The organism is Amycolatopsis camponoti (assembly GCF_902497555.1).
Taxonomy (GTDB): Bacteria; Actinomycetota; Actinomycetes; order Mycobacteriales; family Pseudonocardiaceae; genus Amycolatopsis; species Amycolatopsis camponoti.
In genome coordinates this window covers 1,067,866-1,123,685 of sequence record NZ_CABVGP010000003.1, presented here as the reverse complement: position 1 = coordinate 1,123,685, position 55,820 = coordinate 1,067,866, and the positions used below count along the sequence as shown (strand labels likewise).

Below are 55,820 nucleotides of genomic sequence, written 5' to 3'. Positions count from 1 at the left end.
CTGGGCCCGCCTGCTTTCGGGCGACCCGGCCGGTGCCTGCGCGGACTACGAACTGGCGGCGGCGACGGCCCGCCGCACGGGCATGCCGGAGTCCCGCGCGGCCGCGTACGTAGGGCTGGCGAACCTGGCCCGGTACGAAGGTGACCTGGCCGCGGCCCGCGCGTTGGGCGAGCGCGCGCTGGCGGAGTGCCCTGGCGGCTCGTTCGCGGCGGAGACGGGCCGCGCGATGGCGCTGATCTCGCTCGGCTGGCTCGCCTTGGCCGAGGGCAGGCGGCCGGAAGCGGCCCGGCTGCACCGCTCGGCGCTGCTCACCGGACGGCAGTGGCACGCGAGCGACGTCGTGGCGTTCGCGCTGGAGGGCTTGGCCGGAGTGGCCCCGCCCGAGCAGGCGGCGACGCTCCTGGGCGCGGCGGCGGGAGTGCGCGGGACGTCGATCGCCGGCGACCCGGACGCCTCGTCGGTGCGAGGCCGGGTCGTCGAGTCGCTGGGGACGGCCGGGTTCGAGCGGGCCTACGGGACCGGCTTGGGCATGAGCGCGCAGAAGGCGCTCGAGCATTCGGCGGTCGCCGTCACCCCGGCTGACGGCGAGCGCTGACCAGCGGGACCGCGTGCCGGTCACCCGAGCGGACCATCGCCAGCAGCGGCTTCACCAGCACGCCCAGCACCCGCGCCACCGCCGGCCGCCCGTTCTTCCGGGCGAGGTCCGGCCCGAACCGGTCCATCAGCGCCACCAGGCCCGGCAACGTCCGCACGAACAGCGTCGCCTCTTCGATCAGCCCGTCGGAGTCGAGGCGCACCAGCGTCGCCTCTTCGATCGGCTCGCCGCCGATCCGTCCGGTGTAGACCACCACCCGCGTCCGCTCGTCGCCGACGTCGGTGTGGAAGCGGATGTCCGAAAGGTGCGCGTACGCCACCTCGATCAGCGGCCGCAGCTGCGCGTGGCCGGTGAACCGCACCCGCGAGGTGAGCGGCGAATGCAGGACGGCGTCCGGCGCGAACGCCGTCATCGCCAGGTCGACGTCGCCCGCTTCGGCCGCGCGACGATAGGTCTCGGTGCTCATCGTTCCCCCTCGATCAGCGCGGCCAGGCCGCGCCACAACAGGTCCACCGTCAGCGCGACGACCTCGTCACGCGGGATTTCGCGGTGGCGCCACCACCACGTCGCGATCGCGTTCAACGCGCTCTTCGCCGCCTCCGCCAGCACCTCGTCGGCCAGCGGGCGCGGGATGCGGGCCGTGAGGTCCAGTGGCACGCCGTGGAACAGCGCCGCCAGGGTGGCCGTCGCCCGTTCCTGGCCGCGGCGGTGCACCGACGCGACCGCCGGGTCCGACGGCGTCTCCGCGAAGATCATCCGCCAGCCCCGCTCGTGGTTCTCGATCCACGCGAAGATCGCCGAGACGCGGCCGCGCAGCAGCACTTCCGGGTCGTCCGACGGCGGGAGTGCTCCCCAGCCGGCCAGCAATCCGTCCACTTCGGACTCCAGGAGCGCCGCGTACAGCTCCGCCTTCGCCGGGAAGTGGTCGTAGAGCACCGGCGTGCTGATCCCGGCGGCCGCCGCCACCTCGCGCATCCCGGCCGCGTCGTAGCCCGCCGACGCGAACACCGAGCCGGCCGCGGCGAGGATCCGCTCGCGCCGCGCTTCCCGCGTCAACCGCTTACCTGACATCGGTTAGGTACTGTACCTGACGACTGTTAGGTAACGCCAGGGAACAGCGACCCCGCGACACTCGCGTAGCCTGGTCGATCGTGCGCAACGTGGTGGTCGTCGGGGGTGGAATCGTCGGTCTGGCCGTGGCCTGGGAGCTGACCAGGCGCGGGCTGGACGTCACGGTGCTGGAAAAGGAATCGCGCTGGGCGGCGCACCAGACCGGGCACAACTCGAACGTCGTCCACGCCGGGCTCTACTACAAGCCCGGGTCCTTCAAGGCACGCATGTCCGTCGCCGGGAACCGGTCCATCGTGGACTTCGCACGCCAGTACGGCGTGCCCGTCGAGGTCTGCGGGAAGCTCGTCGTCGCGACCGACGAGAAGGAGATCCCGGCGCTGAACACGCTCGCCGAGCGGGCCGAAGCCAACGGCGTCCCGGCGAAGAAGATCTCCCCCGCCGAGGCGCGCGAGTACGAGCCCGAGGTCGCCTGCGTCGCCGCGCTGCGGGTCGAATCCACCGGGATCATCGACTTCCCCGGCGTCTGCCAGGCGCTCGTCCGGCTGCTCGACGAAGCCGGCGTCGACCTCCGGCTGAACAGTCCCGCGCTGGCCATCCGCGCCGGGAGCGACGGCGGGGTCGAGGTCGCGACCGGTGAGGACGTCATCGTCGCGGACGGGCTCGTCAACTGCGCCGGGCTGCACTCCGACCGCGTCGCGCGGCTGGCCGGGCTGACCCCGTCGGCGAAGATCGTGCCGTTCCGCGGCGAGTACTACGAGCTCAAGCCCGAACGCCGCGGCCTGGTCAAGGGCCTGATCTACCCGGTGCCGGACCCGACGCTGCCGTTCCTCGGCGTGCACCTCACGCGGATGCTCGACGGCAGCGTGCACGCCGGCCCGAACGCCGTGCTCGCGCTGCGTCGCGAGGGCTACCGCTGGGCCGACTTCTCCGCGAAGGACGTCGCCGAGGTCGCGGCCTTCCCCGGCGTCTGGCGGCTCGCGAAGAAGTACGCGTTCCCGACCGGGCTCGACGAAGTCCGGCGCTCGTTCTCGAAGAAGCGGTTCGCGGCAAGCCTCGCCCGGCTCGTCCCGGCCGTCACCGAGGACGACATCGTCCGCCACGGCTCGGGCGTGCGCGCGCAGGCGATGCGCCGTGACGGCTCCCTCGTCGACGACTTCCTCATCGAGACCGCGCGCGACCAGGTGCACGTCCTGAACGCGCCGTCGCCGGCCGCGACGAGCGCGCTCGAGATCGCGCGCCACATCGCCGACCAGGTGTCGAAGGACTAACCGGGCAGGTTCGCCGTCACCAGCGGCAGGCCCTGCTTGACGACGTCGCACGTCTTGGTGTCGTCGCCGATGAACCCGCTGACCACCTGCACCGACGACGTTTCCGTGATCGGCAGGAACGCGCCGCAGGTCACGCGCAGGCCGCCCAGGTTCGGGTAGACGCCCCACTTCTTGCCGCCGACGTCGACGGTCTCGAGCGGGGTGACGCCCTTCACGCCCGGCCAGTCGGTCATCGGCGTGCTCGGGCCGAACCAGACTTCGAACGCCTTCTGGCCTTGATCGCCGTCGGTGTCGTCCCAGAGGCAGTAGGTCGCGTTGGGGACCGTCGAGGAGCTGTCCTTCTCCCCGGTGGGCGAGATGTTCTTCAGCTGCGCCACCTGGTCCGGCTTCAGCATCGCGCACGGGTCGGCCGACAGCAGCGGCCCGCCCGGCTCCGTCTTGGCCGGCGCCGTCGGGGTGATCGACGGCGCGTCCTGGCCGCCGGGCAGGTGCGCCGCGACCTGCGGGATGGCCGTCTTGGCCAGCTCGCACGACTTTTCGATCGGCGGCTCGGAGACGCTGACGTACGCGAACGACTTGTCGCCGAAGAGGGCGTACAGCACGCAGTCGTCGGAGAGGAGCGACGGGTACTGCCGCCAGCTGAAGCCGGCGATCTGCTGCGGCTCGCCCTTCGGGACGGCCCCGGCGATGTACTCGTTGAAGTCGATGTCCGTCGTGTAGCCGACATTCAGGATGGCCGACGGCTCGATGTCGTCCTTGGTGTTCCAGAGGCACATCGCCGTCTGGTTCCGGTCCTTGTTCTCCGGCACCGAACGGCCCTTGGCCTCGTAGCCGAGCGCGTCGAGCTGGCCCTCGTCGAGCAGCGAGCAGGCGTCGACGGCCTTGACGATCGGGCCTTGGCCCGGCACCGGCGCCGCCGAACCGCCGACGGCCACCGTGCAGCCGGACGCCACGGTCAGGGCCGCCAGGGCCACCGTGACCTGCCACTTCATGCGCATGCGAAGAGTCCTCTCCCGTTCGGCCCGGACCTTACTGGGCCGAACGGGCGCGCACCTGGCATACCGCGAATCAGCGGGGTGTGAGGACTTCCTTGCCGCCGACGAACGGGCGCAGCGCCTCCGGCACGCGGACCGAACCGTCCTCCTGCTGGTGGTTCTCGACGATCGCGACGATCCAGCGGGTGGTGGCCAGGGTGCCGTTGAGCGTCGCGGCGATCAGCGGCTTGCCGTTCTCGCCGCGGTAGCGGACCGAGAGGCGGCGGGCCTGGAACGTCGTGCAGTTGGACGTCGAAGTCAGCTCGCGGTAGGTGTCCTGCGTCGGGATCCACGCCTCGCAGTCGAACTTGCGGTGCGCGGACGTGCCGAGGTCGCCGGTCGCGGTGTCGATGACCCGGTAGGGCACCTCGATCTTCGCGAGCATCTGCTCTTCCCAGCCGAGCAGCCGCTCGTGCTCGGCTTCGGCGTCCTCCGGCTTGGTGTAGACGAACATCTCCACCTTGTCGAACTGGTGGACGCGGATGATGCCGCGGGTGTCCTTGCCGTACGAGCCGGCCTCGCGCCGGTAGCAGGACGACCAGCCCGCGTAGCGGTTCGGGCCGTCGTTCAGGTCGAGGATCTCGTCGGCGTGGAAGCCGGCGAGCGGCACCTCCGACGTGCCGACGAGGTACAGGTCGTCGTCTTCGAGGTGGTAGATCTCGCTCGAGTGCTGACCGAGGAAGCCGGTGCCGGCCATGATCTCCGGGCGCACGAGCGACGGCGTGATCATCGGCGTGAAGCCGTTCTCGAGCGCCTGGGCGATGGCCATGTTGAGCAGGCCGAGCTGCAGCTGCGCGCCGACGCCGGTGAGGAAGTAGAACCGCGAGCCCGAGACCTTCGCCCCGCGTTCCATGTCGACGCCGCCGAGCGCTTCGAGCAGCTCGAGGTGGTCCTTCGGGGTGAAGTCGAACTTGGTCGGCTCACCGACGTGCTTGAGCACGGCGTAGTCGTCTTCGCCGCCGACCGGCGCGTCCGGGTGCACGAGGTTCGGCACGGTCCGGAAGAGCTGGTCGAACTCCTCCGACGCGGTGTTCTGCTCCGCCTCGGCCGCCTTGACCTGGGCGGCGAGCTCCTTGGCCGTGGCCAGCAGCTGCTGCTTCTCCTCCGGCGGCGCCTTCGGGATCTGCTTGCCCAGGAGCTTCTGCTCGTTGCGCAGCTTGTCCGCGGCGGCGATGGAAGAGCGGCGCCGGGTGTCGAGGGAGAGCAGCTTGTCGACCACTCCTTCGTCTTCACCACGGGCGCGCTGCGACGCGCGCACGGCTTCCGGGTCATCGCGCAGAGTCCTGGGGTCAATCACGAAGACAGAGGGTAGTCCGTACAGACTGTGCGTCCCTACTGGGTTATCCCGACAGTCTGATCGTTGAAGCGCTGTTCACGGCCTCCTCATACTCGCTTGAGACCCCGAGGAGGCGTTCGATGACCGATGAGCTGCTCGCCCGGCACCGCGCTGTCATGCCGTCCTGGATGTCGCTGCTCTACGAAGAGCCGATCGAGATCGTGCACGCGCACGACCGGCGCATGACGGACTCGCAGGGCCGCACCTACCTCGACTTCTTCGCCGGCGTGCTGACCAACTCGATGGGCTACGACGTCGCCGAGATCGGCGACGCGGTCCGCAAGCAGCTCGACACGGGCATCCTGCACACCTCGACGCTGTACCTGATCCGCTCGCAGGTCGAGCTGGCCGAGCGGATCGCCAAGCTGTCGAACATCCCCGACGCGAAGGTGTTCTTCACGAACTCCGGCAGCGAGGCCAACGACACGGCGCTGATGCTGGCGACGCAGTTCCGGCGCAGCAACCAGGTGCTGGCGATGCGCAACTCCTACCACGGCCGGTCGTTCGGGACGGTCGCGATCACCGGCAACCGCGGCTGGTCGGCGTCGGCGCTGAGCCCGGTCAAGGTCAACTACGTCCACGGCGGCTACCGGTACCGCAGCCCGTTCCGCGACCTGTCGGACGCGGCGTACATCGACGCCTGCGTCGCCGACCTGGTGGACGTCCTGGACACGGCGACAGCGGGCGACGTCGCGTGCCTGATCGCCGAGCCGATCCAGGGCGTCGGCGGCTTCAGCCTCCCGCCGGACGGCCTGTTCCGCGCGATGAAGGAGGTGCTGGATTCGTACGGCGTGCTGTTCGTTTCGGACGAGGTCCAGACGGGCTGGGGCCGCACGGGCGAGCACTTCTGGGGCATCGACGCGCACGGCGTGACGCCGGACATGATGACGTTCGCGAAGGGCCTCGGCAACGGCCTGGCGGTCGGCGGAGTGGTGGCCCGAGGGGACGTGCTGGACTGCTTCCAGGCCCAGTCGTTCTCGACGTTCGGCGGCAACCCGGTCTCGATGGCGGGCGCGACGGCGGTGCTCGACTACATCAAGGACCACGACCTGCAGGCGAACTGCGCCGCTCGCGGTGCACAGCTGCTGTCGGGGTTGCGTGCTGTCGACAGCCCGCTGGTGGCCGAGGTGCGAGGCAAGGGCTTGATGATCGGCGTGGAGCTGATCAAGCCGGGCACGACGACGCCGCATGTCGCGGCGGCGGCCCGAATGCTGGAGGAGACGAAGAAGCGCGGCCTGCTGATCGGCAAGGGCGGTTTGCACGGCAACGTGCTGAGGCTGGGCCCACCGATGACGTTGACGGCGGAGGAAGCCCAGGAGGGCCTGGACATCCTGGTCGACGCACTGAAGGCAACCCACGCGGCGCTTTGACACCAGAAGAGCTGGGTGGCCATCCCGTCGCCTGAGGCCGTCAAATCACTTTGAGCCGGGCCCGCAACACAGAGACCAACGCGAGACGACAACGCAAGCTTGCGGGCCCGGCTCAAAGTGATAGGCCTCGTTCAGGCGACGGGATGACCACCCAGCGACCCACCTCTCAAACGAGAGACAGCAGCGAGACGGACGGCCATCCCAGAGCCTGCCCGTCCGGCGAGGACAGTCTTTTGTTCTCCTGCCGCCGACTCTGCTCTGCCGCGGCAAAGCGGGTCCAACCTCCCCCGCCCCTCCGGTGGGACTCTCAGCCGCCGCTCGCGTTTGTCAAGGCGGGAAAGCGTGCCTTGACAAACCCGACCGCCGACTGAAAAGCGGCTGGGATGAGGGGCGGGGGAGGTCTGGTGATGTCGTGGTCGGCTTGCGTTGCCGGCCGCCGGTTCTTCTTCAGCCCCGCACGAACCGCGCCACGTGCTCTGCCAGCTCCTCGCCCTTGTCTTCCTGCAGGAAGTGCCCCGCTCCCGCGATCACCGGGTGCTCCAAGCCCTGCGCTCCCTTCATCGAGCGCTTCAGGATCGGGGCCATGCCGCCCGTGATCGGGTCGCCGTCGGAGAACGCCACCAGGAACGGGATTTCCAGGTCCGTCAACGTCTTCCACGCCGCCCGGTTCGCTTCCGAAGCCGGGTCGTCCGGCCGGTAGGGCACCAGACCGGGCATCGCCCGGGGAGCCGCCTTGTACATCTCGTTCGGGAACGGCGCGTCGTAAGCCGCGCGCACTTCTTCCGACAAGGAAGACCGGCAGCCCGACTGGACGAACCTCGCCACGTCCAGGACCGGGGCCTTCTCCACGGCCTCGCGGAACGAATGCCACACCGCCGGCATGTCGATGTCCCCCGTCGGCAGGCCCGTGTTGGCCGCGACGACCCGCGCGAACCGCGAAGGGTTCTCGGCGACCAGGCGCAGCCCGATCAAGCCGCCCCAGTCCTGGCCGACCAGGGTCACGTCGCGCAGGTCCAGGGCGTCGAACGCGAAGCCGCGCATCCACTCGACGTGCCGGGCGTACGTGTGGTCCGCCAGGTCGCCGGGCTTGTCGGACCGGCCGAAGCCGACCAGGTCCGGCGCGATCGCGCGCAGGCCGGCCGCGGCCAGGACCGGAAGCATCTTGCGGTAGAGGAACGACCAGCTGGGCTCGCCGTGGAGCAGGAGGACGACCGGGCCGTCCGCCGGACCGGCCTCCACGTACCCGACTCTGATCACGCCGCCGTGCGGGTCGTCGAGCTCGACGTACCTGGGCTCGAAGGGGAAGTCGGGCAGGTCCGTGAACCGGTCGTCCGGTGTCCTCAGCAGGCGCACGAACCCCACGCTAGTGCGAACGGACGAACGCGGCCACGCCCGTGGGCCATCCCCACCGGATGGCCCACGACGTCCGGGTCAGGAAATACCGACCGCGACCACGAGGCCCAGGCCGATGTGCGCCGCCGCGACGACGATGCTCACCGGGGCGAACTTCTCGCTCTCGATGGTCGACGCCACGTCGATGCGGGTCGCCCACTCCAGGAGCCGGACCGCGATCACCTGGACGATGATCCCGAGCAGGCCGTAGACCAGCGACGTGATCAGGCCCTCGGTGAGGTCGCTGGCCGAGTTGAAGATCGCCACGACGACGATGAACGCCATCGAGAGCATCCCGGACGCGGTCACGATCACCGCGTTCGGCAGGCCCTGCGTGACCAGCTTCGACAGCTTGCCGGGCGTGGTCCAGTCGATCGCGTAGAAGCCGGCGAACATCAGCAGCAGGCCGATGACGCCGTACAGCAGGATCGCGCCGATCCCCCGCACGAGGTCGGAGCCGAACGTGTCGGACAGCGCAAGGGTCGTGTTCACGAGTTGTCTCCCAGGAGAAAAGAGCTGATCAGCGACGGTGTTCTATCACGACTCGACGATGCGATGTGGGACAAATGCCGCACCGTCGTCGGTGACCAGGCCGCCGGTCTCCCGGATGCCGAGGCCCGCGGAGCTGTCCCCGACGATCCACGCGCCCAGCGCCGGCCGGTAGCCGTCGAACTCGGGCAGGGGGTCGAACGCCTGGTAGACGAAGCCTTCGGCGCCGTAGACGCCGTCGGTCTGGGTCTCGTAGCCGGTCGCGACGATCTGGACGTTCGCGCCCTCGCGGCCCAGCTTGGGCTTGCGGACGTACTCCGTGAGCAGGCCGGGGTCGTCGGCGAACGCGGGCAGCAGGTTCGGGTGGCCCGGGTAGTTCTCCCACAGGATCGCGAGCAGCGTCTTGTTGGAGAGGATCATCTTCCAGAGCGGCTCGATCCACAGCGTCCGCGGCAGCGACTCGACGGCGTTGCGGCCGAACTCCTCGTCGACCACCCACTCCCACGGGTACAGCTTCAGCACGGTCGCCATCTGCGACTCTTCGAGGTCGACGAACCGCTTGAGCACCGGGTCCCAGCCGATCTCCTCGATCGCCAGGCCCACCGTGTCGAGGCCGGCCTCGGCCGCGGTTTCCTGCAGGTACGCCGTGGTGACGTTGTCCTCGCCACTCGGATCCGCGGCCGACCAGGTGAAGTGCAGCTCGTTCGACGGCAGCTTGTCCCGCAGGAACGCCCACCGCTCGACGAGCTTCTCGTGGATCGAGTTCCACTGGTCGTCGTCCGGGAAGACGTCGGTCTTCCAGTGCCACTGCAGCAGTGACGCCTCCAGCAGCGTGGTCGGCGTGTCCGCGTTGTACTCGAGCAGCTTCGCCGGCGACTTGCCGTCGTAGCGCAGGTCGAACCGCCCGTAGACGTGCGGGTCCTGGCGCTTCCACGACTCGGCGATGTGCGGCCAGACCCACTCGGGGATGCCGAACCGCTGGTAGCCCTCGGTGGTCACGACGTTGTCGACGGCCTCCAGGCACATCGAATGCAGCAGTTCGACGTCGGCCTCGAGCGAGAGGACCTCGTCCATGTCGAAGACGTAGTGCACGGACTCGTCCCAGTAGGGCCGCATCCGCCCGCTGTTGTCGCGGGCCGGCGTGCCGTAGACGAGCCCCTGCTCCTCGACGATCCGCTGCCAGTCGCGCCGCGGCTCACGCCGGTCCCGGTACACCTACGATCCCCCGCTCTTGCCGCTGCCGCCGGTGCCCCCGGTGCTGCCGCTCTTGCCGCTGATGCCGAAGCCGCCGCGCTGGACGGACTTGCCGGACTTCGTGCTGACGTTGGTGCGCGACGACGGCGCGTCGTACGAACCGCCGGACACGCGCTGCCCGATGGCGCCGGTGCCGCCGTAGTTGTAGCGGTAGCTGTTGTAGCCGCCTCCGCCGATCGGCAGGAACAGGAAGCCTCCGCTGGAGTACCCGCCGTGACTGGTGACGTAGTTCTCGTCGCAGTTGTCGTCGTTCTGGATGACACCGCTGTTGTCGGTGCAGACGGCGGTGACGTCGCCCTCCGGCTTCGCGACGGTGTAGAACGTCGCGACCAGGCCGACGAGGCCCACGGTCACACCGCTGCCGATCAGGATCTTCCGCCGGGTCGCTGCCTTGGCGTCGGCCTGACGGGCCAGCTCGGCGTCCCGCTCCTCTTGGACGAGGGCCTGCTGTCGGGCTCGCTGCTCCGCAACCGACGGCTGCTTGGGCCGCGTGTTCGAGTCCTGGAATCTCATCGAACCGCGCTTCGGCGGCTCGGGGGGCGGCTGGTCCCCAGTGTTGTTGTCCTGCGTCATGTGCGCTCCGTAATCCCGGCCACCACGAAACCGTGACCCACCCTAACCACCCTAGGTCGCGCACGTCGCACGCGGCGCGGGCATCATGGACTGCGATGTCTCCCAGCGCCGATCGGTTCCCTGCCGCCACACAGACGCTGCGCACCCGCGTCGTGATGGGCGGGATCTTCGCGGGCGCGCTCATCGCGCTCGCCCTCAGCGTCCTGTTCACCGGCAGCGGCGGCTTCGCCGGCGGGTCCGGCGGCGGGGCGGGAAAGCTCTCCCCGGCGGCGGAGGAGGCGTTCCACTCACCGCCAGGCAGCTGCCTGACCTGGAACAACGCCGACGCGAGCGACGCGAACAAGGTGGCCTGCACGCAGCCGCACAAGTTCGAGGTGACCGCGCTCGTGGACATCGGCGCCCAGTTCCCGGAGGGCGCGCCGGTGCCGTCGCTGGAGCAGTGGCAGCAGATCGCCCAGCAGAAGTGCACCTCGGACGTGAAGCCGTACCTCGGCCACAACCTCGACCCGTACGGCAAGCTCACGACGAACCTGCTGCGCCCGACGCCGTCGCAGTGGGACGACGGCGACCGCCAGCTGCGGTGCGGCCTGCAGTGGGCGGGCCCCGGCGGCACGCTGCTGGCGACCACCGGACCGGCCAAGGAGCAGGACCAGTCGCTCGTGTTCGAGCCGGGCACCTGCCTCGCGCTGCAGGGCAAGGGCGTCGGCGACCCGCTCGAGTGCACCAAGCCGCACTCCTACGAGATCATCGCGATCCTCGACCTCAAGACGAAGTTCAAGGACACCTACCCGTCGCAGGACGACCAGAAGGCCTGGCTCGACACCGAGTGCACCAAGCAGGCGGCGGACTACACGGGCGGCGCCGACCTGGACGCGAAGAAGCTGATCCTGACCTGGGACCTGCGGGAGCAGGAGAGCTGGGACGCCGGGTCGACCAAGGTCAACTGCAAGGTGGCGGCGCTGCTGCCGGACAAGAGCGGACTGCAGGCGGTGACCGGCAGCATCAAGGCCGCCCCGGCCGGTCCCGACGGCCCCGATGCCGGCCAGCCCCAGGACGGCGGCCCGCCGTCGGACGGGGGCGGCGGGCCGACCGCGTCGAACTCGGCCCCGCCGACGTCGAAGCAGAACGGCTGATGCCGGTCGAGATGAGCCGCGAGCGGTTCGAGGAACTGGTCTCGGAGGCCCTGGACGAGGTGCCCGCCGAGTTCGCGAAGGCGATGGACAACGTCGTCGTGCTCGTCGAGGAGTTCAACGACGAGGCGCCGGACATCCTCGGGCTCTACCACGGGATCGCGCTGACCGAGCGGACGTCGTCCTACGGCGGGGTGCTGCCCGACCGGATCTCGATCTACCGGCAGCCGATCCTCTCCATGTGCGAGGACGAGGACGAGGTCGTCGAGGAGGTCCTCATCACCGTCGTGCACGAGCTGGGTCACCACTTCGGGATCGACGACGCCCGGCTGCACGAGCTCGGCTGGGGCTGATCCGGCACTAGTAGTAACACCGTGACCACTTTCCGGTGACACCACGCTTATCCTGTCACCGGAAGTCAGTGAGTGACTGCGATGAGTACCGGGGGTCGCGGTGAACCCTGCCCGAAGACTCACGTGGCTGCTGACGTCGAGCGCCGCCTCCCACCTGGGCGACGGCATCGGCAAGGTGGCCTTGCCCCTGCTGGCGACGACGCTGACCCGCGATCCCGTGCTGATCGCCGGGCTGTCCGCCACCCAGTTCCTGCCCTGGCTGCTCTTCGCCGCCGTCGCCGGCGCGCTGGTCGACCGGATCGACCGGCGGCGCGCGATGATCGTCGCGAACACCGCCCGCGCCGTCGTCGTCGGCACCCTCGCCGTGCTCGTCGCCGCCGGCGGGATGACGATCTGGCTGGTCTACGCGACGGCCCTGGTCATCGGGACCGCCGAGACGATCGCGGACAGCGCGGCCAACGCCCTGATCCCGGCGGTCGTCGGCGACGGCTCGCTCGACGCCGCCAACAGCAAGCTGCAGGCGTGCGAGATCGTCGGCCAGACGTTCCTCGGCGGCCCGGTCGGCGGCCTGACCTTCGCGCTCTTCGCCGCCTTCCCGTTCGTCCTCAACTCCGCGGGCTTCGCGATCGCGGCCGCGGTGCTGCTCGGGCTCGCCGGCACCTACCGCGGGCAAGCCGAAGCCCGGCCGCCGACGCGGTTGCGCACCGAGCTGGCCGACGGCCTGCACTGGCTGCGCGGGAACGCGCTGCTCACGCGCCTGCTCGTCATCGCCGGGCTGCTCAGCCTGGTCAGCGAGCTCGCGCAGGCGCAGCTGGTGCTCTACGCGCTCGACGACCTCCACCTGTCCGACGCGACCTTCGGGCTCTTCGCGTTCGTCGGCGGCATCGGCGGGCTGCTCGGCGCCGGCGTCGCGCCACGGCTCGTGCGCGCGGCCGGCCGGCGCGTGGTCGTGACCGGCGGGATCCTCGGCTGCGGTGCCGGGTTCGGCGGGATGGGCCTGGTGCACTCGCCCGTCGCGGCCGCGGCGCTGTTCGGCCTGTTCGCGGCCGCGGTGGTCGCCGTCAACGTCGTGCTTGCGACCGCGCGGCACACGCTGGTGCCGGACGAGCTGCTCGGCCGGGTGCTCGGGGTGTGGCGCACGGTCGTCTGGGGCGCGATCCCGCTCGGCGCCCTGCTCGGCGGGGTGCTGACGGAGGCGCTCGGCACCGCCGCGCACACGTTCGCCGTGTCCGGGCTGGCCATGCTGGGGATCGCCGCGTTCGCCTCCGTCGCGCTGCGGCGCTTGCCGCTCGATGACAAATCGGCCTCAGCCGTGGCGCTACTGCACCAGGATCCGGGTTTGTGAGCTGAAATGTCTCATCACCCAGGTGGTGGGAGGCGGCTATGCGCACCGTGGACCAGGGCACCGGCACCGACGCCGAGCCCGGCTCCGACGAGTCCTCGACCGAGTCCGAGGAGGTCAAGGCGGCACCGCCGCAGTCACGCCGGATGCTCGTGCTGTGCGCGGTCGCCGGGTTCGTGCTCGGCGGCGGCGTCTTCGGGCTGCTGTGGGGCCTGTCCGGCGTGCACGCGGGCGCTCTCGACGACGCACTGGCCGCGTGCCAGGCCCTCGACCGCGTCGGCGAGCTGCCGGACACGAGCCGGGACGCGCAGCCGTCGCTGACGCCCGGCCTCACGCCCGAACGCCTGCACCGGATGACGGCGGCGCGCGAGCTGTCCGCGGCCGCCGCCCAGGTCAACGCCACCTACCAGCCGCTGGCCGACCACATCGACGGCGTCAGCCGGATGGTGCTCAGCCTGCACTTCAACGACATCTCCGGCCAGCGGCACCTGGTTGAAGCGCAGGAGATCTGCGGGCGGCTCTAGGAAGTGTGGATCGTCTTCACCGAAAGCTGGTTGCCCGGGATCTTCGTGCTCGCGCAGGCGGTGCCGTCGGTGGGCACGAAGTTCGACGCGGTCTCCTGCGGCAGGTAGATCCGCAGGCCCTTCACCGCCGTCGGCTGGCAGGTGCCCGCGTCGAAGTTCTGCACGTTGACGAACTGGATGTCGGCGACCGCGGTCTGGCCCGGGTTCAGCTTGACCGCGTTGCCCTTGGTGCCTTCGCGGAACGCGTCCTTGCCGACCTGGTGCCCGTCGTTGCCCGCCACGTAGGAGACGCCGGGGAAGCCCTGGATCTCGCACGGCTTCGCGCTCTTGTTCTTGATGAGCAGCGGCCGGTAGACCGAGCCCGCGCCGGCGTCGCCTTGGCCGAGCGAGAGCGTGACGTCGCCGGCCTTGCAGAGGCCGTTGTCCGCCGGCTGGGCGGGCGGCGTCGCGGCCGGCGCCGAGCTGCTCGGGCTGGACGCGGCCGTGGTGGCGCTGGCCGACGTCGTCGGCGACGCCGTGGTCGACGGCGTCGAGCTGCTCGCCGCGTTCGTGGTGCCCCCGCTCCCGCACGCGGAGAGGGCGAGCACACCCGCCGAAGCCGCGACGATGGGGAACAACCGTGAAAGCTTCGTCCGAGCCATTTCAATCGCCTCCCTGGTGTGGTGCTACTGGGTAGACGTACGGATCTCCGGCAGGTTGGTTCGCCCCGTTAATTCCCCACCTAAAGTGTTCTAAACGTGACGGGATCACACTTTCGTGACGGTCAGAGCGGGGTGTCGACCCAGGTCAGGCAGTGCCACCGGCCGTCCGGGCGGGCGTCCAGCTCCACCAGGCCGGTGTTCGGGATCAGCGCCGCGTTGGCGATGTCCGCGTGGACGTTCGGCGCCAGCCATTCGGCGGACAGCCGGATCGCGCCCCCGTGGCTGACCAGCGCGATCACGCCGTCCGGGTCGGCCTGCTCGTGCTTGGCGCGCAGCCGGCCGACCGCGTCGAGCATGCGGGTGCGCACGCTCGTGCCGCTCTCGCCGCCGGGAAGCGACGGCGTCAGCTCACCGAGCGTCCACCGCCGGACGACCTCCATGTAGGTCCGGATCGACGCGTGGTCGGTCGCCCCTTCGAGATCACCCGCGACGACCTCGTGGACGCCGTCGACGACCTGGACGTCCAGCGAGAACCGGGCCGCCAGCGGCGCCGCCGTCTGCTGGGCGCGAGTCGCCTGGGACGCGTAGACCCCGACGATCGGCTCCCCCGACAGCCGGAACGCGAGGTCTTCGGCCTGGGTCCGGCCGAGCTCGGTCAGCGGCGGGCCGGGCAGGGCGGTGTCGAGCGCGCCGCGGACGTTCCCATCGGTCTGACCGTGGCGGATCAGCAGCAGCCTCACGCCAGGTCCCCCTTGCGGACCGCGTCGGCCCACACGGCGGCGTCGACGAAGTCGTCGTTGCCGGCCCCGGGCTGGATCGTGGTGCGCGTCCCGTCGGCGCGCGGGTGCGAGCCGAGGAACCGCAGGTTGCGGCAGTGCCGGCGCAACGCCGTCAGCGCGTCGAGGATCCGCGGCTCGGCCACGTGCCCCTCGAAGTCGATGAAGAAGCGGTACTCGCCGAAGTTGCTGCGCGTCGGGCGGGCGTCGAGCCGGGTGAGGTTGATCCCGCGGTCGGCCAGCGCGGTGAGCAGCTCGGCGAGCGTGCCGGTGCGGTTCACCGCCGCGGCGACCACGGACGTCCGGTCGGCGCCCGTCGGCTCCGGCAGCTCGCCCGGCGGGCGGACCAGCAGGAACCGCGTCGCCGCGTCGCTGACGTCGGCGACCTCGGTGGCCAGCACCTCGAGGTCGTAGTGCTCGACGGCGACCGGCGCGCAGACCGCGGCGTCGAAGTGGCCGTCGAGCACGCCGACCGCGGCCGCCGACGTCGACGAGGACGCCACCGGGTGCGCGTCCGGGAGGTTCGCTTCCACCCACTCGCGGACCTGGGCGAGCGCGTGCGGGTGGCTGGCGACGGTCTTGATGTCCCCGCCGCCGCGCCGCGTCAGCACGCTGAAGTGGATCGGCAGGATGGTTTCGGCGACGGCGACCAGCGGGGTCGACTCGCTGAGCGCGTCGAGCGTGGTCGGCACCACGCCCTCGACCGAGTTCTCGATGGGGACGCACGCGGCGTCCGCCTCGCCCTCGCGGACGGCCGTCATCGCCAGCCGGACGGTCTCGACCGGAATCAGTTCTTCGCCGCCGGCGAGCACCCGTGCGGCCTGTTCGGTGAAGGTCCCCTGGGGGCCGAAGTATGCGATCCGTGACACAACACCCAGGCTACGGGGCGAGACCGTGGCGACTTTCACTCGGACAGCCGGTACCAGAACCGGTTACGCCGGGTGGCATTTTTTGCGATGCTAGGGGTGTGACCGCCGACTCGGGCACGCACACCGGCCGTGAGGGCACGCACCCGCCGGTCTCCCCTCGCACACCGGAGCTGGTGCTGTGCGCCGTCGATGAACCACTCGCCACCGCCTGGACGTCAGCCGCGAAGAAGCTGGCCGGCCGGGTCCGGGTGCACCGCGGGTCGGTCCTCGACGTCGTCGCCCAGGCCGTGGTCAGCCCGGCCAACTCCTACGGCTGGATGCGCGGGGGCATCGACGCCGTGTACGCGCGGGCGTTCCCCGGGGTCGAGCAGAGCGTCCGCAGTGCCGTTTTGGCTTTTCACGGGGGTGAGCTGCCCCTCGGCGACGCCGTGGTCGTGCCGACCGGCGAGGCCGAGCCGGCGTGGCTGATCAGCGCGCCGACGATGCGCGAACCCGGCGAAACGCTGCCCCCCGACACCGTGCACCCCTACCTCGCGGCGCGGGCGGTGTTCCTGCAGTGGCGTGACGGACGGCTCGACCAGGGGCCGGTCCGGGAGCTCGTCGACACGATCGCGATGCCGGGGCTCGGTACCGGCGTCGGCGGGGTCGACCCGGTGACGTGCGCGCGTCAGGTCGCGGCGGCGTGGGACGAGGTCTTCCGTAACGCGCGGTGATCAACCGAAACCCGGGGTGGACTACATCACAGCGCGTTCACCGGCCGTAAGCCCTACCGTTAATCACGCAGGTGAACGTCCGCCAGTGCAGGCGACGGCCGGAGGAGTATGCGATGACCCGGGTCCGCGAACTCAGCCCGTATGTCGAGCTGCACCGGGAACAATGGAAAGAGCTGCGCAGTTCGACGCCGCTGCCGCTGACCGCGGCCGAGCTGCTGAAGCTGCGTGGCCTCGGTGAGCAGGTCGACCTGGCCGAGGTGGCCGACGTCTACCTGCCGCTTTCCCGCCTGATCAACCTCCAGGTCGCCGCGCGCCAGCGGCTCTACGAGGCGACCACGACGTTCCTCGGTGACGACTCCCGCGGCACGAAGGTCCCGTACGTGATCGGCATCGCCGGGAGCGTGGCGGTCGGCAAGTCGACCACCGCCCGCATCCTGCGCACGCTGCTCGCCCGCTGGCCGGACCACCCCCGCGTCGACCTGGTCACCACCGACGGGTTCCTGCACCCACGCGCCGAGTTGATGCGGCGCGGGATCATGCACCGCAAGGGCTTCCCCGAGAGCTACGACCGCCGCGCGCTGCTGCGGTTCGTCACCGAGGTGAAGTCGGGTGCCGAGCGCGTCACCGCGCCGGTCTACTCACACCTGGCCTACGACATCCTGCCGGGCCAGGAGCAGGTGGTGCAGCAGCCGGACATCCTCATCCTCGAGGGCCTGAACGTGCTGCAGCCGGGCCCGCGGCTGATGGTGTCCGACCTCTTCGACTTCTCGATCTACGTCGACGCGCACACCGACGACATCCAGCGCTGGTACATCGAGCGGTTCCTGGAGCTGCGGCACACGGCGTTCGCCGACCCGGCCTCGCACTTCCACCACTTCGCCGGCCTGCCCGACGACGAGGCCCGCGCCGAGGCGCGGCACCTGTGGCGCTCGATCAACGAGCCGAACCTGATGGAGAACATCAAGCCGACCCGCCCGCGGGCCACGCTGGTGCTGCGCAAGGACGCCGACCACACCATCAACCGGGTCCGCCTGCGCAAGCTCTGATTCGTCGGAGGGGTGACGCGGCTCGTCACCCACATGCCGGGCATTTCCACGCTGGGCGAACTTCCGGGCACTCTTCGTCGTGCGCCGGCGACTCTCCGCGCCGGAACCCGGCCGATCGGCCGAGATGACGTAACCGGTTGGCCGATACCGGCAGCCCGCGGTGAAAGCGACCCTGAAGGAGTCAGGAAAACCGCTCTGAGCTGGGGAGGAGGCCCACGATGTTCGCCATGATCCTCACGTGGGTCGGTGCGGTGCTCGGTCTGGTCCTGCTCATCGCGATGGCCGCCGGAACGTTCGCCGTGGACTTCGACGACCGGCTTCAGGAGCGCCGTCGCAAGAGCAAGCCGATCGAACCGGCGGGCCCGCTCCCCTGAGCGTCAGAGTTCCGCCAGCGCCTCGACGTACGCGTCGGCGTCGTATTCGAGCGATTCCTCGGACTCCAGCAGGCTGCCTTCCAGCGCGTCGATCAGCTGCTCGAAGACCTCGTCGCGGTCGAGCTCGCCCTCCTGCAGGCGCTGCGCGGCCTGCCAGGCTTCGGCGGGCTCGTCGTCCCACAGCTGGTCGACGATCGTCGCCCGCAGCACGAGGCGCTGCTCTTCCTCGTCCTCGTCGGCCTCGGCGATGACCAGCGCCCGGCGCTGGTCGGGGTCGGTGGGGTCGAGGTCGACCTCCTCGTCCTCGATCTCCGTGGTCAGCGACGGCACGGCGAACATCCGGCGCTCCAGCGCGTCCGCGAGCTCGGTCGGCGACAGGTCGCCGACGTCGCCGAAGTAGCGCTCCAGCGGGGAGTCGTCCTCGTCGGCGTACTCGCTCAGGTAGTCGGCGACGGCCTCGTCGAGCGCGGCGATGGCCGTCCCGGTGAGCCCGGCGCGCTCCCCCGTCCACTGGACCCAGGCCAGCACGACCGGCTCCACGGCCTCCTCGTGCTCGGCGTCGAGCTCGAACTCCTCGCCGAGCAGGCCTTCGAGGAACCGCGCGATCTTCTCCGGCCCGACGCGCAGCGGGTTCGCGGGGTCGGTGGCCAGGCCGTGCTCCAGCAGCAGGCGCCCGATGGCGCGGGCGGCGCCGGCGTCCTCACCGCTGGCGGCGACGAACTGCTCGACGACGGCGGCGCGCTCGGTCTCGGACCACTCGGCGACCTCGGGGACGAGCGCGGGTTCCGGCAGCGCGCGCGACCACGTCAGCGCGACCGCGTGGAAGCGCGCGTAGTCCTCGCTGACGTCGGCCTCGTCGAGGCGGTCGGTGGCGTCGAGGCCGTCGGCGAGCAGGCGGTGCGCCTCAGCGGGGTCGACGGCCTCGGCGACGACCAGCTCCGGGTCGGCGTCGGACTGCGCCCGCATCTCGGCGAGGACCTCCCCGGGCTGCTCGATCACGACGAGGTCCCGCACGCGGCCGCCCTCGGTGAAGTCGAGCAGGGCGAGCAGGCCGTGCGCCTGGTCGCCGTGGGTGAAGACGCACAGCAGCGACGACTCGTCGCCGTAGACGTCACCGGTCCGCCAGCACTCGCCGGCGGTGACCTGGCCCAGGTCGGCGGCCCAGGTGGGCGCGGGGATGCCGCGGCCGAGGACGACCTGCAGGCCGTCTTCGGCGGCCTTGCGCTCGACGTCGGTCTCCGCGACGACCTTCAGCGCGGCCAGCAGCGCGGCGGCGCCCGGGGTGATCTTGCGCTGCGCGAAAGCGATCAGTTCGAGGCCGAGCGGCTCGTCGCCCTCTTCGAGGGGCACTTCGTGGAACTGGCCGAGGACCTCGGAGGTGAGCAGCTCGACGTCCACCGGCGCGGGGTCGGCGCCCAGCGCCGAAAAGTCGTTCAGGATGTCCTTGAACAAGCCGGTCACGCTGTGGGTGACGGGCTGCGGTGCCTTCTTGCGGGCGCGACTCACCGGGCTCATGAGGTCATCGTTTCATCGGCCCGGCGAGCTGGTCGCGGTGGCCCTGGCGCGGGTCCCGCCGCGTGCTCGACGGGGAGGCGCCGAGCCGGACGGCGGAACAGGGCCACCGCGACATCGCTGGCCAAGGGTGTGACCGCCTTGGCGGAATTTCGCTGTCCCGGTGCACGTGAAACACCGGTTCACCCGGCTCAACGAGGTGGTCTTGGGGAGGTTACGGCCTTCGGGATGGCAATTCGGGCGGCCCGGATTTCCGTGATCAGGCGGGATTTCCGGCGGTGGGTTTCCACCAGGGCACCGACGTAGGCGGTGAATTCGTCCGCTGTTTCCGCACGCTTGTGCAAGGTGCGCAACAGCTTCAGCCGGCGCGCGGCCTCACGGTAGGCCTGTGGGTCCTTGCGCTCGATGAGCTCGTCGACGTGCTCGCGGAAGACCGGGATCGTCTCGGCCGGGTGCTCGGCGGCGCGCTGCTCGGCGAGTTCGAGTTTCAGCTCCGGCGACGCCCCGAACCGCACGCACGCGCGCCAGGCTTCGTCGGGACGGCCGTCGTCGAGCAGGACCCGGGCCAGCTCGTCGGCGTGCCCCGGTCCTTCGGCGGCCAGCTCGCGCAGGCGGGCCAGCGCGGCCCGGCGCTGGGTCGGCCACTTCCCGTCGGCGGTCGCGGCTTCGCGCAGCGCGGCGAACGTCCCGCGGTCCGGCTTGGCGTCGAACTCCTTGCGGCGGCGGGACGTTTCGTCGTCCGGTTCCGGCACCCTGACCGGTTCCGGCGCGTGCCCGTTCTTGTCGTGGGTGAGCGCGCGGGCGGCGTGCGCGATGGCCTCGCTGTGTCGCCCGGCGGCCCGCAGCACCCGGACGATCTTGAGGCTGACGTCGCGCCGCGGCGGCTTGGCCGACAGGATCGCGACCAGCTCGTCGACGTCGCCGAGCACCTCGGCCAGCTGTTCACGAAGCCGTTCGGCGACGTCCCGGCGGTGTCCCGGCCCGCTCGCCGTCAGCACGTCGTCCACAGTGGACTTGATCCGCCGCAGGCCGGGCTCGCCCAGCGGCGCCGCGAAGTCGGCGAGGGCGATCGACGGACGGCCCGGGCCGTCGAACTCGACCTCGAGGATCCAGTCGGCCAGCTTCTCCGGGTCCGGCGGCCGGGCGGCGCACGCGCGGGCGTACAGCTCCACGGCGCGGTCCAGCCGGTCGCCGAGGTCGCCGGTGTGGTCGCCGGACTGCTCGAGCACCTCGCTGATGTCGTCGACCGTGCGGCGGGCGAGCGGGGCCAGGTCGGCGCGGCTGCCGGCGTCGAGCATGCGCCGCAGCGTGTCGAGGACCGCCCCGACTTTCGCGGTGTATCCGCCGTTCCCGTCGGTCACCGCGGCGTCGAGCAGCCGGTGCGCCTCGCTGACGTCACCGGATTGGGTGGCGGCGCGCAGTTCGAGCGAATGCCGCAACTCAGGGTCACGTTCGGCTTGGGCGTGTAACAGGTCCGCCAGCGTTTCCGCGTCCAAAGTGCGCAGGTAGGGGCGGAGATCCGGAGGGGGACTCACGCCGACCAGTCTGCCCGAGCCCGGCAATCGCGCGTGTGGGCCAACCGCGTGCTCTTTTCGGCGTAGTCCGTGACTTTGTGTGAGGTGCTCATCGGCGTCGCAAGTCGTCGAGCACGGCTTTCATCGGCCACGGTTCGGGCAGGCGCGGCCGCCGTGACCGTGCGTGGCGGGGTCGCGGGATGGCCGCCTGCATGGTCGGCACCATGATCGGGACGACCGGCACCGGCACGCGCGCGACGAGCCGCCGCACGACGACGAGCAGCAGCCCGGCGGACAGCAGCAGGGCCGTGCTCGCGGCGATCGCGCCGGCGAGCGTGCGGCGGCCGTCGTCGAGGGTGAGCTGCACGGCGTACTGGCTTTGCTGCGAGTACAGGCCGCCGAGCTGCTGCGAGACGGTGTAGGCGGCGCTGCGCCAGGTGGATTCGGGGACGGGCAACGGTTCGGCGGCCGCGAACGCGTCTTCGACGGCGGCCAGCCTGCTCCAATCGGCGCTGCGGGTGAGCGACTCGTACGCGATACGGCCACTTTCGGTGAGCTGCGGCGCGAGCCGGTCCAGTTCGGCCCGGTAGGCGGCCACGGCCTCGGTGAACGGCCGCCGCGTCACGCCGTCGATCCCCGCGAGGGCGAGGGAATCGGAGCGATCCATGCCTTCGGCGACGGAAAGCAGCTCGACGGCGGTGGTCTGCTGGTACGCGGATTCGGCGTCGGGCGCGTAGCGGGTGTGGTCGCGCAGCCCGGCGATGGCGGTGTCGATCCGCTGGGTGAAATTCGCGTACGCGGCGGTCCGTTGGTCGGGCGCGGACATCGCCGCGCTGCGCTGACCCTGCAGGGCGACGACGGCGCGGGCGGTCCGCCCGGCGGCGTCCGCCGCGTCCAGGGCGCTGTCCCGCGTCCGGTTCGCTTGGTGGACCAGGAAGAACGCGATCACGACGGCCACGACGACGAGCGCTCCGGCGGGCACGAACGCGATGCACAGCATGCGTCCGCGGACGGATCGCAGGTACTTCAAGACGTTCCTTTCCGTGCTTCAAGCCCCGCAAGCATCCCGACGAAGTTCAACCTATTGAGTGAGAGATTCACCGGTCAACGGCAGTCCGCCATACGGCCGTTAGCGCACCGTGATTGGCGGGGACAATCGCCGCGTGACCCTCGACGACGTGACCCAGCGCCTCCGCGCCTTCGCGGCGGCCCGCGCCTGGGAGCCGTACCACACCCCGAAGAACCTCGTGATGGCGTTGTCCGGCGAGGTCGGCGAGCTGACCTCGCTGTTCCAGTGGCTGACCCCGGAGGAGTCCGACGCGTGGCGCGAGGACCCGGCGCTGGAAGCGAACGTCCTGGACGAGATCGCGGACGTCACCCTGTACCTGCTCCAGCTGGCCGACCGCCTGGGCGTGGACCTGGCGGCCGCGGCGCACGCGAAGATCGACCGCAACGAGGTCCGCTTCCCACCACCGGATCAGAGCAACGCGACGACATCGGCGTAGGTCTGGCCGCTCGTGCGCCCGTTCGTGGGTACGACGAGGCAGTCCGGGCGCTGCGGGAGGTAAGCGGTGAGCTGGTCGTGGATCCGTTCGACCAGCGCGATCCCACCGCCGCGGTCGATGACGACGTCGATGCCCTCGGTGGCGGAGCCGGAGCGCGCGGCGAACCGGGCCCCGGCGACGACCTTGTCGGCGGTGAGCAGGATTTCCCGGTACTCGGCGCCGCAGCGTGCCGCGGCGTCTTCGAAGGCCGCGATGTCGGCCACGCGGGTGGCGAGCTGCGGCATGACGACGTCGTGCCCGGTCCGCAGGTGCGTCTCGGCCATGGCGCGGGTGAGCAGCTGCGCGGCTTCGAAGGTCTTGAAGAAGGCGTCCCGCCAGGCGCCGGTCAGCCCCAGAAGATGCCGTTCGGGTTGCGCTCGATCTCGGCCAGCAGGAGCGTCGGCGAGCTGGCGACCGGTGCGTCCGGGTAGGTCAGCCACCGTCCGTTGCGGTCGGCCCAGAGGACCGACCAGATGCCGAACTCGTCGAGGCGCAGCTGCGCGATCTTCTGCTCGGTCCACTCGGGACCGGCCTGCGGCGACCAGGGTGCACGCAGCTCGACGATCGTCACCGCGCGGCCCCGGGTCCGGCATTCGACGCGGACCTGGTCGTGAAGGTGCTCGGGGACGCGCTGCGCGCACCACCGCTCGACCTGCCGGAGCGCGAGTTCCGGAATTCCTGCCATGGGTCCCAGTGAACCGGTGACGCCGGACACCCGGCCACCCGGGTCGGCTCCGCCCCGCCGACGACCGGCGGTCACCGCGGCGCCGGCTCGGCGAGCACCCACCCGCCGAGCAACGCGCCCACGCCCAGGACCGCCAGGAAGATCCCGCCCGCCAGCGGGGTGCCGCCGAACATCCCGATCACGACGATGAACATCAGCACCAGGCCGGCGCCCATCAGGAGCCGGCCGCCGAGCACCTTCGCCGGGCGGCTCGGCGCGGCGACCGCGGCCCGGGGTGCGGGCGGCGGCTCGAAGCCGAGCGCCACGGGTGCCGCGCGGACGTCGACCACTTCGGCGCCCAGTTCGGCGGCCCGCGCCCGCCGGGGCTCGGTGGCCGGCACGGTCGCGTCGACCACCAGGTGCGTGACGCTCGCGGTCAGCTTCTTGGCCAGCTGGACGCCCTCGGCCAGCACCCGGGCCCGCATCCCGTCCGCCGCCACGGTGGTGCCGAGCACCAGCACCCGGGTCGGCTTGCCGCCGGCGGCCGGACGCAGGTCGCCGGCGTCCGTGACGCCGAGCGCCGTCGCCACCTGGCGCAGCTCGCGTGCTTCCACGGCCGTCACGACGCCGTCCCGTTCCGCGATGTGCCGCAGGGCCGTCACGAGCTGCTCGTGCGTCGTCCGCACCCGCCCCTCGGACAGCCCGGCCTCGGTCGCCGACGCGGCCAAGGCGGCCACCTCGGCACGCGACAAGTGCTGATCCGAGACGGCCTCGGCGAGCAGGTCCAGGTAGGCGTCCCCGGTCCGGCCGGCCGGCACCCGCTCGAGCGCCTCGGCCATCCACCCGGGCTCGGCCGGCACCGCTTCGCCGCGCGGAAGCAGCCGTCCGCCGGCGAGCCGCGGCAGGCCGGGGAACACCGGTTGCGTCGCGAACGTGCACCCGTACCGCCCGAACATGCCGGTGACCAGCGCCGCGACCGTCCTCGCCCGGGAGAGCGCGGTTTGCCCGGGCCTGCCGGACACACCCAGGGCGTGGGCGACGGTGGCGAGCCGGTAGTTGGGCAGCCGCACCACGGACTGCGCGGCCGCCAGCGTCGAGACGCCCGGCAGCACCGGCATCCGGACGCCGGCGAACTGGGTTTCGAAGTCCAGGAAAGCCGTCACGAACGCCAGGTCGTGGGCGACGATCACGCTGCCGGCGCACAGGTCGAGCAGCGGCCCCAGCACGGCACCGAACGACGGCGCGTCATCGAGTTCACCGCGCGTGATGCCGTGGACGACCGACGGACCGGGCGAAACATCGGCGCCGGGATCCACCAGCGTCGTCAGCTCGCCCACGAGCGAGCCGTCGGCGTGGACCCGCACCGCGGCGAGTTCGACGACGCGCCCGGGGCGCAGCCCGGTCGTCCGGACGTCCACCGCGGTGAAGTCGGTTCCGTGCGCGGGGTGGCCGCCCGCGCCGAGCAGCGAGAGGGATTCGATCACGCCCGCTGGTCGTTTCCCGGCCGCGCGTTGTGACAGCTTTTCGAGGCGCGGCCGCTGTTCGTGACGCGATCGTGACGGCAACAATCCGCCCGATAACGACTGGTGGCCGATCACGAGCCGATGCGTAACAAGGGCGGGAGATTTCGCGAGTACACCGTCGGCACGTCGCGTTCGAGGAACGAGGAATCCCGGCATGAAACGCTTTCCGAACTGGCTGAAGATCGTCTTGGCCGCCTTCGCCGTCCTGTTCGTGCTGGGCGCGATCTTCGGAAAGGCCCCGGAGCCGAAGCTCGCGGCCGCCACCCCTCCGGCACCCGCGACGACCACCGCGAGCAGCGCGACTCCGGCTCCCGTCAGCTACACGATCGGGACCGTGACCGACGGCGCGACCGTGGTGGTGAACGGCAGCGACGGCACCTCCAAAACGGTCCGCGTCCTCGGTGTCACGGCGCCCGCCGGCACCACCGGGTGCTACTCCGCGGAATCGCTCGCCTGGGCGACCACCGCGCTTTCCGGCAAATCCGTGACGCTCGGCGCGGAAACGGCGAACGGCGTCGCCGTCACTTTGGCCGGCGGCCAGGACTACGCGACACTCGCCATTCGAATGGGGTACCTCAAGTACGAGACGGACGCGGCGCTGCCCGCGCTCGCGGCCGCCGAGACCGCGGCGCGGCAGGCGACCACCGGGCTGTGGGCGCCGCCGTGCAACGGGACCATCGACGTCCCCGCTCCGACGCCGACGCCCACGCCCACCCCGACCCCGGAGCCCCCGGCCACCAAGGCAGCCCCGGTCCCGCCGCCCGTCGAGACCACCGAGGACGCACCGGCCCCGAAGCCCGATACCGCCGCGTACTACAAGAACTGCACCGCCGCGAAAGCCGCCGGTGCCGCACCGCTGCACCGCGGCGAACCCGGATATCGGGCCGCCCTCGATCGTGACGGCGACGGCGTGGCCTGCGAACGGTGATCTAACCTGGGCCGATGACCACCGCGGACGAGCTGCTCGGCAGGCTTGCCGCCCTCGATCGCGAAGAGCTGGCCAAAGTCCTCGCCCACCGGCCCGACGCGCTGCACGAACCGTGGCCGCGGCGGCTCGACGTCGTCGCGGCCCGGCTCGCGACCGCGCAGTCCGTGAACGAGGCCGTGCTCGGGTTGTCGTTGCCGCAGGTGCAGGTCGTGAGCGCCGTCCAGCTGTGTCACGCGCTGGGGCGGCGGCCGGTGCCGGTCGGCGAAGTCGGGAAGCTGCTCGGCACGACAGCCGAGACGATCGAGTCCTTTGTGGACGAACTTGCCGAACGCGCCCTGCTGTGGCGCGATCCCGACGGCATCCGGCTCCCGGAACTCCTGCACAAGAAGAACTTCAGCGCCGAAGGCCTCGGTCAGCCCGTCGCCGAACTGCTCGGCGAGATCGGCCGGAGTCGCACGGCGCGCCTGTCCCAGACCCTCGGCCTGCCCGAAGGCCACAAGGAACTCGTCCACTTCTTCCGCGACGGCGACCGCGTGCGCGAGGTGTTCGGCACCGCCCCCGAACCGACCCGGAAACTGTTGCGGGACATGGCCGACGGCGTCCCCGAGGCCGAAGGGGTGCTGTCCTTCCACACCGCGGAGGGCTGGGCGTTCGAGCACGGCTTCCTGTTCAGCACTTACTACGGCAGCGCGGTCATGCCGATCGAGGTGTCGCTCGCCCTGCGCGGCCCGGACCACCAGCTGCCGTTCACGCCCGCCGAACCCGGGTACGCCGTCACGCACGTCGGTGCCGAGTCGGTGGAGGCCACGTCGTCGGCTGCCGCGCTTCGGCTGCTCGACCGCGTCTCGGCCGTCCTCGATCGCGCCGGCGTGGAGCCGTTCCCGCTGCTCAAGGACGGCACGATCGGCGCGCGGCTCGTCAAGAAGGTCGCCAAGGACACCGGCGGGACGCCCGCGGAGATCGAGCTGGCCATCGACCTCGCGGCGCAGGCCGGGCTGTTGCTGGCCGACGAGCCGCCGCCACCGCGTCGCGGCCAGAAGGCGCCGCCGCCCACGCTGGCGCCGGACCCCGATCTCGCCCGGCCCGAGCCCGCGCTGCTGTACCGCCTGCTGCTGACGACCTGGTGGGAGCCGGCGCCGCCGGAGTACGAAGCCGACGTCGACGCGCTGGTGCGCCGTCTCGTCGTGCGGGTGCTGGCGCGGCTCGAGCCCGGCACCGCGATCGCCGACGTCGACGCGCTCACCCGCCTCGCCGAGTGGCACGCGCCGATGCTGCCGATCGAGGACTTCGCCGGCTACCTGCGGGACGCACTGGACACGGCCGAGCTCCTCGGCGTCGTCGCGCACGGCGCTGCCACCGCGACCGGCCGGGCCCTCCTCGAGGAAACCGGCCTCGTCGAAGTCACCGGTGAGCTGGTCGCCCGAGCGCGGACGACGGCGCTGTTCGGCACCGACCTGACCGCGATCGTGCCCGGGTCGCCGGACGCCCGGCTCGCAGCATCGCTCGACCGCGTCGCCGACCGCGAGGCCCAGGGCACCGCGACCAGCTGGCGGTTCTCCCCCGCGAGCGTCCGGCGGGCGTTCGACCAGGGTTCGACGGCGGCCGAGCTGCTCGACGAGCTGGGCGCGATCGCCGCGGGCGAGCTGCCGCAACCGCTGGTGTACCTGGTCAACGACGTCGCGCGACGCCACGGTGAGGCGCAGGTGCACGACGTCGCGAGCGTCGTCGTCGGCGAACCCGCCGTGCTCGCCGAGCTGGCCGCGCACCGCAAGCTCGCGAAACTCGGCCTGCGCGCGGTGGCGCCGACCGTCCTGACGTCCACAGTGGACGCGTCCGGGACGCTGGACGCGTTGCGCGGTGCCGGTTACGCGCCGACCCACCACGCCGCCGACGGCACCATCGTGCTACCCGCCCGCGAAACCGACGCGGCCGAGCCCAGGGTCGTCGTCCGCGACGCCGGCCCCGGCGACCGGCCGCCGGATCCCCTCGACCACGCCGAGCGGCTGCTCGCGGCGCCGTCGAGCGGCCCGAGCCTGCTGCGCGGGCAGCTCGCGCGGGCGATGAGCGACCGCTACGCCGGACGTCTGACGCCGAAGCAGCAACAACTCTGCTGGCAGCTCGAAGCCGGCATCCCGGCGGAGATCGTCTACCAGGCGGACGGCGGCCCCGCCCGCCTGGTGATCGCGTACCCGGAGCTCGACGGCGACGTCCTGGACGTCTGGTCGGTCGGCGACCGCGCGTACCGGCGGCTCGAGCTGACGCGGATCGACCTGAGCTAGGCCTCGACGCCGGTGAGCCGCGCGTAGACCACGACGTTGTCGAGGTAGTTGCCGCTCGACCGGTCGAACGCCCCGCCGCAGGTGATGAGCCGCAGCTCGGGATCGGCCGTGTCGCCGTATACCTGGTCCGTCGGGAACTCCGCCTTGGCGTAGCGGTCGACGCGGTAGACGGTGAAGACCGCCGTCCGGCCGTCGGCGCGCCCGACCCTCGCCTGCTCGCCCGGGCGCAGCTCCTTGAGTCGGGAGAACGCGCCGGGCACGTGCTTGTAGTCGACGTGCGCCGCCAGCACCGCCGGGCCGGCCTCGCCGGGCGACGGCGCCCCGGTGAACCAGCCGACCGTCGTGGCGTCGCCGGGGACCTCGAGCTCACCGCCCGAGGTCAGCCCGAGGTCCTTGATCCCGTCGGTCCGCACGCCGATCGCCGGGATGCTCAAGGAGGCCGGTTTCGCCGCCGGGAGCCCGTCACCCGACGGCGTGGCGGTGGCCGGCGGCGCGATCCCGACAGGCGTGGCGGACGGCGGGGCGACCTGGTCCGGCGGGTGCGGCGAGAACGCGAGGACGGCGGCCACCACCAGGATCGCGCCGAGGGCGGCGGCGACCGCCGTGACCGCCGGCCACAGGCGCGGGTGCCTCAACTCGTGCGCCGGCGCAGGTAGAGCACCATGCCGCCGGACGCCGCCGCGGCGAGCAGCGCACCGCTCAGCACCAGGATCGCGGGGGCGCCTTCGTCCGGCTCACCGCCGCCGGTGGCCACGCCGCCGACCGGCTTCACCTTCACCTGGCTGCCCGTTGTGGACTTCTTGGTGGTGGTGGTGGATTTCGGGGCGGTGTGGGTCTTCGTCGTGGTCGACGGCGGTACGGGCGTCGGGTTGGACGTGTTCTGCGGGCGGTGTGGCAGGGATTCGCAGGCGATTCCGTCGTGATCGGAATCGAGGTTGTTCGGGTCGCCCGGCGTTGCGTCAAGGACCGCCTGCGCCTCTTCCTGGTACTGGAAGTTCTTGCAGTCCAGGTCGGCCGCGAGCGGCGTCGCCAACTGCGCGGAGGCGGGGAGAACGGGGCCGAGGAGAGCGAGCCCGGCGACGGCCGCGGCCGTCGTCAGGACACGACGAAACAAGGACACCGGAAGGTCCTTTCAGGAAGAATCGGGGTGATTGCGTGGTAACTATCGCGGCTGCGCCGGGGCCGTTACGGACTATTCCGGAATTTCGGAAACGCCAGTGCCCCACCAAAAACCGGCCGGCTGGTGATTCTTCCCCATTCGCCGTTGACCTGCGGAATCAGCGGCAAGAATGCATACCGGCGGGTTTGTTACGAGATTCGTGGTCACACTTTGGAGTAATGGATCGGGCCCGGCCGGTGTGATGTGCGGACCAGCCGTCACCGTGGCGGGCACATACCCCGTAACCTGGGGATATGCCGATCCAGGTACTGCTCGTCGACGACCACGAACTGGTCCGTCGCGGGCTCCGCGACCTTCTCGGCGACGAGCCCGACATCGAGGTCGTCGCCGAGGCGGGCAGCGTCGAAGAGGCGCTGGCGGTGGCGATGCACGTCGAGCCGGAGGTCGCGGTGGTCGACGTCCGCCTGGGCGACGGCGACGGCATCACGCTCTGCCGCGAACTGCGGTCGAAGCCGAACCCGCCGGCCTGCCTGATGCTGACCGCGTTCGACGACGAAGAGGCGATGGTCGGCGCGATCATGGCCGGGGCCGCGGGTTATCTGCTGAAGCAGGTGCGGGGACAGGACGTGGTGTATGCGGTCCGCGAGGTCGCCGCCGGGCGGTCGCTGCTGGACCCGGTGAGCACCGCGCGGGTGCTCGACAAGATGCGGCACCCGCCGACGGACGAGCTGGCGACGCTGACCGAGCGCGAGCGGGACGTGCTGGAGCTGATCGGCCAGGGCCTGTCGAACCGCGAGATCGCCGAGCGGCTGTTCCTCGCCGAGAAGACGGTCAAGAACTACGTCACGTCGGTGCTGGCGAAGCTCGGCATGCAGCGCCGGACGCAGGCCGCCGCCTGGATCGCGCGCCGGGAAAAGTAGCTCCCCGCAGCCGTCCCGTCCGCAAGCCGCCGTTCGCTGCGTACTTTTCACCTCTCGTCACGGTCCGCCACGCCCATCAGCGGTTTCGTCCTGCCAGTTTCACTCGAATGTGAGTCGAATGGGTGTTCGAAAAGCCGGTACGATCTTCAGTGAGGGCGAGGAAGGGAGGCGGGATGACCCGAGAAGGGTAGATCGCGATCAGGCAAGTGGGAGGTCGAACGCGACGAGCGTGCCGAGGCTGGGCGAGGAGTTCAGGAAGAACTTGCCGCCGGCGGCATCCGCGCGTTCGGCAAGATGGCGCAGGCCACGGGTGGCGACGCCTTGGGGGACGCCGGAACCGTTGTCCCGGACGCGGAGTTTGACGCCGCCGGAGTCCCTGGTGAGGGTCACGCGGGTTTCGCTCGCGCCGGAGTGTCTGACCACATTGGACAGAGCTTCGCGCAGGGCGGCCCGGATGTGGTCGGCGCTTTCCGCGGGGATGTCGGCGAACTCGCCGGACAGCTCCAGGGTCGGCGGAAAACCGAGCAGTTCGCCGGCGATGCGGACCTCGCCGCGCGCCGACTCGGCGAGGTCGGTGGGCGTGCCGGTGTCGTGGCGAGGCTCCGGCGACCGCAGCGCGCGCACGGTGCCCCGGATTTCCTCGATGGTCTGGTCCAGCTGGTCGATGGCGTCCGAAAGCCGCGCGCCGTCGGCTTGGGCGAACCGCTTGCGCATGTTGCGCCGAACCCGGTCGAGCTGCATCCCGGCGCCGTAGAGGCGCTGCACGATGACGTCGTGGAGTTCGCGAGCGATCCGCTCCCGCTCTTCGTAGAGCGCGACGCGGTGCCGAGCATTGGCGCCTTCGGCGAGCGCGAGCACAACCCCGGCCTGGGCGGCGAAGGCAACGAGCATCTCAACGGTCCCGGCGGAGAACGGCTCACGCCCCCGCTTCCGGTAGACGGTGAGAGCCCCGAGAACCCGCCCCCCAGAACCGAACGGCGCGGCGGCGAAGGGCCCATAGCCCTGAAGTTCGGCGGGAACGTAGGGCGCGGTCCGAGGATCGACGACGAAGTCGGCACTGGCGACGGGCTCCCCACCGCGGGCCACCCGCCCGGCGGCCGAGTCCGCGGGAAGAGCAAGGCCGCGCAGGGTTTCCGCCGCTGTGACGGTGCTTGCCGCGGTGCCCGCGGCCTGATCGCCGAGCGAGGCGCCCGGGCCGCTGGCGGGCCTTTCGGCCGCCACGCTCGCGGCGCTTGCTTCAGCGCCCACGGCCTGATCGCCAAGCGAGGCACCCGCACCGCCGGCGGGACTTCCCGCCGCCACGCTCGCAGCGCTTGCTTCAGCGCCCGCGACCTGATCGCCAAGCAAGGCACCCGCACCGCCGGCGGGACCTCCGGCCGCCGAACCTGCGCCACCACGCGCATCGGGGTCACCGGGCGCGGAACGCTCGTCGGCCTGCGTAGGCGGCGCCGGGCTGCCCGCCGCCGCACTTCCGTCGCCGGATCGTGCGCCCGCGCTGCTGCTTGCTTTAAGCCGTTCGTTGCCGAGCCTGCGACCGCGTCGCTGCCTGGGCGCGGCTCAGCCGGGGCCGCGCCGGCGGTCCGGCCTTCGGGCGATGCGAACTCACCCGCGGCCGGGTGGGCGGTGGCGTAGTGGGCGGCCTCGACCACCACCCGGCCGTCTTCGGCGCTGACCATGGCCAGGCCGAGGTCCGCGTCGGCGAGTTCGGCCGCTCGGGCGACGACCGTGTCCAGCACCGCTCCCGGGTCGTCGCCGGACAGGGCGGTGCTCGTGATCTCGGTGGCGGCGGACAGCGCCCGCGCGGCAAGCGTCGGATCCATGAGTTCCGTCATTATCGCGCGACGCTGCGGCGGCGCGCCAAGCACGCTTCGAGAATCGATCACGCCACCGGCACCCGCGTCACGATCCGGCCGTCCCGGACCTCCAGGACCACGTCCGCACCGGCGGCTTCCTCGGCGCGGTGGGTCACGTGCACGACCGTCCGGCCCGCCAGCGCCTCGCGCAACTGTGCGCGCACGGCCTGGGCGGTCGGCTCGTCGAGGTGGGCGGTCGGCTCGTCGAGCAGCACGAGCCCCGCCGACGACGCCCCGAGCAACGCCCGCGCCAGCGCGACGCGCTGCGCCTGGCCACCCGACAGTCCGCTGCCGCCACTGCCCAGCGAGGTCGACATGTCGAGATCGGCGAGCCCCGCCTGCCGCAACGCCTCCCGCAGCTCTTCGGAGGTTGCCGTCGGCCGCGCGAGCCGGAGGTTTTCCGCCACGGTGGTCCCGGCGAGCATCGGCTCCTGCGGCGCCCACGCAACCCGATCCGGCACAGCGACGACACCACACCGCGGAGCAAGAAACCCCAGCAGCGCGGCCACAAGCGTCGACTTGCCGGCACCGCTCGGCCCCACCACGGCGGCGTAGGTACCCGGCGCGAGGTCGAGGTCGACATCGCGCAGGATCACCGGCCCGCCGGGCCAGCCGAGATCGGCTCCCCGAAGCACCACGCGCTGCCCAACACCAGCCTCGACCGGCAGGCCCCGATCCGGCCCGCCGGGCCAGCCGAGAGCGGCTCCCCGAAGCACCACGCGCAGCCCAACACCAGCCTCGACCGGCAGGCTCCGATCCGCCCCGCCGCGACGGCCGGCCTCAGCCCCCTCCGTCACCACGCGCCGCCCGGCACCGACCTCTTCCGCCGCGCCGTGATGCCCGGCCTCGGCCGTATCCGATGCGACGCGCTGCCGTGCGCGCTGCAGGGTGTCCCAGTGCTGTGCCGCCGACGGCAGGAGCGCCAGGACCTCCGCCAGGGCCAGCGGCACCAATGCCACTACCGGCGCGAGCACGGCGTCGAGACTTCCCGCCGCCACCGCCTGGGCGGCCAGTGCCGTGCTGACCACCGCGCCCGCTCCGCAGGCCAGCGTGATCAACGCTTCCGCCGCGCCCACTCCGAACGCCTGGCGGCGGGCCTGCCCCACCAGGCGCGTGTCCGCCTCCGTGAGTGCGCGGCGGTGGGCGCGGTCCTTGCCGAAGGCCAGCAGTTCCGCCGCCGCCTCGAACAGCACCAAGACTCGCGACGCCACCTCGCGACGCCCTTCCGCCAGGGCCGTCGTCGCGCGGCGTTCGGCTCGCAGCGCCACCAACGGTGCGCACAGCCCCACCGCCACCGATGCCGCCAGGGCCAGACCCGCCGCGGGCAGGACCCACGTCTGCACGGCGATCGCCCCCGCCGCGACCAGCGCCACCACCAGCGGCGGTGACACCACCCGCGGCAACAAGTCGCGGACCGTGTCGACGTCGGCGACCAGGCGACGCTGTCCCTCGCCCGCGCGCAGACCTCGCGCGGGACCGAGCCGGACGAGCGAATTCCACAGCCGCACGCGGAGGCGGCCGGCGATGCGGAACGCCGCGTCGTGGGTGACCAGCCGTTCCACGTACCTCAGCCCCGCGCGCCCCAGGCCGAACGCGCGGACGCCGACCACCGCGACCGTCAGGGTCAGGATCGGCGGCTGCTGCGACGCCTTGGCGATCAGCCAGCCCGACGTCGCCGTCAGCGCCACCCCCGCCAGCAGCGCGAGCGCCCCCAGCGCCGCGCCGGCGAACAACCGTCCGTCGAGCATTGCTCGCCATGGCAAGGGCGACGCGGAAGTGTCGACAGTGGACTCAACAACACTAGGCACCGTCTCTGGCGGCAGGTCGACCGCGGCGGTGTGCTCGTGGGCCGCGATGATCGCCGCGGCGCCGCCGTCGACCGCTCGCTGGACCGCGTCGAGCACCAGGCGCGCATTGGCCTCGTCCAGGTGGGCCGTCGGCTCGTCGAGCAGGAGCAACCACGCGCCGTCGCGGACCCGGTCGAGCGCGCGGGCGACCGCGACGCGCTGACGTTGCCCCAGCGAAAGCTGAGCCACCGGCCGGTCCGCCAGCCCCGTCAGGCCGAGTTCGGCGAGCGGAGCGTCGGAGCCGATCTCCGAGCGGACCGTGCCGCTGGTGAACACCGGCGACTGCGGCACCCACGCGACCTGCTCACGCCAGCGCGCGAGGTCGGCGTCGGCGAGGTTCGTCGAGCCGACCGTGATGGCGCCGTCGTGGGCCGGGACGAAACCGAGCAGTGCCGCGAGCGTCGTCGTTTTGCCGCCGCCGCTCGGGGCACGGAGCCAGACCGTCTCGCCCGGGCGGACCGTGAACGTCTCGCCGTCCGGAGCGAACCCGCCGCGTCGCGCGACGCGCAGGGAAGACACCCGGAGTGCGCCACGCGAAGGGATCGCGGTTCCGGCCTCGAAAGCCGGCTCGGCCAGCAGATCGGCGACGCGCCGGACCGCTTCGACGCCGTCCTCGCTGGCGTGGAACGCGGCGCCGACCGCGCGCAGCGGCTGGTAGCACTCCGGCGCGAGGATCAGCACGCCGAGCCCGACGGCCAGCGGCAGGTTCCCGCCGACGAGCCGGACGCCGATCACCACCGCGACGAGCGCCACCGACAGCGTCGCGATCAGTTCGAGCACGAACGCCGAGGAAAACGCCACCTTCAACGTCTTGAGCGTCGCGCTGCGGTGGCGTTCGGACAGCTGCCGGACCGTCTCGCCCTGCGCGGCCGCGCGGCGGAACGCGGTCAGCACCGGCAGCACGCGCACGAGTTCCAGGAGCCGTTCGGACATCCGGTGCGTCGCGTCGGTCGCCCCGGCGACGCGCCCGGCCGTGTACTTGCCGACGAGGATCGCGAACATCGGCAGCAGCGGCACCGTGAGCGCGACGATCACCCCGGACGGCCAGTCGGCGAACAGGATCGCCGCGCCCGCGCCGAGCGGCACGACCGCCGTCGTCACCAACGCGGGCAGGTATTCGCGGAAGTAGGCGTCGAGCGCGTCGAGGCCGCGGGTCGTCAACGCCGTCAGCTCGCCGTGGCCGCGGCGGGCGATCCACTCCGGACCGAGGCGCAGCGCGTGGTCGACGGCCTTCGCGCGCAGCTCGCGGTGCGCGGTCGCGGCCGCGCGGGCCGAGACCGTGCGCACCGCCCAGCCGGTCAGCGCGCGCGTCACGACGAGCGCGAGCAACGCGGCCAGCTGAGCGGTGCTTCCCCCGGAACCCGCTCCGACGATCGCCGCGAGGACGTCGGCGAGCAGGAACGCCTGGGCCACCAGCGCGAGGGCGTTGAGGAAGGCGAGGAACCCCACCAGGGCCAGCGCCCGGCGCACGGCAGGCACGAGGGCTGGCAATGCGCCGAGCGGGCCCTTTCCCGGCCGCGCCGAGTCCATTGTGGACTCCGAGGCGAGAAGGGTCGCGCGTCCGGGAAGCTTGCTCATGGCGCGTGGACCGCCGGGATGTGCTGAGTGCCGATGCGCTTGCGGAACACCCAGTACGTCCAGCCCTGGTAGATCAGCACCGCGGGGGCGCCGAAGACGGCCACCCAGGACATGACGGTCAGCGTGTACGGGCTCGACGCGGCACCCGCGATGGTCAGCGTGTTGGCGGCGTCGAGCGTCGAGGGCAGCACGTTCGGGAAGAGCGCCCCGAACATGACCACCGCGGCCCCGGCGATGACGACGCCGAGCGCGGCGAACGCCTGGCCGTCGCGGTCGGCGCGCAGCCTCAGCCAGGCGACGACCGCGGCGAGAGCACTGATCCCGAACGCGAGCAGTGTCCACAGCGTGCCCGAACGCCACTGGACGACCGAGAGGAACCCGACGATCGGCAGCATGGCGATCGGGAGGAACCGAAGCGCCAGCGTACGAGCGCGTTCCCGCAGGTCACCGCTGGTTTTGAGGGCGAGGAACGCCGCGCCGTGCGTGATCGCGAAGGCGACGACCGCGACCGCGCCGAGCAGGGTGTCCCAGCGGAACGCGGCGAACGCGGAGCCGACGCGGTTGCCTTCGGCGTCGAGGGGCAGGCCGAGGACGGTGGTGGCGAGGATGAGGCCGACGCCGAGCGGCGCGACCCACGAGCCGATCATGATCACGCGATCCCAGGTGCGCCGCCAGCGCTCGGAGTCGACCTTGCCGCGGTATTCGAAGGCGACGCCGCGGCCGATGAGGGCGAGCAGCACGATCAGGAGCGGCAGGTAGGCGGCCGAGAAGAGGCCCGCGTACCAGGCGGGGAAGGCGGCGAACATCGCTCCGCCGGCGACGATGAGCCAGACCTCGTTGCCGTCCCACACGGGTCCGATGGTGTTGACCATGACGCGGCGCTCGGTGTTGTCGCGCGCGAGGACGGGCAGCAGCATGCCGACGCCGAAGTCGAAGCCTTCGAGGAAGAGGTAGCCGAGCCAGAAGAAGGCGATGACAACGAACCAGACGGTTTCGAGGGTCATCGGGTCACTCCTCGGTAGCCGTGAGTTATCCACAACCGGTCGAGTTGTCCACAGGCTGCCTGTGGGTAACTCGGCAGAGTGAAGAAGTCGATACTTTGAGTGTTCATCCAGTCCGCCCCCTCAGTACGCGAAGGCGAGCGTGTCGCCGTCGGTCTTGTCGGAGTCCTTCTTCGGTGGCGGCATCACCGCGTCGACGCCGCCGCGGATGTACTTGCGCATCAGGTACAGCTCCACCAGGCCCAGCGCCGCGTACACCGTGGTCAGCGCGATCAGGGACGTCCAGACCTCGCCCGCCGTCAGCCGCGACACCGCCTGGGCCGTGAACATCCACACCCCGTCGACGCCCGACGGGTTCGGGACGACCACGAACGGCTGACGGCCCATCTCCGTGAAGATCCAGCCCGCGCTGTTGCCCAGGAACGGCGTCGCGATGCCGCCGAGGACCAGTAGCGGGAACCAGCGGCCACCCGGAATCCGGTCGCGGCGGGTCAGCCACAGGGCCAGCAGGCCGATGCCCGCCGACACCGCGCCGAAGCCGATCATCATGCGGAAGCCCCAGTACGTCACCGGCAGGTTGGGGACGTAGTCGATCGGCTTGCCCGCCAGCGAACCCAGCTCGGGGTCGTCGGGATAGTTCGTGCCGTACTTGGCCTGGTACTCGGTGATCAGGTCCTCGACGCCCTTGACCTCGGTCTTGAAGTCGTTGTGCGCCAGGAACGAGAGCAGCGCGGGCACGTTGAACGTCTTGACGTCCTCACAGTTCGACCCCGCGACGTCGCCGATCGCGATGATCGAGAAGCTCGCCGGCTTTTCCGTGTGGCACAGCGCTTCCGCCGACGCCATCTTCATCGGCTGCTGCTCGAACATCAGCTTGCCCTGCGTGTCACCCGTGATCGCGAGGACCACGAACGCGGCGACACCGACCCAGCCACCGAGGCGCAGCGAAGTCCGCCAGACGTCCTGATGGTCGCCGCGCCGCCACAGGTGCCAGCCCGCGACGCCCACGAGGAACGCCGCCGCCACCGAGAACGCGCCGGCGAGGGTGTGCGGGATCGCGGCCAGCGCCGTGTTGTTCGTCAGCACCGCCCAGATCGAGTTCATGGTCGGCTTGCCGTTCTCGAACGTCACGCCGACCGGGTGCTGCATCCACGAGTTCGCGGCCAGGATGAAGTACGCCGACGCCATCGTGGCCAGCGAAAACGCCCACGCGCACGCCAGGTGGACCTTCTTCGGCAGCCGGTCCCAGCCGAAGATCCACAGTCCGAGGAACGTCGACTCGACGAAGAACGCGACGAGCCCTTCCATCGCGAGCGGCGCGCCGAAGACGTCGCCGACGAAGCGCGAGTACGCGCTCCAGTTCATCCCGAACTGGAACTCCTGCACGATGCCGGTCACGACGCCCATGGCGAAGTTGACCAGCAGCAGCTTGCCCCAGAACTTGGTCATCTTCAGGTGCCGCAGCTCGCCGGTGCGGACCCAGCGGGTCTGCATCGCCGCGACCAGGATCGACAGCCCGATGGTCAGCGGGACCATCAGGAAGTGGTAGACGGTGGTGATGCCGAACTGCCACCTTGCTAGCTCCAGGACCTCCACGTGGTCCAGCGTGCTCCGGGGGCGCGGCCACAGCCAGATCAAGTGGTCCCGACAAGCGCAGGACCAACGTCCTGGGTGACTACAGCTGGTCGAGCGCCGCCCGCGCTTCGTCCGTCACCGTCCGCCGCGGACCGGCCGAACCCAGCTCGAGGACGTGCTCCAGCGCCAGCGCGTACGCCGTGTCGAACGCCCGGTCCGCGGCCACCGGGAGGTCCGGGCGGACGCCGGTGCCCTCCCAGTTCTCCCCCGTCTCCGGGTGGAACGAGCGCGCGATCGACACGGTCACGTCGAGGTAGGTGTCCACCTTGTACTGCTCACGCGGGTGGGCGCCGCCGCGGGTGGCTTCCCCGACCGTCTTCGCGCGACCCTGCTGCTGGAGCGAGAACGCGAGGTCCTCGCCGCCGGAGAACGTCCGCGGCCCGGTCAGCACCCAGACCGGCTTGGTACCGCCGAACCGCAGGCCCGGGACGTACGGCAGCGTCCACATCTGGATGGTCTTGTGGTCTTCGCGCTCGTAGATGTCGAGGTAGTGGACCTGCTCGTCGACGAGGTAGGTCTGCAGCAGCGCGCTCGTGCCGGGGGTGCCGCCGCGGTTGCGGCGCACGTCCAGCAACAGGGCGTCCGTGGGCGCGAGCAGCGTCATCGCCGCCGCGATCGCGGGGCCGGCCAGCTCGGGCGGGTAGAGCATCGTCGTGTCGAGGTAGCCGACGTTGCCGGCCAGGCGCCGGACCTCGGCGATGCCGAAGCCTTCCAATTCGGCCTCGACCCGGAACCCGTCGGAGTTCATGGCCGCGTCGCCGTCTTCGGCGACCGGGTCGACGTGGTGGCGCAGGCGCAGGTGCTGGTCGCCGTTCACCGACTGCAGGTCCGTTGTGACCAGCGTCGCGAACTCCGCGTCGCCCAGCCCGTTGTACGCGCCTTCGCCGAGACGCTCGCGAAGCACTTCTGCCAGCTTCGCCGCGACGTCCGGGAAGACGTAGTGAGCTTCCAGCCGGCGGATGACCTCATTGACCTGCGCAGCACGCGCTTCAGACCCCATGGCCGCCAACCTACCGCAGCCCACAATCGAATTTTCGGTACGCCGAAGAAAATTGTGCGACGCGGCTTGATAACAAATTCATGACGGCCTGTCGGACAATTTCGCGGAAGCCATCAGCTTGCGGCGTTCCGAAACTCCCCTTTATCGTTGAAGTGAAAGGGGCGAAACATACTCATGACTTCCGCAATGGTGGCGCTGCTCACCGCGTTCGGCCTGGTCCTCGCCGTGGAGCTGCCGGACAAGACGCTGGTCGCGACCCTGGTGCTGACCACCCGTTTCCGCGGTGGTCCGGTATTCGCCGGGGTCTGCGCGGCGTTCGCCGTGCAATGCGTCATCGCGGTCGCGTTCGGCAGTGTGCTGACCCTGTTGCCGGACCTGGTCCTTTCGCTGGTGGTCGCCGCGATGTTCGGCCTCGGCTCTTTCATGCTCCTTCGCGAGGGATTCAGCGAAGCCGACGAAGCAGGCGAAGACGCTTCGCGCGTCGGCCCCGCTCCGCTGTCCTTCCTGCGCTCCGCGATGACGTCGTTCGGCGTGCTCTTCGCCGCCGAGTGGGGCGACGCCTCCCAGCTCGCGACGGCGAGCCTCGCCGCCCGCATCGGCAACCCCGTCGCCGTCGGCGTCGGCGCGTTCGCCGCGCTCATCGTCGTGGCCGGGCTCGCGGTGTTCATCGGCGGGAAGATCCGCAGCCGGATCAACCCGAAGCTGATCCAGCGCTGCGCCGGGTTCGTGTTCGCCGGGTTCGCGGCGTTCGCCCTGCTCCAGCTCGCCTTCTGACCGCTGCCTCACAGGTTCACCGGGTAACCTTTCGGAAACGAAAGGGTGGAAGCCAGGTGAACAAGCCATTGCCCGCGGTCTCGCCGTTGCACGGCCAGGTCGCGCTCGGCGGCATCGGCCTCGCCGTGGCCATCTCGATCGACCTGCACCTCCGGCTCTCCGGCCAGGTCAGCCCGATCTGGCAGACGCTGTCGGAGTACGTCTACGGCAAGCTCGGCTCGTCGTCGGCGGCTCCCCTGTTCAGCGTGATGTGCCTGGCCCTCTCGCTCGGCTCGGTCGCCCTGCTCGCCGGCATCGCGAAGGCCCACCGGCCGGGCACGACCGCCGTCTGCGTGTTGCTCGGCGTGTGGTCGACCGGCCTGCTCGTGTGCGGGCTCGTCCCCGTCGACCCGGACGGACAGGCGCGCTCGACGGCCGGGCAGGTCCACAACCTCGCCGCGCTCACGGCGTTCATCGCCCTGCCCGTGGCCGCGTTCGTGCTGACGAAGAAGGGCCGTGAGCGCTGCCCGTGGGAACCACGCCGGACGACGATCCGGCGCCTGGCCACGGCGAGCTTCGCCAGCATCGGCGTGGTGCTCGCCGGCTTCGTCGTCACGCTGATCGTCGGCCCCGCGCAGCAGGACGTCACGCTCGGCCTGTTCGAGCGGTTGCTGTTCACGATCGACGTCGCCCTGCTGCTGACCATGGTCCGGCCGCTGCTGGCGGTCTCGCGCCGCTAAGCGCGCAGGATGTCGGCCAGCCGGGCGGCGGCCGCGACGACCTGCGGGCCCACCTCGGCGGCTTTCAGCGGCTCCATCGAAACGACCCCGACGCTCGCCTTCAGCCCCGGCACGCCGCGAACCGGCGCCGCGACGCCGGACGCGCCCGCCTCCAGCTCGCCCGTCGACGTCACCCAGCCGTCGCCGCCCGGACGCAGGGACATCGCCTTGCCGGCCGCACCCGCCGTCAGCGAGTGCCGGCTCCCGACGCGGTAGGCGACGTGGAAGCTCGTCCACGACGGCTCGACGACGGCCACCGCAAGCGCTTGCGTCCCCTGGGCGACGGACAGGTGCGCGGTCGCGCCGACCTTCTCGGCCAGCTCCCGCAGCACCGGACCGGCCGCGTCCCGCAGCTGCGGGAGCACCTGCCCGGCCAGCCGGAGCAGGCCGACGCCGAGCCGGACCTTGGTGCCGTCGCGCCAGACCAGCCCGCGCTCCGACAGCGGCACGAGCAGGCGGTAGACGGCCGCGCGGCTGGCCCCGATGGCCACGGCCAGCTCGGAGATGGTCGCCGCGTCGCCACCGGCGTCGGCCACTGCCTGCAGCAGCGCCAAGCCTCGGTCGAGCGTCAGCGACCCCTCCCGGCCGGTCACAGCAAGCCGAGTTCGCCCATGTCGGCGACGGGCTGCTCGAACGAAGCCGCCGCGTACGACGCGAAGAGCGCCCGGACGGCCTTCGCGGCCTGCTCGGACAACCCGCGGGCCTCTTCGGCCAGCGCCTCGGCGTCGGTCGACTCCAGCGCACCGCGGACGTCGCCGCCGGAGAGGCTGCGCGCGGAGGCCACGAGCAGGTTCAGGAAGCCGTGGTGCACGAAGCCGGTGTCCGGATCGGTGTGCCGGACGGCGCGGTGCAGGCTGTTCGTCGCCTTGAACGAGGCGCCGGAGGACCCGCTGACCACCGCGAGGAAGTCCGCGACCTCGTCGACGTTGGGGAAGTTCTCGCCCGCCTTGCCGCCGCAGCGGATCTTCGGCCAGCTGCCGTGCTCGATGACCTTCCGCACGCCGTCCAGCCAGCCGACGCCGCGCCGCGGCTCGACGACGCGGATGACGTCCTCCGGGACGAACTCCGAGACGCGCTCCAGCCACACCTCGTCGACGTCCGACGGCGCCGGCATCTCGACCATCCGCAGCGCCAGCAGCTCGCTGCGCGACTCGACGATCGAGATCGCCTTCGGGACGCCGCCGAGACCGGTGTCGATGATCAGCGACAGGGGCAACGGCTGCTTCGGCTTGATCTTGATCAACTCGGTGATCAGCTCCGGCAACCGCGAGGCTTGACAGAGGAAAACCCCCAGTACACCGGCGTGCTCGGACTCCCGGCTCGCGAAGTGCGCGCGGAGGGCTTCGGGCATGGCCGCATCGCCGGGAGGGAACAGCGCCGAGTCGTCGACGAGCCTCGCGAACAGGGGAGGAATCCCACGGGGGCCGGGGGGCGTGAGTTCCACAGCGCTTGACACGAATGACACGCTAGTAGCGTACGACATGAGGACAAAATCGTTCGCACAGCGGACGCTTCTGAAGGGGTTGTCGATGCCTTACTACCGGCGAGTAGGTGAGATCCCGCACAAGCGGCACACCGCGTTCCGGAAGCCGGACGGCGGGCTCTACGCCGAGGAGCTGATGGGCGTCGAAGGCTTCTCCGCCGACTCCGCGCTGCTGTACCACCGAGGCCTGCCCACGGCGATCGTCGACGCCGTGGCGGTCGAGGAGGACCGCGGGACGCTGACGCCGAACCACCCGCTCAAGCCGCGGGCCTACCGGACGCAGGACCTCAAGTTCGGCGCCGAGGCCGACGCGGTGACGGACCGGCGGCGGCTGTTCGGCAACAACGACGTGACCATCGGGTTCGTCACGGCGACCGCGCCCAGCCCGCTCTACCGCAACGCGGCCGGCGACGAGCTGTTCTACGTCCAGGGCGGCTCCGCGACCGTCGAGACGATCTACGGCAGCCTCGAGATCGGCGACGGCGACTACCTCGTGCTCCCGACGTCGTGCACCTACCGCGTCGTCCCCCACGGCGAGGTCGGCCTCTTCATCCTCGAGGCGCGCGGGCACATCGGGCCGCCGAAGCGGTACCTGTCGGCGAAGGGCCAGTTCCTGGAGCACTCGCCGTACTGCGAGCGCGACGTCCGCGGGCCGTCGTCGCCGCTGGTCGTGGACGGCGAGGACGTCGACGTGCTCGTGCGGCACCGCGCGGGCCTGACGCGCTACACGTACGCGACGCACCCCTTCGACGTCGTCGGCTGGGACGGCTGCCTGTACCCGTGGGCCTTCAACATCGACGACTTCGAGCCGATCACCGGCCGCGTGCACCAGCCGCCGCCGGTGCACCAGACGTTCGAGGGCCCGAACTTCGTCGTCTGCTCCTTCTGCCCGCGGAAGGTCGACTACCACGAGGACTCGATCCCGGTGCCGTACAACCACGCGAACGTCGACTCCGACGAGCTGATGTTCTACGTACGCGGCAACTACGAGGCCCGCAAGGGCTCCGGGATCGGCGTCGGCTCGCTGTCGCTGCACCCGTCGGGCTTCACGCACGGCCCGCAGCCGGGCGCGGCGGAGGCGTCGATCGGCGCGGAGTTCTTCGACGAGACCGCCGTCATGGTCGACACGTTCGCGCCGCTGGAGCTCGGCGAGGCCGCCGACGCGTCCGAAGACCCCGGCTACGCGTGGACGTGGTCGCGTCGCGGCCCTAAGGGATAGTCAAGTTCCCGAATTACCGTCCCGCTCCCGTTCCGCTGCCGGATAATGGCATTTCCGGCGGCGGATCGGGGAGGATTCGATGATCAATTCCCAACCAGCACGGCGCAAGAGAAAGTTTCTCCCGTTCCTGGCCGCGATCCTGGTCGCCGCCGGCTTGATCGTCGGAATCCGGTATTGGACCAGCGACTCGGCCGACGAGGCGGACGAGCCGAAATGCACGGGCTCGGACGCCATCGCACTCACCGTCGCGTCGTCCCCGGAAAAGGTCGGAATAGTCCAGGAAGCCGCGAAGGCCTACTCCGGACGGACCGTCGCCGGCCACTGCGTCGACGTCGTCGTGAAGTCGAAGTCGTCGGGCATCGCGATGCAGGCGCTGGCGAACGGCTGGAACGAGGCCACCGACGGCCCGCGCCCGGACGTCTGGACGCCGGCCGCGAGCGGCTGGGTCAACCTGCTGCGCGTCAACGCGAAGGGCGACTCGGCGTCGATCGTGCCGGACGGGGACCCGCAGTCGATCGCGAACTCGCCGCTGACCGTCGCGATGCCGAAGCCGATGGCCGAGGCGCTGGGCTGGCCGGCCAAGCCGATCGGCTGGAAGGACCTCGCCACGCTGGCGACCGACCCGGCCGGCTGGGCGAAGTACGGCCACCCGGAGTGGGGCAAGTTCCGGCTCGGCAAGACGAACCCGAACATCTCGACCGCGGGGCTGAACGCGACCATCGGCGCTTACTACGCGGCGACCGGCACGTCGTCCGACCTCACCGCGGCCGCGCTCGAGAAGCCCGAGGCGAAGCAGTTCGTCACGAACATCGAGCAGGCGATCGTGCACTACGGCGACAACACGCTGACCTTCCTGACGAACCTGCAGAAGGCCGACGACCGCGGCGCGGCGCTGTCCTACATCTCGGCGGTGACCGTCGAGGAGAGCTCGCTGATCGGCTACAACCAGGGCAACCCGACGAACGACCCGGCGAAGGTCGGCCAGCACGCGCCGCCGAAGGTGCCGCTCGTCGCGATCTACCCGGCGGACGGCACGCTCAACTCCGACCACCCGTTCGTCACGCTGAACTGGGCCGACGCGACGCGCAAGCAGATCGCCACCGACTTCCTGGGCTATCTGCGCGGCCCGGAGACGCAGCAGAAGTTCGCCGCGCTGGGCTTCCGCTCGTTCGACGGTCAGCCGGGCGCGCAGGTCACGACCCAGAACGGCGCCCAGCCGGACGCGAAGATCAGCTTCCTGCGGCCGCCGTCGCCGACGGTGCTCTCGAAGCTGCTGACGACGTGGACCGAGCTGCGCAAGAAGGCGAACGTGCTGCTGGTCGTGGACGTCTCGGGCTCGATGGGCGACGAGGTCAAGGGCACCGGGAAGAGCAAGATCGACCTGGCCAAGCAGGCCGCGATCGACGCGCTCGGCCAGTTCGTGCCGCGCGACCAGGTCGGGCTCTGGCAGTTCTCGACCCACCTCGACGGCGACCGGGACTACCAGGAGCTGGTCCCGGTGCAGGCGCTCGGGAACAGCGGCAAGGAGACGCTGGCGTCGCGGCTCGGCGGGCTGACGCCGCAGGCGGGCACCGGGCTCTACGACTCTTCGCAGGCCGCGTACGAGTACATGAAGGCGCACATCGACCCGTCGGCGATCAACGCGGTCGTGGTGCTGACCGACGGACGCAACGAGGACTCCGGCGGCGTCGACCTCGATCACCTGCTGCCGCAGCTGCGGCCGGAGGGCAACGCGGAGACGGTCCGGCTGTTCACGATCGCTTACGGCTCGGACGCCGACCAGGGCGTGCTGAAGCAGATCGCCGAAGCGACCGAGGGATCGGAGTACGATTCGTCCAAACCGGACTCGATCAACCAGGTGTTCACCTCAGTGATTTCGAATTTCTGACATGAAGTTCGCCCGTGAGCTCGCCGAACCGTGGGGGCTGCTGCTGGCCGCCACATCGGCGGGCGTGGCGTGGGCCGTGCAGCTGCCGGTGCTCGTCGCCATCCTGATCGGGGTGGCGGTCCTGGCCGCGCGCGCGGGCGTGGCTTCGCTGGGCCGGGAGCAGGAGCCGGCCCGCCGGGAAGCGCGCGTGCTCGACGTCGCCGCGGGTTCTCCCGAGGAGAACTGGCTGCGCCGGGCCGAGGGCGCGGCCGACGGGTTCGCGTCGCTGAGCGCGTCCCTCGACTCCGGTCCGCTGGCCGACCGCGTCGCGGACATGGAACCGGTGGTCCAGGAGACGCTGGCCACGCTCCGGCGCCTCGCCGGGCGCGCGTCGGCGACCGGGAAGGCGTTGTCCCGCGTCGACCTCGCCGCTGTGACGCGGGAGCGGCGCCGGCTGGAGCAGTCGCTGAGCTCGGCGCGCGAGGAGGTCCGCGGAGATCTGGAGCAGGCGCTGACGGCGGTCCAGGCCCAGGCGGACGTGCACGCACGGCTTTCGAGCGCGAGCGACAAGCTGCTGGCCCAGCTGCAGTCGGGCGCACTGGGCCTGGACAGCCTGGTGGCGCGCGTCGCGGAGCTGACGGCGGCGACGACGGACGTCGCGGTGGACACGGGCGCGGTGCGGGAGCTGAGCGACCAGCTGGAGGGCATCCGGCAGGGCGTGCTCGAGACCGAGCAGGCGACGCGGAAGTCGCTGGGTTGACCGGTGGTGTGAACTTTTGTCCATGAAGGCAGAGCCACGTTCGATCGCGCGCAGTCAGTGGGTCCTGGAAGCGAAGGGCGTCGACGACGAGCCCGTGCCACCATCGGTGCTCGCCGAGTGGCGGCGCTACCAGCGGTCTTCGTGGGCCGCCCGGCGCCGGCATTCGATCGTCGAGGTGACGAGCCTGGTCGTGACCGCCACGATTCCCGCGCTCGCGGCGTTCGCCTTGGACGTGCGGCTCATCGCCGCGGTCGGGTCGCTCGCGGTGCTGATCAACGGGCTCCGGGCGCTGGGTGGGTACAAGGAGAACTGGACCAGCCGGACCCGGGCGCGCTACGCGATCGAGAAGGAGATCGCGCTGTTCGCGGCCAAGCACGACGCGTACGCCACCTCCGGCGCGGCGGCGGTGCTGGTGGAGACGGTCGAGGAGATCTGCGCCGGAGAACGCGACGGCTGGGTGGCGCTGCGGCTGTCGTACGGCAAGACCCGCGAGAACGCTTTGACGAGTTAGTTCTGTCCGGGGAAGCCGGTCCACCGTTACGAACACGCCGCAGGCGATCACCGCACTCGCTGGCCACCCGCGGCCCCGACCTCACGGGCAAGTACACCTAGCTCGCCCAGCCAGGCAGCCAGGTGGCGCCGGCCCGGGCACCCGGCCTCAGGTGGGCACGGAGCTCGGCGAGCGCGGGGTGCGCGTTGCCCCGGCGCCAAACCAGCGAGTGGGGATAAACGGGCGTCGGATTCTCGATCGGCACGCGCCGCAAGTCGTGCCCGGCCGGCCACAGGATCCGGCTCCGGGCCCCGACCAGGGTGGCCACGTCCGCCGACTCCGCGATCGTGTCGAGCACGACCTCGGTGCCGAAATTGGGCCCGGCAGCGTCGATCGACAGTCCGAACGCGGCCGCGAACTCGGCGTAGTACGTGCCCCACTCGGTTCCGGGCACCACGCCGGGCATCCAGATCCGGTGCCCGGCCAGCTCCGCCGGAGTCACCGACGACAACGCGGCCAGCGGGTGCGCGGGTCCGCACAGCAACTGGAGCGGCTCGTCGAACACCCGCTGCGCGTCGAGGTCGTCGGGCAACTCGACGACCGCGCGGAACGACGCATCGACCGAGCCGGCCCGGATCGCGGCGGTCGCGGTGTCAAAGAGCGTCACGACCTCCAACGCGACCTCCGGGTGAGTCTCGTGGAATTCGCGCAACAACCCCGCCGGGCACAGCCGCCGTCCGATGACGTCGACACGGAGCGGGCCGGTGCGGACCGACGCGAGCGCTCGCGCCTCGGCCAGAAGCAGCTCGCGGGCGTGCGGCAGGAACGCCTCGCCCTCACCGGTGAGCACGGCTCCGCGCGCGGTGCGCGTGAACAACCGCGCCCCGAGCGACTTCTCCAGTGCGGCGATGCGCTTCGACACGGCTTGTTGCGTGATCGAGAGATCGACCGCGGCGTCCTGAAACCGGCCCGCCTCCGCGGCGGCGGCGAACGTACGCACGGCATCGAGGTCCACAGCGGACGACTCTAGGTTCACAACGTCGTGTTGTGGCTCGCCGCCGTGTCGGTTGTTTGCTTCGCCGGGTCGTTCCCCGCTTTGATCCTTCGGTGATGCGCAGGCGGCTCGGGCGGCGGTTCAGGTGGCTGTGGACGGCTTACGCCGTGAGCGCGTTCGGTACCTGGCTCGGCTTCGGGGCCTTTCCCATGCTGGCGATCCTCGTGCTGCACGCCGGGCCCGCGGCCGTCTCGGCGCTCGCCGCCGTCGGGCCGGCTGTCGGGGCGCTGGTGGCCGTTCCGCTGGGGCCTTGGGTCGATCGGCGGCCGAAGCGGCCCGTGCTGGTGGCCATGGACCTCGTCCGGTTCGGCGCGCTGATCAGCGTGCCCGCCTTCTACGCGCTCGGGTCGCTGAGTTTCGTCCAGCTGCTCGTCGTCTCGGTGGTCGTCGCCGCGGCGGACATCACCTTCACCTCGGCGAGCGGTGCCTACCTGAAGGGGATCGTGGCGCCCGAAGACCTGCTCGTCGCGAACGGGCGGTTCGAGTCGACGAGCTGGACGGCCACCGCACTCGGCCCGCCGCTCGGCGGGGCCGCCTTCGCGCTCTTCGGGCCGGTGACGTCGGTGGCCGCCAACGCCGTCAGCTTCCTGCTCTCCGCGCTCGGGATCCGGGCGATCAGCGGCGGCGAGCCAAGGCCGCGGCAGACCTCTCGCCTGCGGGCGCGTGACTTGGCCGAAGGGTGGCGCACGATCCTTACCCACCCCGGGCTGCGGCCGCTCTACTTCAACGTTCTGGTGTTCAACGGCCTCGTCATGGGGACCGAGCCGCTGCTGGCCGTGCTGATGCTGAACCAGCTCGGCTTCACGCCGTGGCAGTACGGGCTCGCGTTCGCGGTCCCGTGCCTCGGTGGGCTCGCCGGGTCGCGGCTGACCCCGCGGCTCGTCCGGCGGTTCGGCAGGCACCCCGTCCTGGTCACGGCCGGCGCCGTCCGGGCGTGCTGGCTGCTCGCGCTGGCCTTCCTGCCGGGCGGCACCGGCGGGCTGGTCTTCGTGATGGTCGTCGAACTCGGCTTGATCGTCTCCTGCAGCGTGTTCAACCCGGTGCTCGCCACCTATCGGCTCGAGCAGCTCCCGGCGGACCGCGTCGCGAGCACGCTCTCGGCGTGGTCGGTCAGCACCAAGGCGTCGATCGCCACGCTGACCGCGCTCTGGGGCGTGCTCGCGAGCTTCACCGGTCCGCGCGTCGCGATCGGTGTCGCCGGGGTGCTGATCCTGGTGACGCCGCTGCTGCTGCCGCGTCGCGACCGGACGCCCGCTCAGCCCAGCCAGACCGTGCCCAGCACCGGATAGCCCGGCACGCCCGCCTTCGCCGCGCCCGGCCGGGGGACGCCCGCGATCCACAGACGGCCCGTCGCGGATATGTTCGCCGCCATCGACGGGTCGGCCTTGTGCAGGCGGAAGCCGACCACCGTTCCGTCGGCGAGCATCGTCAGGCCGCTCAGGCGGGCCGCGCCGTGGCGGCCCATGCGGACCGGGCCGTCGAGGACCGCGCGCAGCTCCGTCCAGTGGTCCGCCGGCAGCGGGCGCCGGTAGGTCAGCGCTCGCAGCGCGGTCGCGAGCGCGCCCAGCAGCGCACCGGCCATGACGGTCAGCGCGACCCACTTCGTCACCGGGAAGTCGAACCGCACCCACACCGCGAACCCGGCCAGGACCAGCAGGAACGCCGCCATCGCGCGCAACTCGCGGGCGATCCGGCGGCGGTGCGCGGCCAGCACGGGGTCGAGCCGCGGCGAACCGGAGGTCACCGGGGCCGGCACGGCCACCGCACCCGACGGCGGCGCGTCGACGATCCGGGCGCGACGCACCCGCACGACGCCGGAGAAGCCGACGAACACCTTCGGGCCACGCCCGAGCAGCCACACGCGCCGGTGTCCGGCCAGCAGCAGCCGGTACGTCTCGTCGAGGCGGACGCGCAGCCAGCGGCCGTCCGGCAGGCGGATGCCGACCGTCCGCCCGGCGGCGACCAGCGCGTCCGGCGCGATGTCGACCTGCCGGAACGGTTCGCGCTTCAGCCGCGTCTCGGGCACCCAGAGGTGCGCGCGGTAGAGCCACCACGCCACGACCGAGCCGGCCAGCGCGATCGTGCCGAGCGGCAACGCGATCCCGGCGCCCGTGAAGAACTGGGCGATCCCGAACACCGGCAGGACCCAGGTCAGCAGGCGTCCGTTCGCCGCGGTGCGGCCGATCCGGTCGAGGTACTCGCCGAAGATCGGCAGCGCGCCCGAGGGCATGGCGGGGTCGAGCTCGAACGCGGGCACGCGTTCGGGAACCGGAACGATCTGCACGCTGGCCCCCACCGTGTCGACACTGGTCACCGGACTTTTCGGAATTTTGCACGACCGCGTTACCGGTACTCCGTTCAGCGGAACGCCCGCGTGACCCGGACCGCGAACGAGCGACTATCCAGACCGCGACATTCAGGTTAGGCTCACCTAAGTAGGAGGTGAGCCGTGACCGAGGCCCCGACATCCATCCGCCGCCCGCCGGCGCCGAACCCCGCCGAGCGCGCGAAGACGATCGCCACTCGCAACGGGCCGGCGTCGCTCATGCCGACCTGCGGACGCGCCGGTCTCGACAGCGAGCGCGTCGTCCCGGTCCTGCACCACGTGCACCACAGCGGGAGCGTCAGCGTGCTGCTGCCCGACGACCACCCGATGGTCCACGCGGCCGAGCAGACGCAGCGCGGCGAGCTGGCCGTGATGGTCGAGCTCGCCGACCAGGCGCCGGTCGACCTGCGCGAGCCGATCCGCGGGCTGCTGTGGATCACCGGCTGGCTGCGGCCGCTCTCACCGGTGTCGGCCCGCGCGCGGGCGATCGCGATCGCCGAGTCACGGCCGGACGAACGGCTCCTCGACGTCGGCCACGGCATGACCCTGCTGCGGCTCACCCCGGCGTCGCTCGTGCTCGCGGACGCCGAAGGCACGCACTCGCTGCGCCCGCACACGTTCAGCGCGGCGCCGCCGGATCCGTTCCACGACTACGAAGCCCACTGGCTGCGGCACCTGGAGAGCGATCACTCCGACGTCGTCGAGCAGCTGGCCAAGCACCTGCCGGCGGACCTGCGCGGCGGCCGGATCCGTCCGCTCGGGCTCGACCGGTTCGGGCTGCGGCTGCGCGTCGAGTCCGACGCGGGCGACCACGACGTCCGGCTGGCGTTCTCGAAGTCCGTCGACAGCCCGCCGCAGCTCGCGGTGGAGCTGCGGCGGCTGGTCGGCTGCCCGTTCCTGCGGGGTGCGTCAGGCTAGTTCGGCGGGGAAGCCGCCCTTGGCCAGCGGGCCCCAGCTCTCGATCGTCACGCGGATGATGCTCTTGCCCTGCTTCACCATGGCTTCGCGGTATTCGTCCCAGTCCGGGTGTTCGCCCGAAATGCTGCGGAAGTAGTCCACGAGCGGCTCGACGGAGTCCGGGATGTCCAGCACCTCGGCGGTGCCGTTGAGCTGCACCCACTGGTCGTTCCACTCGTCGGACAGGATGCAGGCCGAGACCTGCGGGTTGCGCTTGATGTTCACGATCTTGGCGCGCTTCGGGTAGGTCGAGATGACCAGCCTGCCCTCGGCGTCGACGCCGCACGTGACCGGCGAGAGCTGCGGGCCGCCGTCGGCCTTCGTGGTCAGCAGGATCGCGCGGTGGCGGGTGGACAGGAACTCGACCAGCGCGGCGCGGTCGACGGTTTCGTTGGTGGCGATGCTCCTCGGCATACCCCGAAGGTAGCGTGCGCACATGACGTTCACCGCGCGATCGTGGCTGGCCCCGGCCGCACCGGCGTTCCCGGAGCCGATCGACGACCCGCGGGAGCGCCGGGCGATCAAGATCGAGCTGCTGATCGTCTTCGGCATCACGCTCGGGCTGTCCGGCGTGCGCAGCCTGCTGTCCCTTGTGGACTCCCTGCTGCAGCCCACGCCGTTGGCCCAGCAGCAGGTCCAGCTCAACGTGCCCCAGGCCGCGGCGAGCCTGATCGACCTGCTCAAGCAGCTGCTCTCGGCCGCCCAGCTGGTCGGCTGGGGCGCGCTCGGGCTGTACTTCCTGTGGCGCGCCGGGATCAAGATCGCGCAGGTCGGGCTGGATCGCCGGTCCCCCGGCCGCGACGCGCTGCTCACCCTCGGGCTCGCCGCGCTGATCGGGATCCCCGGCCTCGCGCTGTACTTCGTCTCCTACCACCTGGGGTTCAGCCTGGCGGTGCAACCGTCCACTTTGAACGACACGTGGTGGCGCCCGATCACGTTGACGCTGTCGGCGTTCGGCAACGCGTTCGCCGAGGAAGTCCTGGTCATCGGCTACCTGCTGACGCGACTGCGGCAGCTCGGCGTCCGGGAGAACAACGCGCTGTTCGGCGCCGCCGTGCTGCGCGGGTCGTACCACCTCTACCAGGGCTTCGGCGGGTTCGTCGGCAACCTGATCATGGGCCTGGTGTTCGGGCGGCTGTGGCAGAAGACGAACCGGCTGTGGCCGCTCGTCGCCGCGCACACGCTGTTCGACTTCGTGTCGTTCGTCGGATATGCGCTGTTGAAGGGGCACGTTTCCTGGCTGCCTTGACTAGGATTGGCGGGTGATCGACGAAACGACACCTCCCCGGGTGGACAGCGAAGTCGGACCCCTGCGCGCGGTGCTGCTGCACCGGCCCGGCAACGAGCTCAAAAGGCTGACGCCCCGCAACAACGACCAGCTCCTGTTCGACTCGATCCCGTGGGTCGACCGGGCCCAGGCCGAGCACGACGCGTTCGCCGACGTGCTGCGCAGCCGCGGCGTCGAGGTGCTGCTGCTGGCCGACGCGCTCCGGACCGCGCTGGAGGACGACCGCGCTCACGCGGCCGGTGTCCACGCGGCGGTCGACGACCGGCGGCTCGGCGTCGACCTGGCCGATTCGCTGCGTTCGCACCTTTCCGGCGTCAGCTCGGCCGGCCTCGCCGAGGTGCTGATGGCCGGGATGACGTTCGAGGAGCTGCCGTCCGCGGAGGGCGCGTCGCTGGTGCGGATGATGAACCACCCGCACGACTTCGCCGTCGACCCGCTGCCGAACCTGCTGTTCACGCGCGATTCGTCGGCGTGGATCGCCGACCGCGTCGCGATCTCGTCGCTGACGATGCCCGCGCGCCGCCGCGAGACCGCGGTGCTGGACCTGATCTACGCCTACCACCCGTACTTCCGGCACGCGGCCCGCGCGTACGGCGCGCATTCGGCGCCGATCGAGGGCGGCGACGTGATGCTGCTGGCGCCGGGCGTGCTCGCCATCGGCGTCGGCGAGCGGACGACGGCGGCCGGCGCGGAGTCCCTGGCGCGGTCGGTGTTCGCCGACGGCATCGCGCACACCGTGCTGGCGGTGCCGATCGAGCAGTCCCGCGCGACGATGCACCTGGACACGGTGTGCACGATGGTCGACGCCGACGCGGTCGTGATGTACCCGCTGGCGCGCGACTCCCTGACGGCGTTCACCATCCGCCCGACCGGCGACGGCGGCGTCAAGGTCGCGGGCCCGACGCCGTTCCTGACGGCCGCGGCCGAGGCGATGGAAATCGAGCGGCTGCGCGTCATCGACACCGGCCTCGACCCCGTGACGGCCGAACGCGAGCAGTGGGACGACGGCAACAACACGCTGGCGCTGGCGCCGGGCGTGGTCGTGGGTTACGAGCGGAACGTCGAGACGAACGAGCGTCTGGAGGCGGCCGGCATCGAGGTGCTGCCGATCGCCGGGTCCGAGCTGGGTTCGGGCCGGGGCGGGCCGCGGTGCATGTCCTGTCCGGTGCGCCGGGACCCGCTGCATTAAATGAAGTAAGCCTTCCCTAAATGTGTATGACAATTTAGGGAAGGCTTACTTAAATAAGGCTCGTCTTCTTTAGGAATGGTAACCCTAATAGGGGGGAGATCACCACCCCCAAGTGGCATTTTCGCCAATCTTGATCTATTCTCGTCTCCATGGCCCTCACCAAGAAGAAAGAACCGCGCTCGAAGTTCTACGAACTGCTGCAGGCGCAGATCCACAACGAGTTCAACGCGTCCCAGCAGTACATCGCGCTCGCGGTGTGGTTCGACGCCGAGGACCTGCCGCAGCTGGCGAAGCACTTCTACAAGCAGTCCGTCGAAGAGCGCAACCACGCGATGGCGCTCGTGCAGTACATGCTCGACCGCGACCACCACGTCGAAATCCCCGGCACGGGCGAAGTGCGCAACGAGTTCTCCGGCGTCACCGAGGTCATCGAGCTCGCGCTCGAGCAGGAGAAGGACGTCGCCACGGACATCTCCGCGATGGCCAAGGCCGCGCGCGCCGAAGAGGACTACATCAGCGAGCAGTTCATGCAGTGGTTCCTCAAGGAGCAGGTCGAAGAGATCTCCCAGATGAACACGCTGCTGAACGTCGTCAAGCGCGCGAACGGCAACCTGTTCGAGGTCGAGAACCACCTGCACCGCGAGTCCGTCGGCGACGGCGGCTCCGATTCGCAGATGCCGCCGGTGGCCGGCGGAGCGCTCTGACTGCGCTTTCCCACCACGCTTGAAACCGGAAACCCGGGCTCTCCCCCTGTGGACAGCCCGGGTTTCCGCATGTCGCCGGCGCTCAGCCGGCGCAGTCCTGGTTGACGCTCATCAGGCTGGTCTGCACGACCCCGGAGTCGTCGAGCCGGAAGTGGTAGTCGGCGGCGGCGGTGGCCGGGGCGACGACGCCGCCCGATTCTTCCCTCGCCGCGGGATAGGTCGCGAGCACCTGCGCCTTGGTCGAGCCGGCGCCGACGCCCTCGGCGGTGTGCGCCGCCTGGTTCGGGGTGACGACCGTGAGCCCGACCGCTTTCGAGACCACGACCTTCGCGGCCGACGGCACTCCGCTGCCTTGCACGGTGTAGACGGTGCAGCCGGCGCCGGCCTGAGCATCGGTGAGCGTGACGCCCTGCGCGGCCATCTCGGTCTCGGACATGCCGAGCTTGATGGTGCCGAAGCCGTCCGAACCGAGCAGTGGCCCGCTCAGCACGGGCGGCAGCTTCGACGGCGGCTGGGTCGACGGCGGCTGCGAAGCCTTCGACGTCGACGCGGCGGGAGGCGCCGAGACCTCGATGTCCTGGGTGCTGGTCGGCTCCGGAACCGGGGTCTGGGGCTGCCGCCCGGCCGTGAGGTTCTCGGGCGGCTTCACGTTGATCGAAGATCCGTCGGCGGACATCACCGCGGTGCCGTCCTCGGCGTGGAGGCGCACCATGGTGAGCCCACCCGCGACGGCGACCACGGCCGCCGCGACACCGGTCACGGCCAGGACGCCATGACGACGGCGACGACGCCGTCGCGCACCGGCGACGATGGTCGTGCCGGCCTCCGGCGGCGGCGGCAAGTCCAGCCGTTCGTCGGCGAACAGCTCACGCAGGCGCTGCTCCAGCTCGTCCTCGGAGATGTTCAACCCGCGTCACTCCCTTCGCCGTGGATGTCGGCTGCTGTCAGTTTCGATCGCAGCGAAGCGATCGCCTTGCTGGCCTGGCTCTTGACGGTTCCCTGCGTGACGCCGAGCGAACCGGCGATCTCCGCTTCGGAGAGACCTTCGTAGTAACGCAGGACCATGACGGCCCGTTGCCTCGGCGGCAGCGTCCGTAACGCGCGCCACAGCGGCTCGTGCTCGAACGGGTCGTCCGGCACGTGCGGGCTGGTGTCCGGCAGATCGGCCACCAGGCTCTCACGGCGCGTGCGGCGCCACCGGCTGACGTGCGCGTTCGCCATCGACCGGCGGACGTAGGCGAGCGGGTCGCCCGTCTTTTCGTGCACGTACGTCCAGCGCGAACCGATCTTCTCCAGCACGGTCTGCACCAGGTCCGCCGCGTCGTGCGGGTTGCCGGTGAGCGCGTGGCCGTACCGCAGCAGGCCCGGCAGGGTGGCCTGCACGAAGTCGCCGAAGTCGGCCAGCTCACCCGGCAACGTCGCGGCCCTCCCTCGGCCTGCGCTGGTCACCCAGGTATCTCCCCCGGTGAAGACGGGTGCCGCAGCGGTCACCGTATCGCCTCCCCCCGGGGTCGGATAGTCGCTTTCCCCCTGCACACGCATCACAGCCCCCTCAGGTTGCCCGCGTTCCCGCCCGGATTCGCAGACGTCCGGGTGGTTCTCGAGTTGCCCACGTCAGCGGCGGGCGAGCGCATCCGGCAGCCGGAAACGGCCGTCGGTTTCGTCGAACACGTGCACCCCGACCACCGCGGCGTGCGGAATCGGGCCGTAGACGTGCGGGAACCACACGCCGGCCGGATGCGGCGGCTCGCCGTCTTCCCAGCGGACGGCGACGCCGAGCTTGGCCGGGTCGATCTCGAGCAGCACCAGATCGGTGCGGCCCCGGTAGAGCGCGTTGGCCGGCAGGTGCGCCGTGCCGAAGTCGGAACAGTGGACGAACCCGA

At 71.1% G+C, this 55,820-nt stretch carries 57 protein-coding genes and 1 pseudogene (2 of these 58 only partly in view); 25 read left to right on the top strand and 33 right to left on the bottom strand.

All coding sequences use genetic code 11. From position 1 onward, the window contains the following. On the top strand, positions 1–595 hold the final stretch of the coding sequence (locus AA23TX_RS41800) for an AfsR/SARP family transcriptional regulator (protein ID WP_155548466.1). Its footprint begins 2,516 nt before the window's first position; only the last 595 of its 3,111 coding nucleotides appear in the window; the start codon falls outside the window, past its left edge; the stop codon is at positions 593–595. On the opposite strand, the gene AA23TX_RS41795 is transcribed toward AA23TX_RS41800, so the two are convergent. Further along, positions 570–1,061 carry a nuclear transport factor 2 family protein gene (locus AA23TX_RS41795; protein ID WP_155548465.1) on the bottom strand — a complete coding sequence of 164 codons (492 nt, stop codon included), beginning with the start codon at positions 1,059–1,061 and terminating at the stop codon, positions 570–572. The genes AA23TX_RS41800 and AA23TX_RS41795 overlap by 26 nt on opposite strands. Continuing rightward, the gene (locus AA23TX_RS41790; protein ID WP_155548464.1) at positions 1,058–1,666 is read right to left on the bottom strand and encodes a TetR/AcrR family transcriptional regulator; all 609 of its coding nucleotides are present in this window, start codon (positions 1,664–1,666) and stop codon (positions 1,058–1,060) included. Before AA23TX_RS41790 ends, AA23TX_RS41795 begins: the two co-directional genes overlap by 4 nt. Before the next feature lie 80 nt (positions 1,667–1,746). On the opposite strand from AA23TX_RS41790, the gene lhgD reads away from it, so the two are divergent. Continuing rightward, entirely contained in the window at positions 1,747–2,934 is a 1,188-nt protein-coding gene (gene lhgD / locus AA23TX_RS41785; protein ID WP_155548463.1) for an L-2-hydroxyglutarate dehydrogenase, read from the top strand. Here lhgD and AA23TX_RS41780 read toward each other — a convergent pair. Together AA23TX_RS41780 and serS are read right to left on the bottom strand one after the other, a co-directional pair. Beyond that, positions 2,931–3,932, bottom strand: a complete 1,002-nt coding sequence (locus tag AA23TX_RS41780; RefSeq protein ID WP_155548462.1) for a DUF3558 family protein — start codon at positions 3,930–3,932, stop codon at positions 2,931–2,933. The two genes, lhgD and AA23TX_RS41780, sit on opposite strands and share 4 nt — an antisense overlap. A 70-nt stretch (positions 3,933–4,002) precedes the next feature. Further along, on the bottom strand, positions 4,003–5,265 hold the full coding sequence (gene serS, locus AA23TX_RS41775) for a serine--tRNA ligase (protein WP_155548461.1): 1,263 nt from the start codon (positions 5,263–5,265) through the stop codon (positions 4,003–4,005). Between the two features lie 119 nt (positions 5,266–5,384). Here serS and AA23TX_RS41770 point away from each other — a divergent pair, with 119 nt between their 5' ends. Then, the gene (locus AA23TX_RS41770; protein ID WP_155548460.1) at positions 5,385–6,674 is read left to right on the top strand and encodes an aspartate aminotransferase family protein; all 1,290 of its coding nucleotides are present in this window, start codon (positions 5,385–5,387) and stop codon (positions 6,672–6,674) included. Positions 6,675–7,121: 447 nt separating this feature from the next. Here AA23TX_RS41770 and AA23TX_RS41765 read toward each other — a convergent pair whose 3' ends face one another. From AA23TX_RS41765 to AA23TX_RS41750, 4 genes are all read right to left on the bottom strand, one after another. Continuing rightward, complete coding sequence (locus AA23TX_RS41765) at positions 7,122–8,027, bottom strand: haloalkane dehalogenase (protein WP_230863044.1); 906 nt, start codon at positions 8,025–8,027, stop codon at positions 7,122–7,124. Between the two features lie 78 nt (positions 8,028–8,105). Next, a complete protein-coding gene (locus tag AA23TX_RS41760; RefSeq protein ID WP_155548458.1) occupies positions 8,106–8,558 on the bottom strand; it encodes a DUF350 domain-containing protein in 453 nt (150 codons plus the stop codon). Positions 8,559–8,603: 45 nt separating this feature from the next. Further along, positions 8,604–9,770: a glutathionylspermidine synthase family protein gene (locus tag AA23TX_RS41755; RefSeq protein WP_155548457.1), complete on the bottom strand. Its 1,167-nt coding sequence runs from the start codon at positions 9,768–9,770 to the stop codon at positions 8,604–8,606. Further along, on the bottom strand, positions 9,771–10,382 hold the full coding sequence (locus AA23TX_RS41750; protein ID WP_230863043.1) for a hypothetical protein: 612 nt from the start codon (positions 10,380–10,382) through the stop codon (positions 9,771–9,773). It abuts the gene before it with no gap. A gap of 95 nt (positions 10,383–10,477) precedes the next feature. Between AA23TX_RS41750 and AA23TX_RS41745 the strand changes: the two genes are divergently transcribed. From AA23TX_RS41745 to AA23TX_RS41730, 4 genes are all read left to right on the top strand, one after another. Continuing rightward, a complete protein-coding gene (locus tag AA23TX_RS41745) occupies positions 10,478–11,515 on the top strand; it encodes a septum formation family protein (protein ID WP_155548456.1) in 1,038 nt (345 codons plus the stop codon). Continuing rightward, a complete protein-coding gene (locus AA23TX_RS41740) occupies positions 11,515–11,865 on the top strand; it encodes a metallopeptidase family protein (protein WP_155548455.1) in 351 nt (116 codons plus the stop codon). Before AA23TX_RS41745 ends, AA23TX_RS41740 begins: the two co-directional genes overlap by 1 nt. 100 nt (positions 11,866–11,965) lie before the next feature. Beyond that, entirely contained in the window at positions 11,966–13,210 is a 1,245-nt protein-coding gene (locus tag AA23TX_RS41735) for an MFS transporter (RefSeq protein WP_155548454.1), read from the top strand. Positions 13,211–13,248: 38 nt separating this feature from the next. Then, entirely contained in the window at positions 13,249–13,731 is a 483-nt protein-coding gene (locus AA23TX_RS41730) for a hypothetical protein (RefSeq protein ID WP_155548453.1), read from the top strand. Here the strand turns inward: AA23TX_RS41730 and AA23TX_RS41725 are convergent. From AA23TX_RS41725 to pheA, 3 genes are all read right to left on the bottom strand, one after another. Continuing rightward, positions 13,728–14,372 (bottom strand): DUF4232 domain-containing protein, encoded by a 645-nt coding sequence (locus AA23TX_RS41725; protein ID WP_155548452.1) that lies wholly within the window; start codon positions 14,370–14,372, stop codon positions 13,728–13,730. The genes AA23TX_RS41730 and AA23TX_RS41725 overlap by 4 nt on opposite strands. A 122-nt stretch (positions 14,373–14,494) precedes the next feature. Beyond that, positions 14,495–15,112: a histidine phosphatase family protein gene (locus AA23TX_RS41720; protein ID WP_155548451.1), complete on the bottom strand. Its 618-nt coding sequence runs from the start codon at positions 15,110–15,112 to the stop codon at positions 14,495–14,497. Continuing rightward, on the bottom strand, positions 15,109–16,017 hold the full coding sequence (gene pheA, locus AA23TX_RS41715; protein ID WP_155548450.1) for a prephenate dehydratase: 909 nt from the start codon (positions 16,015–16,017) through the stop codon (positions 15,109–15,111). Before pheA ends, AA23TX_RS41720 begins: the two co-directional genes overlap by 4 nt. 98 nt (positions 16,018–16,115) lie before the next feature. Here pheA and AA23TX_RS41710 point away from each other — a divergent pair, with 98 nt between their 5' ends. The 3 genes from AA23TX_RS41710 to AA23TX_RS49825 all read left to right on the top strand — a co-directional run bounded on the left by AA23TX_RS41710 (position 16,116) and on the right by AA23TX_RS49825 (position 18,150). Continuing rightward, positions 16,116–16,730, top strand: coding sequence for a macro domain-containing protein (locus AA23TX_RS41710; RefSeq protein WP_155548449.1), 615 nt, complete (start codon positions 16,116–16,118; stop codon positions 16,728–16,730). A 113-nt stretch (positions 16,731–16,843) separates the two neighbouring features. Continuing rightward, positions 16,844–17,776, top strand: coding sequence for a type I pantothenate kinase (gene coaA, locus AA23TX_RS41705; RefSeq protein WP_155548448.1), 933 nt, complete (start codon positions 16,844–16,846; stop codon positions 17,774–17,776). A 218-nt stretch (positions 17,777–17,994) separates the two neighbouring features. Then, a complete protein-coding gene (locus AA23TX_RS49825) occupies positions 17,995–18,150 on the top strand; it encodes a hypothetical protein (RefSeq protein ID WP_196425826.1) in 156 nt (51 codons plus the stop codon). 3 nt (positions 18,151–18,153) lie between these two features. On the opposite strand, the gene AA23TX_RS41700 is transcribed toward AA23TX_RS49825, so the two are convergent. The 3 genes from AA23TX_RS41700 to AA23TX_RS41690 all read right to left on the bottom strand — a co-directional run bounded on the left by AA23TX_RS41700 (position 18,154) and on the right by AA23TX_RS41690 (position 22,206). After that, complete coding sequence (locus AA23TX_RS41700; protein WP_155548447.1) at positions 18,154–19,665, bottom strand: hypothetical protein; 1,512 nt, start codon at positions 19,663–19,665, stop codon at positions 18,154–18,156. Between the two features lie 188 nt (positions 19,666–19,853). Then, complete coding sequence (locus tag AA23TX_RS41695) at positions 19,854–21,197, bottom strand: DUF6880 family protein (RefSeq protein ID WP_338422544.1); 1,344 nt, start codon at positions 21,195–21,197, stop codon at positions 19,854–19,856. Positions 21,198–21,285: 88 nt separating this feature from the next. Next, positions 21,286–22,206 carry a nitrate- and nitrite sensing domain-containing protein gene (locus AA23TX_RS41690; RefSeq protein ID WP_155548446.1) on the bottom strand — a complete coding sequence of 307 codons (921 nt, stop codon included), beginning with the start codon at positions 22,204–22,206 and terminating at the stop codon, positions 21,286–21,288. 133 nt (positions 22,207–22,339) lie between these two features. Here AA23TX_RS41690 and AA23TX_RS41685 point away from each other — a divergent pair, with 133 nt between their 5' ends. Further along, on the top strand, positions 22,340–22,681 hold the full coding sequence (locus tag AA23TX_RS41685) for a nucleotide pyrophosphohydrolase (protein WP_155548445.1): 342 nt from the start codon (positions 22,340–22,342) through the stop codon (positions 22,679–22,681). Here the strand turns inward: AA23TX_RS41685 and AA23TX_RS41680 are convergent. From AA23TX_RS41680 to AA23TX_RS41670, 3 genes are all read right to left on the bottom strand, one after another. Beyond that, positions 22,654–23,004, bottom strand: a complete 351-nt coding sequence (locus AA23TX_RS41680; RefSeq protein ID WP_155548444.1) for a P-loop nucleotide/nucleoside kinase family protein — start codon at positions 23,002–23,004, stop codon at positions 22,654–22,656. The two genes, AA23TX_RS41685 and AA23TX_RS41680, sit on opposite strands and share 28 nt — an antisense overlap. Positions 23,005–23,066: 62 nt before the next feature. Further along, positions 23,067–23,405 (bottom strand): DUF3024 domain-containing protein, encoded by a 339-nt coding sequence (locus tag AA23TX_RS41675; RefSeq protein ID WP_155548443.1) that lies wholly within the window; start codon positions 23,403–23,405, stop codon positions 23,067–23,069. 71 nt (positions 23,406–23,476) lie between these two features. Next, positions 23,477–24,868 (bottom strand): 3'-5' exonuclease, encoded by a 1,392-nt coding sequence (locus tag AA23TX_RS41670; protein WP_155548442.1) that lies wholly within the window; start codon positions 24,866–24,868, stop codon positions 23,477–23,479. Between the two features lie 193 nt (positions 24,869–25,061). On the opposite strand from AA23TX_RS41670, the gene AA23TX_RS41665 reads away from it, so the two are divergent. Both AA23TX_RS41665 and AA23TX_RS41660 read left to right on the top strand, forming a co-directional pair. Further along, the gene (locus AA23TX_RS41665; RefSeq protein WP_155548441.1) at positions 25,062–25,835 is read left to right on the top strand and encodes an excalibur calcium-binding domain-containing protein; all 774 of its coding nucleotides are present in this window, start codon (positions 25,062–25,064) and stop codon (positions 25,833–25,835) included. A 14-nt stretch (positions 25,836–25,849) separates the two neighbouring features. Next, a complete protein-coding gene (locus tag AA23TX_RS41660) occupies positions 25,850–28,114 on the top strand; it encodes a helicase-associated domain-containing protein (RefSeq protein WP_155548440.1) in 2,265 nt (754 codons plus the stop codon). Here the strand turns inward: AA23TX_RS41660 and AA23TX_RS41655 are convergent. Both AA23TX_RS41655 and AA23TX_RS41650 read right to left on the bottom strand, forming a co-directional pair. Continuing rightward, the gene (locus tag AA23TX_RS41655) at positions 28,111–28,749 is read right to left on the bottom strand and encodes a class F sortase (protein ID WP_155548439.1); all 639 of its coding nucleotides are present in this window, start codon (positions 28,747–28,749) and stop codon (positions 28,111–28,113) included. The genes AA23TX_RS41660 and AA23TX_RS41655 overlap by 4 nt on opposite strands. Next, positions 28,746–29,234 (bottom strand): excalibur calcium-binding domain-containing protein, encoded by a 489-nt coding sequence (locus tag AA23TX_RS41650; RefSeq protein ID WP_155548438.1) that lies wholly within the window; start codon positions 29,232–29,234, stop codon positions 28,746–28,748. The genes AA23TX_RS41655 and AA23TX_RS41650 overlap by 4 nt, the downstream gene beginning before the upstream one ends. Positions 29,235–29,527: 293 nt before the next feature. On the opposite strand from AA23TX_RS41650, the gene AA23TX_RS41645 reads away from it, so the two are divergent. After that, positions 29,528–30,154, top strand: coding sequence for a response regulator (locus AA23TX_RS41645; RefSeq protein ID WP_155548437.1), 627 nt, complete (start codon positions 29,528–29,530; stop codon positions 30,152–30,154). Positions 30,155–30,352: 198 nt separating this feature from the next. Here AA23TX_RS41645 and AA23TX_RS41640 read toward each other — a convergent pair whose 3' ends face one another. From AA23TX_RS41640 to AA23TX_RS41615, 6 genes and pseudogenes are all read right to left on the bottom strand, one after another. Then, entirely contained in the window at positions 30,353–31,402 is a 1,050-nt protein-coding gene (locus AA23TX_RS41640; protein WP_230863042.1) for a GAF domain-containing sensor histidine kinase, read from the bottom strand. A 373-nt stretch (positions 31,403–31,775) separates the two neighbouring features. Then, positions 31,776–31,974: pseudogene (locus AA23TX_RS50570) on the bottom strand (GAF domain-containing sensor histidine kinase); the annotation flags it as partial. A 59-nt stretch (positions 31,975–32,033) separates the two neighbouring features. After that, entirely contained in the window at positions 32,034–35,384 is a 3,351-nt protein-coding gene (gene cydD, locus AA23TX_RS41630) for a thiol reductant ABC exporter subunit CydD (protein WP_155549412.1), read from the bottom strand. Between the two features lie 44 nt (positions 35,385–35,428). Further along, the gene (gene cydB, locus AA23TX_RS41625) at positions 35,429–36,436 is read right to left on the bottom strand and encodes a cytochrome d ubiquinol oxidase subunit II (protein ID WP_155548436.1); all 1,008 of its coding nucleotides are present in this window, start codon (positions 36,434–36,436) and stop codon (positions 35,429–35,431) included. A gap of 120 nt (positions 36,437–36,556) precedes the next feature. Then, the gene (locus AA23TX_RS41620; RefSeq protein ID WP_155548435.1) at positions 36,557–38,029 is read right to left on the bottom strand and encodes a cytochrome ubiquinol oxidase subunit I; all 1,473 of its coding nucleotides are present in this window, start codon (positions 38,027–38,029) and stop codon (positions 36,557–36,559) included. A 79-nt stretch (positions 38,030–38,108) separates the two neighbouring features. Further along, the gene (locus tag AA23TX_RS41615) at positions 38,109–39,068 is read right to left on the bottom strand and encodes a S41 family peptidase (RefSeq protein ID WP_155548434.1); all 960 of its coding nucleotides are present in this window, start codon (positions 39,066–39,068) and stop codon (positions 38,109–38,111) included. A gap of 186 nt (positions 39,069–39,254) precedes the next feature. Here AA23TX_RS41615 and AA23TX_RS41610 point away from each other — a divergent pair, with 186 nt between their 5' ends. Both AA23TX_RS41610 and AA23TX_RS41605 read left to right on the top strand, forming a co-directional pair. Then, positions 39,255–39,842 (top strand): TMEM165/GDT1 family protein, encoded by a 588-nt coding sequence (locus AA23TX_RS41610; RefSeq protein WP_155549411.1) that lies wholly within the window; start codon positions 39,255–39,257, stop codon positions 39,840–39,842. Positions 39,843–39,898: 56 nt separating this feature from the next. Beyond that, the gene (locus tag AA23TX_RS41605; RefSeq protein ID WP_155548433.1) at positions 39,899–40,561 is read left to right on the top strand and encodes a DUF998 domain-containing protein; all 663 of its coding nucleotides are present in this window, start codon (positions 39,899–39,901) and stop codon (positions 40,559–40,561) included. Here the strand turns inward: AA23TX_RS41605 and AA23TX_RS41600 are convergent. Continuing rightward, complete coding sequence (locus tag AA23TX_RS41600; protein ID WP_155548432.1) at positions 40,558–41,193, bottom strand: IclR family transcriptional regulator; 636 nt, start codon at positions 41,191–41,193, stop codon at positions 40,558–40,560. The two genes, AA23TX_RS41605 and AA23TX_RS41600, sit on opposite strands and share 4 nt — an antisense overlap. Further along, a complete protein-coding gene (locus AA23TX_RS41595; RefSeq protein ID WP_277875494.1) occupies positions 41,190–42,044 on the bottom strand; it encodes a hypothetical protein in 855 nt (284 codons plus the stop codon). Before AA23TX_RS41595 ends, AA23TX_RS41600 begins: the two co-directional genes overlap by 4 nt. Positions 42,045–42,129: 85 nt before the next feature. On the opposite strand from AA23TX_RS41595, the gene AA23TX_RS41590 reads away from it, so the two are divergent. The 4 genes from AA23TX_RS41590 to AA23TX_RS41575 all read left to right on the top strand — a co-directional run bounded on the left by AA23TX_RS41590 (position 42,130) and on the right by AA23TX_RS41575 (position 46,440). After that, on the top strand, positions 42,130–43,302 hold the full coding sequence (locus AA23TX_RS41590; RefSeq protein ID WP_155548430.1) for a homogentisate 1,2-dioxygenase: 1,173 nt from the start codon (positions 42,130–42,132) through the stop codon (positions 43,300–43,302). Positions 43,303–43,381: 79 nt separating this feature from the next. Next, the gene (locus AA23TX_RS41585) at positions 43,382–45,190 is read left to right on the top strand and encodes a substrate-binding and VWA domain-containing protein (protein WP_155548429.1); all 1,809 of its coding nucleotides are present in this window, start codon (positions 43,382–43,384) and stop codon (positions 45,188–45,190) included. Position 45,191: 1 nt separating this feature from the next. Beyond that, complete coding sequence (locus AA23TX_RS41580; protein ID WP_155548428.1) at positions 45,192–45,929, top strand: hypothetical protein; 738 nt, start codon at positions 45,192–45,194, stop codon at positions 45,927–45,929. A gap of 22 nt (positions 45,930–45,951) precedes the next feature. Beyond that, complete coding sequence (locus AA23TX_RS41575) at positions 45,952–46,440, top strand: DUF4231 domain-containing protein (protein ID WP_155548427.1); 489 nt, start codon at positions 45,952–45,954, stop codon at positions 46,438–46,440. A 97-nt stretch (positions 46,441–46,537) separates the two neighbouring features. Here the strand turns inward: AA23TX_RS41575 and AA23TX_RS41570 are convergent, their stop codons facing one another. Then, positions 46,538–47,434, bottom strand: a complete 897-nt coding sequence (locus AA23TX_RS41570) for a LysR family transcriptional regulator (RefSeq protein ID WP_155548426.1) — start codon at positions 47,432–47,434, stop codon at positions 46,538–46,540. A 92-nt stretch (positions 47,435–47,526) separates the two neighbouring features. On the opposite strand from AA23TX_RS41570, the gene AA23TX_RS41565 reads away from it, so the two are divergent. Further along, positions 47,527–48,762 carry an MFS transporter gene (locus AA23TX_RS41565; RefSeq protein ID WP_155548425.1) on the top strand — a complete coding sequence of 412 codons (1,236 nt, stop codon included), beginning with the start codon at positions 47,527–47,529 and terminating at the stop codon, positions 48,760–48,762. Here the strand turns inward: AA23TX_RS41565 and AA23TX_RS41560 are convergent. Then, positions 48,729–49,787, bottom strand: coding sequence for a hypothetical protein (locus AA23TX_RS41560; RefSeq protein ID WP_230863041.1), 1,059 nt, complete (start codon positions 49,785–49,787; stop codon positions 48,729–48,731). The two genes, AA23TX_RS41565 and AA23TX_RS41560, sit on opposite strands and share 34 nt — an antisense overlap. Positions 49,788–49,922: 135 nt before the next feature. On the opposite strand from AA23TX_RS41560, the gene AA23TX_RS41555 reads away from it, so the two are divergent. After that, positions 49,923–50,717 (top strand): DUF2470 domain-containing protein, encoded by a 795-nt coding sequence (locus AA23TX_RS41555; RefSeq protein WP_155548424.1) that lies wholly within the window; start codon positions 49,923–49,925, stop codon positions 50,715–50,717. Here AA23TX_RS41555 and AA23TX_RS41550 read toward each other — a convergent pair. Continuing rightward, the gene (locus AA23TX_RS41550; RefSeq protein WP_155548423.1) at positions 50,709–51,170 is read right to left on the bottom strand and encodes a PPOX class F420-dependent oxidoreductase; all 462 of its coding nucleotides are present in this window, start codon (positions 51,168–51,170) and stop codon (positions 50,709–50,711) included. The genes AA23TX_RS41555 and AA23TX_RS41550 overlap by 9 nt on opposite strands. 22 nt (positions 51,171–51,192) lie before the next feature. Here AA23TX_RS41550 and AA23TX_RS41545 point away from each other — a divergent pair, with 22 nt between their 5' ends. The 3 genes from AA23TX_RS41545 (at position 51,193) to AA23TX_RS41535 (ending at position 53,937) form a co-directional block, all read left to right on the top strand. Next, positions 51,193–52,005: a CPBP family intramembrane glutamic endopeptidase gene (locus tag AA23TX_RS41545; protein WP_155548422.1), complete on the top strand. Its 813-nt coding sequence runs from the start codon at positions 51,193–51,195 to the stop codon at positions 52,003–52,005. Positions 52,006–52,045: 40 nt separating this feature from the next. Next, positions 52,046–53,233 (top strand): arginine deiminase, encoded by a 1,188-nt coding sequence (locus AA23TX_RS41540; RefSeq protein WP_196425922.1) that lies wholly within the window; start codon positions 52,046–52,048, stop codon positions 53,231–53,233. A 149-nt stretch (positions 53,234–53,382) separates the two neighbouring features. After that, the gene (locus AA23TX_RS41535) at positions 53,383–53,937 is read left to right on the top strand and encodes a ferritin (protein WP_155548420.1); all 555 of its coding nucleotides are present in this window, start codon (positions 53,383–53,385) and stop codon (positions 53,935–53,937) included. Between the two features lie 82 nt (positions 53,938–54,019). Here AA23TX_RS41535 and AA23TX_RS41530 read toward each other — a convergent pair whose 3' ends face one another. From AA23TX_RS41530 to AA23TX_RS41520, 3 genes are all read right to left on the bottom strand, one after another. Beyond that, complete coding sequence (locus AA23TX_RS41530) at positions 54,020–54,844, bottom strand: hypothetical protein (protein WP_155548419.1); 825 nt, start codon at positions 54,842–54,844, stop codon at positions 54,020–54,022. After that, on the bottom strand, positions 54,841–55,353 hold the full coding sequence (locus AA23TX_RS41525; RefSeq protein WP_155549409.1) for a SigE family RNA polymerase sigma factor: 513 nt from the start codon (positions 55,351–55,353) through the stop codon (positions 54,841–54,843). The genes AA23TX_RS41530 and AA23TX_RS41525 overlap by 4 nt, the downstream gene beginning before the upstream one ends. A 198-nt stretch (positions 55,354–55,551) precedes the next feature. Next, positions 55,552–55,820, bottom strand: the 3' portion of a protein-coding gene (locus AA23TX_RS41520; protein ID WP_196425824.1) for a DUF952 domain-containing protein. It continues 82 nt past the right edge of the window; only the last 269 of its 351 coding nucleotides appear in the window; its start codon lies off the right edge, out of view; it ends in the stop codon at positions 55,552–55,554.

Bases quoted from the DNA above. Each gene is read 5' to 3' on its own strand.
- AA23TX_RS41795 (WP_155548465.1), bottom strand. From the start codon at position 1,061: ATGAGCACCGAGACCTATCGTCGCGCGGCCGAAGCGGGCGACGTCGAC.
- AA23TX_RS41790 (WP_155548464.1), bottom strand. From the start codon at position 1,666: ATGTCAGGTAAGCGGTTGACGCGGGAAGCGCGGCGCGAGCGGATCCTC.
- AA23TX_RS41780 (WP_155548462.1), bottom strand. From the start codon at position 3,932: ATGCGCATGAAGTGGCAGGTCACGGTGGCCCTGGCGGCCCTGACCGTG.
- AA23TX_RS41770 (WP_155548460.1), top strand. From the start codon at position 5,385: ATGACCGATGAGCTGCTCGCCCGGCACCGCGCTGTCATGCCGTCCTGG.
- AA23TX_RS41750 (WP_230863043.1), bottom strand. From the start codon at position 10,382: ATGACGCAGGACAACAACACTGGGGACCAGCCGCCCCCCGAGCCGCCG.
- AA23TX_RS41745 (WP_155548456.1), top strand. From the start codon at position 10,478: ATGTCTCCCAGCGCCGATCGGTTCCCTGCCGCCACACAGACGCTGCGC.
- AA23TX_RS41740 (WP_155548455.1), top strand. From the start codon at position 11,515: ATGCCGGTCGAGATGAGCCGCGAGCGGTTCGAGGAACTGGTCTCGGAG.
- AA23TX_RS41730 (WP_155548453.1), top strand. From the start codon at position 13,249: ATGCGCACCGTGGACCAGGGCACCGGCACCGACGCCGAGCCCGGCTCC.
- AA23TX_RS41725 (WP_155548452.1), bottom strand. From the start codon at position 14,372: ATGGCTCGGACGAAGCTTTCACGGTTGTTCCCCATCGTCGCGGCTTCG.
- coaA (WP_155548448.1), top strand. From the start codon at position 16,844: ATGACCCGGGTCCGCGAACTCAGCCCGTATGTCGAGCTGCACCGGGAA.
- AA23TX_RS49825 (WP_196425826.1), top strand. From the start codon at position 17,995: ATGTTCGCCATGATCCTCACGTGGGTCGGTGCGGTGCTCGGTCTGGTC.
- AA23TX_RS41700 (WP_155548447.1), bottom strand. From the start codon at position 19,665: ATGAGCCCGGTGAGTCGCGCCCGCAAGAAGGCACCGCAGCCCGTCACC.
- AA23TX_RS41680 (WP_155548444.1), bottom strand. From the start codon at position 23,004: ATGGCCGAGACGCACCTGCGGACCGGGCACGACGTCGTCATGCCGCAG.
- AA23TX_RS41675 (WP_155548443.1), bottom strand. From the start codon at position 23,405: ATGGCAGGAATTCCGGAACTCGCGCTCCGGCAGGTCGAGCGGTGGTGC.
- AA23TX_RS41665 (WP_155548441.1), top strand. From the start codon at position 25,062: ATGAAACGCTTTCCGAACTGGCTGAAGATCGTCTTGGCCGCCTTCGCC.
- AA23TX_RS41660 (WP_155548440.1), top strand. From the start codon at position 25,850: ATGACCACCGCGGACGAGCTGCTCGGCAGGCTTGCCGCCCTCGATCGC.
- AA23TX_RS41645 (WP_155548437.1), top strand. From the start codon at position 29,528: ATGCCGATCCAGGTACTGCTCGTCGACGACCACGAACTGGTCCGTCGC.
- cydD (WP_155549412.1), bottom strand. From the start codon at position 35,384: ATGGACTCGGCGCGGCCGGGAAAGGGCCCGCTCGGCGCATTGCCAGCC.
- cydB (WP_155548436.1), bottom strand. From the start codon at position 36,436: ATGACCCTCGAAACCGTCTGGTTCGTTGTCATCGCCTTCTTCTGGCTC.
- AA23TX_RS41615 (WP_155548434.1), bottom strand. From the start codon at position 39,068: ATGGGGTCTGAAGCGCGTGCTGCGCAGGTCAATGAGGTCATCCGCCGG.
- AA23TX_RS41610 (WP_155549411.1), top strand. From the start codon at position 39,255: ATGGTGGCGCTGCTCACCGCGTTCGGCCTGGTCCTCGCCGTGGAGCTG.
- AA23TX_RS41590 (WP_155548430.1), top strand. From the start codon at position 42,130: ATGCCTTACTACCGGCGAGTAGGTGAGATCCCGCACAAGCGGCACACC.
- AA23TX_RS41585 (WP_155548429.1), top strand. From the start codon at position 43,382: ATGATCAATTCCCAACCAGCACGGCGCAAGAGAAAGTTTCTCCCGTTC.
- AA23TX_RS41580 (WP_155548428.1), top strand. From the start codon at position 45,192: ATGAAGTTCGCCCGTGAGCTCGCCGAACCGTGGGGGCTGCTGCTGGCC.
- AA23TX_RS41575 (WP_155548427.1), top strand. From the start codon at position 45,952: ATGAAGGCAGAGCCACGTTCGATCGCGCGCAGTCAGTGGGTCCTGGAA.
- AA23TX_RS41550 (WP_155548423.1), bottom strand. From the start codon at position 51,170: ATGCCGAGGAGCATCGCCACCAACGAAACCGTCGACCGCGCCGCGCTG.
- AA23TX_RS41545 (WP_155548422.1), top strand. From the start codon at position 51,193: ATGACGTTCACCGCGCGATCGTGGCTGGCCCCGGCCGCACCGGCGTTC.
- AA23TX_RS41535 (WP_155548420.1), top strand. From the start codon at position 53,383: ATGGCCCTCACCAAGAAGAAAGAACCGCGCTCGAAGTTCTACGAACTG.